This window comes from Zhihengliuella alba, from assembly GCF_039538765.1.
Lineage (GTDB): Bacteria > Actinomycetota > Actinomycetes > Actinomycetales > Micrococcaceae > Zhihengliuella > Zhihengliuella alba.
This window is the reverse complement of the sequence record NZ_BAABCJ010000001.1, coordinates 1,204,946-1,262,367: the sequence shown is the minus strand read 5'-3', so window position 1 is coordinate 1,262,367 and position 57,422 is coordinate 1,204,946. Positions and strand designations below refer to the sequence as shown.

The window sequence follows — 57,422 nt, the reverse complement described above, 5'->3', positions numbered from 1 at the left end:
AAGCCCCGTCTCACGTACGACGCCGCGGCCGACACGTTCACGAACACCACGACCGGCGTGGTCTACTCCGACTCCGGGGAGGGCACGTTCCGCGCGGAGTCCGGGGAGACGCTCGGGGTCGGCTGGAAGATCAACGTCGGCTTCGAGAACTTCGAACGCGCCGTCACGGATCCGGACCTGCGCGGCCCGCTCCTGCAGGTGGTGCTCTGGACCTTCGCCTTCGCCTTCCTGTCCGTCCTGACGACCTTTGCGCTCGGTCTCTTCCTGGCGATCGCGTTCAACCGGGCCGACCTGCGGGGCAAGCGGATCTACCGGGTGCTCATGATCCTGCCCTACGCCTTCCCCGCGTTCCTCTCGGGGCTGGTGTGGTCCGGCCTGCTGAACCCGGAGTTCGGGTTCATCAACAACGCGCTGCTCGGCGGCGCCGACATCGCCTGGCTCACGGACCCCTGGATGGCGCGGTTCTCCGTCCTCCTGGTGAACCTCTGGCTCGGCTACCCGTACATGTTCCTGGTCTGCACCGGGGCGCTGCAGTCGCTGCCCCCGGACGTCGAGGAGGCCGCCCGCATGGACGGCGCCGGCGCGTGGCGCATCTTCAGCGCCATCAAGCTGCCGCTGCTGCTGGTCTCGCTCGCGCCGCTGCTGATCTCCTCGTTCGCGTTCAACTTCAACAACTTCAACGTCATCTACATGCTCACCGGCGGCGGGCCCCGGTTCGCCGGCACCACCTTCGACATCGGCGCCACGGACATCCTGATCACGATGGTCTACAAGGTCGCCTTCGGCACCGGCACGGGCCGCGACTACGGGCTGGCGAGCGCGCTGGCGATCATCATCTTCATCGTGGTGGCCCTCGTCTCGACGATCAGCTTCAACCGGACCAAGGCGTTGGAGGAGATCAACTGATGCCCACGCACAGCACCGCACGCGAACCCGCCACGGCGATCCCCGCACCGAGGATGTCCTTCGGCCGGTGGGCCCGGGAGAAGGGGTGGCGGCACCTGGTGGCCGCCCTGGCGACGCTCTTCTCGATCTTCCCGCTGGTCTACGTCCTCTCCGCCGCGCTGAACCCCACCGGCACGATGGCCGGGGCGACGAGCCTGTTCACGAACATCGGCTTCGGCAACTTCGAGGCGCTGTTCTCCAACGAGCAGCGCCCGTTCGGCCGCTGGTTCGTCAACACCCTCGTGATCGGTGTCGTCGCCAGTGGCGCCACGGTGTTCCTCGGCGCCCTGGCCGCCTACGCCTTCTCCCGCATGCGCTTCTACGGACGACGGGTGGGACTGCTGGCGCTCCTGCTGCTGCAGATGTTCCCGCAGCTGCTCGCCGTCGTCGCGATCTTCCTGCTGCTGAACTTCATCGGCGACATCTTTCCGTTCCTCGGGCTCGGAAGCATGCTTGGATTGATCATGGTCTACCTGGGAGGGGCGCTCGGCGTGAACACGTATCTGATGTACGGGTTCTTCAATACCGTCCCCAAGTCCCTCGACGAGTCGGCCCGGATCGACGGCGCCTCGCACGCGCAGGTCTTCTTCCGGATCGTGCTGCCGCTGGTGACGCCCATCCTCGCGGTGGTCGGCCTGCTGGCGTTCATCGGCATCTCGAGCGAGTTCGTGATCGCCTCCGTGGTGCTGACCGACCCCGACTCGCAGACGCTCGCCGTGGGCCTGTACTCGTACGTGGCCCAGCAGCGCAGCGAGAACTGGGGCGTGTTCGCCGCGGGCGCCGTCATCGCCGCCATCCCGGTCATGGCCCTGTTCCTGTTCCTCCAGCGGTACATCACCTCCGGCCTGACGGCCGGAAGCGTCAAGGGGTAGTCGATGACCAGCAGCACCGATCCGTTCGCCCGCGTCCCGCTCAGCTCGTGGCCGCACCACGACGGATCGGCGCTGCACGTCGGGAGCCTGTTCCCGGCGCTGGGGGAGAGCGTCCCGGTGCGGCTGCGCCTCCCGGACTCCCTGAGCGCGGCGCTGGGCCCGGTCGAGGGGGTCTGGCTGCGCAGCCTCCGGGACTTCGAGCCCCACTACGAGGCCGCCGCCGTCCTGGACGGCGGCGGCCCGTCGTCGTCCTGGACCTGGTACGGGACCGATCTGCCGGTGGTCAATCCCGTCCAGCGGTACCGCTGGCTCGTCCGGGCCGGAGGGCGGGCGTACTGGCTCAACGCCGCCGGGTTCTGGGACCGCGACGTGACCGACGCCCACGACTTCCGCCTCGCCGCCCACGCGGGCCGGACGACCCCCGACTGGGCCCACCGGTCCGTGATGTACCAGGTGTTCCCGGACCGCTTCGCGCGCTCGCCCCAGGCCGACCGGCATCCGACGCCGGAGTGGGCGATCGCCTGCGACTGGGACACCACGGAGGTGATCGGCCAGGGCCCGCAGACGCCGTACCAGTTCTTCGGCGGGGACCTCCCCGGGATCACCGAACGGCTCGACCACCTGGTCCGGCTGGGCGCCACGGTCCTCTACCTCACGCCGATGTTCCCGGCTCGGTCCAACCACCGGTACGACGCGTCGTCGTTCTCCGGCGTCGACCCGCTCCTGGGCGGCGACGAGGCACTCGTGGAGCTGGTCCGGGCCGCGCACGATCGCGGGTTGAAGGTCCTCGGCGATCTCACGACCAACCACTCCGGGGCCGCCCACGAGTGGTTCCAGACGGCACTGGCGGACCCGCGCTCGCAGGAGGCCGGCTTCTACTACTTCAGCGACGACCACAGCACCTACGAGGCCTGGCTCGGCGTGGACTCGCTGCCCAAGTTCAACTGGCGCTCCGAGGCGCTGCGCCGGCGGTTCGTCCTCGACGACGACTCGATGGTGGCCCGCTGGCTCCAGCCGCCCTACGACCTCGACGGGTGGCGGATCGACGTGGGCAACATGACCGGCCGACTGGGCCGGGAGGACCTGAACCACGAGGTCGCCGGCCTCATCCGCGACCGCATCGCCGAGGTCAAGCCGGACGCCCTGCTGCTGGCCGAGTCCACGTCCGACGCGGCCCCGGACTTCCAGGGCGACACGTGGCAGGGCGCCATGACGTACACGAACTTCACCCGGCCGCTCTGGCACTGGCTGGCGGACGAGCCGGAGGCGCTCGCCGGGCGCGAGCCGTGGTTCTTCGGCGTCCCGCCCGGGGCCACGGACCGGAAGCCGGCGGAGACGTTCCTGGTGACGCACCTCGATTTCGTCTCCGGGTTCCCGTGGACGGTCCGGCGGTGCAACATGAACGCGCTGGACACGCACGACACCGCCCGGGCCGCCGGGATCATGCTCCCCGGCGGCCAGGCCATCGGCGTGCTGCTCCAGTACACGCTGCCCGGGATCCCCATGGTCTTCATGGGCGACGAGTTCGGGTTGACGGGGTGGAACGGCGAGGCCTCGCGCACCCCGATGCCCTGGGGCGAGCTCGAGGCGCCGGAGAGCGCACGACGCCGGATCCGCGAGGACCTGCGCGGGCTCTACGGGGCGCTCGGCTCGCTGCGCGCCGACAGCCCGGCCCTGCTGGACGGCGGGATCCGGTGGCTGCACGCCGAGGGCGACGTCCTGGTCTTCGTCCGCGAGCACGCCGAGCAGACGGCGCTGGTGGTGGCGTCACGCGCGGCCTTCCGGGTCGAGCTGGAGCTTCCGTCCGTCACGACGGCGCCGGTGGGGGAGTGGGAGCACGCGCTCGACGCCGGCAGCGGTGCCGGGGCCGTCCAGGACGGCGACACGGTCCGCCTCGAGGGGACCGGCGGGCCGGGCGGGGCCGTGTGGCTCCTGCCGGGCGTCCGGTAGCCGGCGCTCGGCAACTCGGCGCGCGGCTACTCGGCGCGCGGCTACTCGGCGCGCGGCTACTCGGCGCGCGGCTACTCGGCGCGCGGCAACAGGCGCCGAACACGGTCGCAGACGCCAACGTGCTCGTCATCGGGTACAGAACCCATCGGGTATGGAACGGCTCGGGCCGGCCACCGTGACGGTGGCCGGCCCGAGCCGTGCGGAGCCGCGGAGCGGCGCGGCGACTAGTCGATGCGCTTGCCGGAGGCGTTGTCGAAGCGGTGCAGGCGCTCCTCCGGGGCATGGACCTTCAGCGTCTCGCCCATGCTGACCTGCGCGCGGCCGTCGAGACGGACCACGAACTGGTGCTCCTTGCCGGAAATCTGCGTGCGGCCGTAGGCGAAGGCGTCCGAGCCGAGCTCCTCGACGACGTCCACGACGACGTCCCAGGTGTGCTCGCCGACGCTCGAGTCGCTCACGAGCTTCAGGTCCTCCGGGCGGACGCCGACCGTCTGCGTGCCCTCGTCCACGAGGTTCATGGCCGGGGAGCCGATGAAGCCGGCGACGAAGACGTTGGCCGGGCGGTCGTACAGGTTGCGGGGGGTGTCCACCTGCTGCAGCAGGCCGTCCTTGAGCACGGCGACGCGGTCGCCCATGGTCATGGCCTCCACCTGGTCGTGCGTGACGTAGACCGTGGTGACGCCGAGACGGCGCGTCAGGGACGCGATCTGCGTGCGCGTCTGGACACGCAGCTTGGCGTCCAGGTTGGACAGCGGCTCGTCCATGAGGAAGACCTGCGGCGAGCGGACGATCGCGCGGCCCATGGCGACGCGCTGGCGCTGGCCGCCGGAGAGGGCCTTCGGCTTGCGGTCCAGGTAGTCCGTGAGGTCGAGCAGGCGGGCGGCCTCCTCGATGCGCTTGCGGCGCTCGTCCTTGTCCACGCCGGCGATCTTCAGGGCGAAGCCCATGTTGTCGGCGACCGACATGTGCGGGTAGAGCGCGTAGTTCTGGAACACCATGGCGATGTCCCGGTCCTTGGGCGCGACGTCCGTGACGTCGCGGTCCCCGATGAGGATGCGGCCCGCGTTGACGTCCTCCAGGCCGGCGAGCATGCGCAGCGTGGTGGACTTGCCGCAGCCCGAGGGGCCGACGAGGACGAGGAACTCGCCGTCGGCGATCTCCAGGTTCAGCGAGTCCACTGCGGGCGTGGTGCTGCCCGGGTAGAGACGGGTGGTGTTGTCGAAAGTGACCGTAGCCATGGTGTATCCCTTCACCGGCAGGTACGTGCCGGACGATCCGTTGTGAATGGGCCCTCGTGTGAGGGTAGTCACAAGTCTCGCATACTCCGCAGCAGTTCCAGAAACTCCGTCACGTCATCGAGCGACTCCAGCCGGTACCCGGCGGCCGTGGCGCCCTCGCCGACCTTGACGCCGACGTCGCCCGCGGCGAGCACCGCGAACCCGTGCTCGTCCGTCACGTCGTCGCCCACGAACACGGTCGCGTCGGCGCCGGTCCCCTCGCGCAGCCAGGCCAGGCCCAGGCCCTTGTCCACCCGGACGACGGCGGCCTCCAGGACCGCCTTGCCCTCCGTCACCTTCACGTCGAGGCCGACGAGCGCCGTGCGCCCGGCCTCCAGAGCGGCCGCGCCGTCCTCCTCCGAGCACTGCCGGACGTGCAGGACCACGCCCGAGGGCTTGTGCTCCAGCCGGGCGCCGGGGAACCGCTCCGCCACGGAACGCAGCGCCCCCGTGGTGCGGTCCAGCTCGGCGGCCTGCTCCTCGGTCAGGGTGAGCGGTTCCTCCCCGGCGGCCGGACTGTAGCGCTCCGCCCCGTGGCTGCCGACCAGCCATGTGGCCTCCGGCGGCGTGGCCGTGGCCCGCAGGCTGGAGAGGTGACGGCCGGAGAGCAGCGCCGTCGTCGTCCGGCGGGGCCGGGCCGCGCTCCCCGTCGCAGCGCCCGCCGCATCGTCCGCCACGTCGTCCGCCGAGGCGCCGTCGGATCCGCGGGCGAGGGCCGCGAGGGCCGCAGCCGAGCCGGGGAGGGGCCGGGCGTCCTCCGGGCGCGGGACGAACGGCGCCAGGGTTCCGTCGAAGTCCAGCGCCACGAGCAGGTGCGGCACGTCGGCGAGGGCCGCGACGGCGGTCTCGAGTTCGGCGGGGATCGGCATGTCAGTGCTCCTGGTGGACGCTGTCCGGCTCGGGCGCGCTGTCCGGTTCCTGGTCGCGGTCACCGGCGCCCGTGGTCCGGTTCTCGGTCCGGTGCGCGGATTCCGCCGGGTCCGCGGAGAGCGACTTGAGGAAGCGGCGGGACCAGCGGTTGACGTCGTTGGTGGAGATCTGCCGGCGCATGATGCGCATCCGGCGCTGCGCCTCGGTCGTCGGCATCCGGACCGCCTCGATGATGCGCTCCTTGAGCGCGTCGATGTCGTGCGGGTTGACCAGCAGGGCGTGCTTGAGCTGGTCGGCGGCCCCGGCGAACTCGGAGAGGATCAGGGCCCCCCGGCTGTCCACGTGCGCGGCGACGAACTCCTTGGCGACCAGGTTCATGCCATCGCGCAGGGCGGTGATCAGCATGACGTCGGAGGCCAGGTAGAGCGCCACCATCTCCTCGAACGGGTAGGAGTGGTGCAGGTACCGGACGGCGGTGTGGCTCATGGTGTCGTGCTGGCCGTTGATGCGGCCCACCGTCAGCTCGATCTCGTCCCTGAGCTCCTTGTACTTCTCCACCCGTTCGCGGCTCGGGCTCGCCACCTGCACCAGCGCCGCACCGCCGACCTCCAGCCGGCCGTCCTCGAGCAGCTCGTCGAACGCCTTGAGCCGGTGGCCGATGCCCTTGGTGTAGTCCAGCCGGTCCACGCCGAGCAGCACCACGTCCGGGTTGCCCAGGCCGCGCCGGATCTCCTTGGCGCGGGCCTGGACCTTCGGGTCGTTCGCCATCTTCGCGACGGCCTGCGCGTCGATCGAGATCGGATGGGCCTCGGCGCGCGAGATGTGGGTGAGCTTGCCCTCCTCGTCCTGCACGTGGACCTGCTGGCCGCGGATGGTGAAGCCGAGGATCCGGCGGACCGCGCCCATGAAGTTGGAGGCGTCCGAGGCGCGCTGGAAGCCGATCAGGTCGGCGCCGAGCAGCCCCTCGAGCACGCGGTGGCGCCAGGGCAGCTGGGCGAAGATCTCGACCGGCGGGAAGGGGATGTGGTTGAAGAAGCCGATGCGCAGGTCCGGCCGGGCCGCCCGCAGCATCTTCGGGACCAGCTGCAGCTGGTAGTCCTGCACCCACACCGTGGCGCCCTCGGCGGCGACGGCCGCCGTGGCGTCCGCGAAGCGCTGGTTGACGCGCCGGTAGCTGTCCCACCACGCGCGGTGGTACTCGGGGGTGACGATCACATCGTGGTACAGCGGCCACAGCGTCGAGTTGGAGAAGCCCTCGTAGTAGTGGTTGACCTCCCGCTCGGAGAGCTCGACCGGGACGATCTGGATGCCGTCGTGCTCGAAGGGCTCGACGGTCTCGTCCGGGGCGCCGTGCCAGCCCACCCAGGCGCCGTCGGCCGCGGTCATGACCGGCGCGAGCGCGGTGACCAGGCCGCCGGGCGAGCGCTTCCACGAGGCCTCGCCGTCGTCGTTCACGACCCGGTCCACCGGGAGACGGTTGGCGACGACGACGAAGTCGAACTGCTCGGGGTTCTGGTCCTGGGCGGAAGCGGACATGCGTTTCTCCTCGACTAGGTTGGATAGAGCACCGTCATGCCCGAGCCTATAGCGTCCACTAATATGGCGGGAGCACACGAACCTTCAGCCGACAGATAAGGATGTTCCCAGCATGGCTGAGTCCCCGAAACGACCGAGCAAGGCCGAGCGGAGCTCGTCCGCCCGCGAGGCGGCGCGCCGGCTCCACGGGGAGGAGCAGGCCAAGGCCAAGCGCAAATCGCTGCTGGTCAAGCTCGGCGTCGTGGGCGCCATGGTGGTCATCGTGGCCCTCGTGATCATGATCGTCGTCCAGAACCGCAACGCCGAGATCCCCGAGTCGGGGCCGATCCCGCAGGGCGGCAACGAGCACGGCGGCATCGTCCTGGTCTCCGACGGCGAGGGCGGGGTCACCGTGGACCCCGAGCTGACCGGCGAGCGCACCATCAGCCTCGATGACATCGGGGAGCCGCTCCCGCAGGGGGCGGCCCCGGAACCGCGCGGCGTCGCCGGTGAGGAGCCCGCCGAGAGCGGCCCCGCCGAGATGGTCGTCTACGTGGACGTGAACTGCCCGCACTGCGCGCAGTTCGAGGGCCAGTACGGCGACCAGCTCGAGGAGTGGGTCGCCAGCGGCGACATCGTGCTCGAGTACCGCAACGTCGCGTTCCTGGACGGCAACTCCTCGACGAACTACTCCTCGCGCGGTGCCAACGCCCTGGCCTGCGTCGCCGATCAGGCGCCGACGGCCTACATGGACTTCGCCTCCGCGCTCATGGCGCAGCAGGAGGAGGAGCTGGACAACGCCGGCCTGGCCGCGCTGGCCGCCGAGAACGGGGCCGAGGGCCTGGAGGACTGCATCGACTCCGGCACGTACCGCCCGTTCGCCCAGGCCACGCACGAGGCGGCCGTCGCCGACGCCATCCCGGGCACCCCGAGCGTGTGGCTCGACGGCGAGGAGTGGGACATGCAGGGCCAGCCCGACTTCGCCGCGTGGGTCGGCGAGCGCCTCGGCTGACACCCGGCCCTCAGCCCGCCGCCGCGTAGCGGCAGCGTGACGCAGGGGTACGACGGCGGTGATTCGCCGCCGTCGTACCCCGTGGGTTAATCTGGACGGGCTGCCCGCCGCTCGCGGCGCGGCACCCATCCCGCCCCCTTAGCTCAGCTGGCCAGAGCATCTGTCTTGTAAACAGAGGGTCGCCGGTTCGAATCCGGCAGGGGGCTCGCGACTGAAGCACGAAGGGCCGCCGTCTCCGTTCCGGAGGCGGCGGCCCTTCGCGTCCGCGGAGTCAGCGGGAGGGCAGGTCCCGCGTCGCCGGACCCTCGAGCACCTCGCCGTCCGGCGTGAAGCGCGAGCCGTGCAACGGGCAGTCCCAGGTGCGCTCGGCGTCGTTCCAGTCGAGGACGCCGCCCAGGTGGGTGCACACGGCCGAGACCCGGCAGACCCGGCCCCCGATCTTGGCGACCGCCACCGGCGCCATGCCCTGGCGGTGCACCACGCCCTGCCCCTCCGGAGGCAGACCGCCGGCCCCCGGGGCGCGGGACGCCGGGGAGCGGTCCGCCGGGGCCTCCGCTGGATCGACCGGACGCGCGGCGGCACCCTCGGTGCGGTTCTCCTCGGACCGGGACGTCTCGGCGGAGACCCATCCGGAGGCCAGGTGCGCGGCGACCTTGGCGTTGATCCTCAGCGCGTCGGCGATGCCGCCGAGCGTGGGCGCATGGTCGTACAGGGTCTCGGCCCAGTCGGTCCGCCCGCCCAGGATGTGCGAGGAGAGCGACAGCGCGGCGGCGACGCCGTTGGTCAGGCCCCACTTGTTGAAGCCGGTCGCCACGTGGATGCGCCGGCCGCTGCCAGGCAGCGCGCCCACGATCGGGGCCAGGCCCGTGGCCCGGTAGTCCTGCGCGGACCAGCGGTGGGTGCGCTCCGCCCCCGCGAACTGCTGGCGCGTCCAGTCGTGGAGTTCGTCCGCGAGGGCGGCGGGGGAGGCGCTGCGGCCGACGGGGTAGCCGTTGCCGCCGACCACCAGGACGTCGCCGCCGTGCGGATCCGGTGCGGTGCGCAGCGTGCGGCTCGGCTGGTCCACCGAGAGGTACATTCCCTGCGGCGGCCGTGCGGAGCCCGGCAGCCGGTACGCGGCCGCGTGGGAGCGGTGGGGTTCCAGCCGGGCGAAGTCCAGCCCCCGGTTGAGGATCGGCGTGCCCGTCGCGAGGACCACCTGGTCCGCGAGGACCCGGCCCAGCGACGTCGTCAGCGTCACGCGCTCGCCGGCGGCCCGCGGGGCGTCGACGTCGCGCACCCGCACCCCCTCGATCAGGACGCCGCCGTGCGCCCGCAGGTCCGCGGCCAGCGCCACCAGGACCGGCAGCGGGTCGATCTGCGCCTGGCCGTCCAGGCGGAGTGCACCGGCGGTCGCGAAGGGCAGCCCCACGTTCTCGGTGAAGTGGACGTCGAGGCCGGCGTCGCGCGCGGCGTGGAGCTCGGGTTCCAGCGACTCGAGCCCGGACGGGGTGGTCGCGTACGTGTAGGCGGGGCGCCGCTGGTAGGGGACCTCGTGCTCGTCCAGGTAGCGGGTCAGCCACGCCTGGCCCTCCCGGTTCGCGTCGACGTACGCCTGCACGACCTCGGCGCTGGTCTTCCGCTGCAGGCCGGACAGGGTGGTGCCCTGCAGCAGGCTGACCTTGCCGGTGGTGTGCCCGGTGGTGACGGCACCGACGTGCCGGGCCTCGAGGACCGCCACGGTGACGCCCGAGCGGGCGAGCAGCAGCGCCGTCGTCAGGCCGGTGATCCCGGCCCCGACCACCACGGCGTCGTACTCCGCATCCGGTTCGAACGGCTCGGGGTGAACCGGGTCGGGGCCGGTGGAGCTGCGCGCCCCGTGCGCCGCGGTCGCCCGCGACAGCCAGAGCGAGGTGCTCTCGGGTGTGGACGCGTCGGGTGTTGTCATGGCGGGCTCCCCTCCGAATCGACTCGTGGCAGAACACGTGGGCGTGACCTGTGACCGAGCGTACGCCGACGAACAGGTGGGGTTCTAGCGCTGAGCTGGGAATCGGCGGGGAGTTCTCCGGCGCCCCGGCACCCGGCCGGCGGGGACGAGGCGGCGGGCGCGCCACGCCGCCCGGGCACCGCGGCCTGCTGGCTGGCGGCCGCGCCGCTCAGTAGATTGTGCAGCATGGCCCTCACACTCGCCGTCATCCCGCGCGGCCCGGAAGCACCTTCCCACCGCCCGCTCGAACCCCTGCTCGCCTCCGTGGCCGACGCGGCCCGGCCGCGGCTCGGCCCGCGCTACCGGGCGGAGCCGACCGTCCGGCCGGACCTCAGCATCAACGGCGGCGCCGTCGCCCAGTGGACCGCCGACGGCGAGACCGACGTCTTCTACACGCTCAAGGGCCGCTGGGCCGCGAGCTCCTCGCCGCGGACGGCGACCCCACTGTGGCGGGCGATGTCCTCGGGCGCCGGCCAGCTGCGCTACTCCGAGCCCGTCTGGGGCACCTACATGGCCATGATCGGCGACAAGAGCACCGAGCGGCTCTTCGCGTGGAACACGGTGCCGACCGTCGAGGCCGTCCACTACGCGCAGGACGCCGACTACACGTACGTGTCCAATCGCCCGCTGCTCATCGCCCTGGCGATGAACGACGGCGACCTGTCCCGCGTCCAGCTCGACACCGAGCGGTACCTGCCCGAGTACCTGAACTTCGGCTTCTCGATCAGCGGCGCCACGCCCTTCAAGGGCGTCACGACCCTCGAGCCGCGCAGCACGCTCGCCGTGGTGGACGGCCGGATCGGCCTCGGCCCCGCACCCGTGGCGGACCGGGTCGAGCTGGTGGAGCAGGAGAACGAGCGCCACACCGGAGCCGCCGAGCTCGCCGAGGCGTTCCGGGCCGCGACCCGCCGCTGCGTCGACCGCCGCTACTCGGACACCGTCCAGCTGCGACTGAGCGGCGGGCTGGACAGCCGCATCATCCTCGGGCTGCTCCGCGAGCACCCGGTCCTGGAGATCTCCACGGTCACCCAGGGCGGGCAGACCTCGCCGGATGCCGCCGTCGCGGCGATCCTCGCCCAGCGCGCCGGCGTCCCGCACCAGGTGGTCTACCCGGAGCTGACCGACGACGAGGGCTTCATCGAGTCCATGCGCCGCTCCATCTTCGAGTCGCAGGGCTTCCTGCCGTCGGAGGCGCTGACCGCCCCCTACGCGGCGGCAGCGCCGATGCACGACCGCGAGATGCTCGCGGCCGGCCAGTGGCCCCTCTTCAAGGGCGTGCTCGACAAATCCGGGCGGAACACGCTGGACGAGGTCCGCGCCAAGCTCTTCGGCGTCGACGCGCGCATGCTCAACCCGGAGCTGAACGCGCAGACCCGGGACACCGTGGCGGCCTGGATGGCCAGCGTCCACGGGACGAGCAACCTGGAGTACCTCTACATGTACGCCCGGGACATCCGCTCCAGCCGCTACCTGCAGCCGCACAACATCCAGGTGGACCGCATCAGCCAGCTGATGTACCCGTTCCTGGACTCCCAGGTCGCCGCGGTGGCCGACGTCCTGCCGGCGCTGAACCGGATGCGCAACATCGCGGCGTTCCTCGCCGTGGAGCGCATCTGGCCGGAGGCGGTCCGGGTGCCGACGCCCGCGGACGGCCGCTTCCGGTTCGAGCTGACGCAGCCCATGGAGGGCGTCTCCGGGCCGCACTACGAGGAGCGGATGGCCGTGGCGCCGCCCTACACCGGCACGGTGGTCCGCCCCGCGGCCGTGGACCGTCCCGCGTTCCAGGAGTACGCGGGCGACCCGTTCCGCTCGGTCGCACGGTATCTCCTCGCCAGCCCCCGGTACGCCGTCCTCGAGCCGCTGCTCGGGGACGAGACCCGGGACGTCGTGCGGAGACTGATCGAGAAGCCCATCGCCGAGGCCATGGCCCCCTACCCGGATCTGCCGCCCGCGCGCAGCATGCGGCTGCGGCTGTGGAGGGTCCTGCTGGCGGACCTGTGGCTCGAGGGCGGATGGAGGACGCTGAGCGACTGAGCGACTGAGCGACTGACCGGCCCCTGGGGGAGCGTGCCACCCGCCGGCCCGGACCGATTTGGCGGCGGGGCCGCGGTGCCGTTAAGATAGTCCGGTGCCTGCACGCAGGCACGCATCCCCGGATCTTTAGCTCAGTTGGTTAGAGCGTTCGCCTCACACGCGAAAGGTCGCTGGTTCGAGTCCAGTAAGATCCACCGCCACGGTCGGCCAGACCGAGGAAGCCCCCGGCAGCGCCGGGGGCTTCCTGCGTCTGCGGCAGCGGTTCAGTCTGCCAGCATGTCGCGCACCAGCGGCGCCACCCTGGTCCCGAGCAGCTCGATGCTGCGGGCGATCTCCCCGTGCGGCAGCGTGCCGTTGCTCAGCTTCAGGTCCATGCGCGCGAGGCCCAGGTGCCGGGCGACGCGCGCGATCTTCCGGGCGACCGTCTCCGGCGAGCCGACGGCGAGGTTGCCCTCCGGCCCGGCAGAAGCCTCGAACTGCCCGCGACCGTAGCCCCGCCAGCCCCGCTCCCGGCCCATCTTGGACATCTGCGCGTAGTAGTGCGGCCAGAGCAGCTCCTTGGCCTGCTCGTCCGTCTCCGCCACGAAGCCGTGCAGGTGCGCGCCCACCGGGCGCGGCCCGTGCCCGAACTCCTCGAGCGCGTTGCGGTAGATGTCGGCGAACTGCTTGAACATCAGCGGGTCGCCGCCGATGATCGCGAGCATCATGGGCAGCTCCCGGCGGGCCGCGCGGACCGCGGACTCCGGGCTGCCGCCCACGCCGACCCAGGCCGGCAGACCGCCCTCTGTCCTCGGGTGGACGTCCTGGCCCGTCAGGCGGGACCGCGTCCGGCCGGCCCACGTCACCGGCTCCTCGCGGAGGAGCCTGCGCATGAGGTCGAGCTTCTCGTCGAAGAGGACCTCGTAGTCGTGGAGGTCGTAGCCGAAGAGCGGGAAAGACTCGATGAAGGACCCCCGGCCCAGGATCATCTCCGCGCGGCCGCCGGAGATGCCGTCGAGCGTGGCGAAGCGCTGGTAGACGCGCACGGGGTCGTCCGAGCTCAGCACGGTCACGGCCGAACCGAGCCGGAGGCGCTCCGTCCGCGCCGCGACGGCGGCCAGCACGACCTCGGGCGCGGACACCGCGTAGTCGGCCCGGTGGTGCTCGCCGACCCCGAAGAAGTCCAGGCCGGCCTGGTCCGCCAGGACGCCCTCCTCGACCACGTCGCGCAGCACCCGGGCGTGGGCGTGTCCCTCGGTCTCGGCCTCCACGTTGACGTCCCCGAACGTCTCGACGCCGAGTTCCAGCACGCTGTCCATACCGCCTCCAAAAATAGATGTATTTGCATGCAAAACCCTGTGGCGAAGCTATCTATTCCCGCCCGTACCCACGCCTCCGGGGCGGCTGTAAAGTGAGCGGCGAGAGCAGTCTTGGAGGAGTCGCCAGGTGAGTCGTACGCAACCGTTCGAACCCGAGCCGTCAGGCGGGGAGGAACAGCAGTCGCGCGTCCACTTCGAGTCCCCGGCCACGTCCTCGGCGCTCGCCCCCGAGAACGGGGACGAGGCGGAGGCGTCCGCCGCCACCCCTGGTTCCGCAGCTGGTGCCGGGGCTGGTTCTGCAGCGCACGAATCCGCGGCGCACGACTCCCAGACCGGACAGGGCGGCGGACCCGATTCCTCCGCCGACGCGAACCCGGTCGCCGGGCCCATTCCCAGGATCGTCACGTCGCAGATCGCCAACCCCCTGGCGCCACCGCCCCGCCCCGCGCCCGTCCTGCCGCCGTCGGCCGACCCGAACGACGACCGCACGCAGGCCGAGATCGAGTGGGAGGCGTTGAACTACGGCCACGGCGTCACGAGCACCGAGGGCGGGCCCGCCATCGAGCGCGACGACGACGCCGACCGCCCCTCCGGCTACGGCACGCCGCACCAGGCCGGGCAGGCCCCGACGACCGGAGGCCCGGACACCGGGGCACCCTCCCCGGGCGCCGGCTCGGCTGCCCAAGGGGCCGGTGCTCCCGGGGCCGACCCGTCCGGACCGGGCCCGGCCGCGTCCGCCGGACCGCCGCCGACGGGGGCCCTGCGTCCGCCCAAGGGCGGCACGCCCAGGCCGCGCTGGCCCGGTGGGCCGGTGACGACGTCGTACCCCGCCACGGGCGCCTACCCGAGCACGGGGACGTACCCCGGCACGGGCACGTACCAAGGGCCGCCGACCCAGGCCTATCCCGGCTCGCAGGCGCACCCGGTGCACCCGCAGACGGCGCCGCAGCCGACGACGGCCGCCCAGCAGCGGGCCGGGCGCGGACGGCTGCCCTCCTGGCGGCCCGCCCCGAGCGCCCGCCGCGTCTTCTCCCGCCTCCTGACCACGGAGCACCCGCCCACGCAGGCCTTCTCGATCGTCGACCGGCTGGTGGGCAGCCCCTACGCCAACCCCACGGTGCAGACGGGCGTGCACGAGACGGACGCCCGCGAGACGCTCGAGTTCACGCTCGACCTCGCGGAGATCATGTTCCGCTTCGGCGGCGGCGCCCTGGAGGCCGAGACCAGCATCATCGCGGTCACGGCGTCCTTCGGACTGCGCAACGTGGACGTGGACATCACCAACCAGTCCATCCACATCAACTACGCCGGCGACGACCAGATGCCGATCAGCCTGCTGCGCGTGGTCCGCTCGTGGACGAGCAACTACGCGGGCCTGGCGCTGGTCCACCAGCTGGTCACGGACATCGTCGCCGGCGACGTCAACCGGCGCGAGGCGATCGAGCGGCTGGAGGCGATTTCCCGCAAGCCCAAGCCGTTCCCGCGCTGGATGGCCGACGCGGGCGGCGGCGTGTTCGCCGGCTGCTTCGTGCTCTTCAGCGGCGGCAGCCTCCTGGGCGGCATCATCGCCTTCCTGTCCTGGCTGGCCGTCTCGCAACTCTTCAAGGTGTCGGCGAGCTGGCGCATCCCGGAGTTCTTCGCCACCGCGTTCGCCTCGGTCCTGATCACCACCACGGCGCTGCTGCTGTGGCGCTTCCACGTCCCCATCGAGCCGTCGATGGTGATCGCCGGCGGGATCATGCTGCTGCTGCCCAGTGCCCGCTTCGTCGCGTCCGCGCAGGACGCCATCAACGGGTTCCCCGTCACGGCGATCGGCCGACTCCTGCCGGCCATGATGATCTTCGCGGCGATCGTCTCCGGCATCATGACGGGCATCGTGATCGGCGACCTCTCCGGCATCGGCACGGTCGACGTCACGGAGGCCACCGCGATCGCCTATCCCACGTGGTTCCTGGTCCTCGTGGTGGGGCTGGCGATCACGGCGGGCACGGTCTTCGAGCAGTCCTCACCGAAGCTCCTGCTTCCGACCGCCGCGGTCTCGGTGCTGGGCTACCTCACGATGCTGTTGGTGCAGCAGCTCGGCATCGGTTCCCGGCTAGCCCCCGCCGCGGCCGCGGTGGTGATCGGCGCCGCGGGCCGCTGGGTGGCGCTGCGCATGGAGGCACCGCAGATGGTGGTCGCGGTGCCGGCGATGATGTTCCTGCTCCCGGGGCTCATGATCTTCCGGGCGATGTACGGCATCACGGTCGACTCGGGCGACCTGGTCCTCGGCATCACGCAGATCATGAACGCGTTCGGCATCATCCTCTCCATCGCCGCCGGGATCGTGCTCGGCGACACCATCGCCCGCCCGCTGACCAAGGGCTGGAACTCGCACGAGCGCCGCCGGATCCGCCGCCGCTGACACGGAGCGGTCGATTCAGAACAGGGAGCCCTGCCCGCCCGCGCGCCCGTCCCGCTCCGGCGGGGACGGCGGACCGGTCGGGGCTTCCCCGGTCCCCGGGGAGGCGAGGGCCGAGGGCTGCGCGGGAAGCGTCCAGTCGATGGGCGGGGCGCCCTGCGCCGCGAGCAGCTCGTTGGCCCGGCTGAACGGCCGCGAGCCGAAGAAGCCGCGCCGGGCGGACAGGGGCGACGGGTGCGCGGAGGCGATGACCGCCGTCGTACCCGCGCCCGTTCCAGCGCCGGCGCCGTCCGCCCCGCGGGGCGCGAGGAGCGGGGCCAGGCGCTGGGCGTCCCGGCCCCAGAGGACGGCGACGAGCGGACCGCCGCGCGCCGCCAGCGCCCGGATGGCCGCGTCGGTGACGGCCTCCCACCCGAGCCCGCGGTGGGACCCGGCCTCCCCGGCGCGCACGGTGAGGACCCGGTTCAGGAGCATGACGCCCTGCCCCTGCCACGCGGAGAGGTCCCCGTGCGCCGGCGGCGCGACGCCCAGGTCCGACTGCAGCTCCCGGTAGATGTTGGCCAGGGACCGGGGGAGTGGCCGGACGTGCCCGTCGACGGCGAAGCTCAGCCCGATCGGGTGCCCCGGCGTCGGGTAGGGGTCCTGGCCGACGATCAGCACGCGCACCTCGGACAGCGGGCGGCCGAAGGCCCGCAGGACGTGCGGCTCCGCCGGGAGGATCTGCTCGCCCGCGGCCCGGCGCGCCGCGACGGCCCCCAGCACCTCGTCGAGCGCGGGGGCCACGGGGGCCAGTGCGGTGCGCCAGTCTTCGGCCAAGTCCATGCGCCCATTAAAGTAGATGGTCGGGTCCCGGACGGGGACCCACGGACGCCGGGCGGGCCGGGCGGGTTCCGCCGTAGAGTGGCGGGGCCGGCCGGGCAGGCCGGGCCGATGGAGGAGACGAGGAGGGCGCATGCCGCAGGAGGAGCTGTCCGAGCTCGAGCAGCGCATGCTCGAGCTCGAGAAACGGCACTTCAAGCACGCTGGCGCCAAGGACCAGGTGATCCGGGAGGAGTTCGAGCTCTCGCCGACGCTCTACTACCAGCGGCTCAACGTGCTGATCGACACCGACGCCGCTCTGGCCCATGATCCGATGTTGATCAAGCGGTTGCGTAGACTACGAACGACGCGACGACGAATCAGCCCCCAGGCCGCATCAAAGGACGTTTAGTGAGTAAGTACCCCAGCGACGAGTTCGACCGAGTCCCGGAATACACGGACCGTCAGGGTGTGCACCGGCTCGACGCCGGGATGGCACCTGTCAAACGCGGCGGCCTCTGGCCGCTCATGCTCTTCGGCGTGGCCGCGCTGATCATCGGCATCGTCGCCTTCACGCTGCTGCGCCCCCAGTTCGGCGCCGAGCCGACGGCCGGCTCCGACGCGTCGTCCTCGGCGACGCAGAGCGGCGAGCCCGCGGCGGAGTCCTCGGAGGGCGACGACGGCGGGTCGCCGGCGGCCGAGGACGGCCAGGACGGGGCCGGCCAGGGCGGCGAGGACGGCGGCGACGCCTCCGATCCCGCCACCGGCGAGGACGAGCAGAGCGAGCAGCCGGGCGAATCGGGCGCGGTGGACCAGGGCATCGCCGTCGGCGTCTACAACGCGTCGACCGAGCCCGGCCTGGCGGGGACCCGCGCCGACGCCCTGCGCGCGGCCGGGTACACCGAGGTGGTGACGGGCAACTGGACCCGCCAGGTGGAGCCCACGGTGGTCTACTACCGCGGCGAGGCCTCGGCGGCCACGGCGCGTGCGATCGCCGACGAGCTGGGCATCGCGACGATCTACCAGACGGAGAACATCCCCCTGGAGATCAGCGTGGTCCTCGGCACCGTCAACTGACCGGTTCGCCGCCCTCCCGTCTGCCGGCGGGCGGCAGGCAGCCATGTACAACGTTGTAAGCTGTGATTCCGTCCACCGCGAGGAGGAATCATGGCCGTGACCCTGCACGATGTCGCCCGGCGCGCCGGCGTGTCCATCAAGACGGTCTCCAACGTCATCAACGACCGCCCGAATGTCGGGAACACCACCCGTGCCCTGGTGCAGGCCGCCGTCGAGGAGCTCGGCTACACGCCGAACCTCACGGCCCGGGGGCTCCGCTCGGGACGGAAGGGCGCCCTCGCGCTCGCGGTGCCCGATCTCGCGCTGAGCTACTTCGCGGAGCTCGCCGCAGCCGTGATCGAGACCGCCGAGGCGGCCGGCGTGGTCGTGCTGATCGAGCAGACCGGCGCCAGCCGCGACCGCGAGATCGCCTTGCTGAAGAGCCCCCGGCTGAACATGACGGACGGGCTGATCTTCTCCCCGCTGGGGATGGGGCAGGAGGACGTCGAGGCGCTCCGGGTCGACTATCCGCTGGTGGTGCTGGGCGAGCGCGTCTTCGACGCGCCGACGGACCACGTGACCATGCACAACGTCGCCGGCGCGCGGGCCGCCACGGACCACCTCTTCTCCCTCGGGCGGCGCCGCATCGCCGTCGTCGGGGCCCATGCGGGCGAGGTCGTCGGTTCGGCGGGGCTACGCCTGGCCGGCTACCGGGAGGCGCTGGCGGCCGCGGGGATCCCGTTCGACGAGGATCTGATCGGGTACTCGGAGCTGTGGCATCGTGCCGACGGCGCCAACGCGATGCGCGAGCTGCTGTCCCGTGGCGTGGCCTTCGACGCGGTGTTCGGGCTCAACGACACGTTGGCGCTCGGGGCCATGCGCGTGCTCCAGGAGGCCGGGCGCCGGGTGCCGCAGGACGTCGCCGTGATCGGCTTCGACGACCTGGACGAGGCCCCGTACGCCATTCCCTCGCTCTCCACGGTGGACCCCGGGCGAGGCTGGATCGCCCGGACCGCGGTGGGGCTCCTGCTGCAGCGGATCGAGTCCGGCGGCGGCGATGCCGTCCCGCAGCGCCATCTGGCCGACTTCCGCGTCGTCGCCCGCGAGTCCACCGTGGCGCGGTGACCTGCTTCACAAATTTCGCTTGACAGGGGTCTGAAGGCCAGCCAAGATACTGGGTACAACGTTTACGGTACAACGTTGTACCGGGAGGGCGGAGCGCCGTCCCCCGCACTCCGCCGGCCCCGCCCGGGGCTGGGACGGGCCGCAGCAGTGGGCCGGACCCCGCCGGCCGCCCGGCACGATCAGCATCGCATCCACGAGAGGGACGTATTGACGATGAAGTCCAGGACTTCCAGAATGGCCGCCGCGACCACGGTCGCCGCGCTGACCATGGTCGGTCTCGCGGCCTGCTCCGGCGAGGCCGAGGCCGCCTGCACCAACGACGTCGTCCACCCCGACGCGAAGCAGGTGACGGTCTGGGCGTGGTACCCCGCCTTCGAGCAGGTCGTCGACCACTTCAACGAGACGCACGACGAGGTCCAGGTCTGCTGGACCAACGCCGGGCAGGGCAACGACGAGTACACGAAGTTCTCCACCGCCATCGAGGCCGGCTCCGGCGCCCCCGACGTCATCATGCTCGAGGCCGAGGTGCTGTCCAGCTTCGCGATCCGCGACGCGCTGGTGGACCTGACCGAGTACGGCGTCGGCGAGATCGAGGGCGACTACACCGAGGGCGCCTGGAAGGACGTCTCCAGCGGGGACGCCGTCTACGCGGTCCCGGTCGACGGCGGCCCGATGGGCATGCTCTACCGCCAGGACATCCTGGACGAGTACGGCATCGCCCCGCCGACCACGTGGGCGGAGTTCGAGGCCGCGGCCGTCCAGCTGAAGGAGGCCGGCGCCCCCGGCGTCCTCGCCAACTTCCCCACCAACGGCCGCGCCTTCAACCAGGCGCTCTTCGCCCAGGCCGGCTCCGCGCCGTACGAGTACGACCCCGCCAACCCGGCCGAGATCGGCATCGAGGTCGACGACCAGGCCTCCAAGGACGTCCTCGCCTACTGGGAGGGCCTCGTCGACGAGGGGCTCGTCAGCACCGACGACGCCTTCACCGCCGACTACAACACCAAGCTCGTGGACGGCACCTACGCCATCTACCTCGCCGCCGCCTGGGGACCCGGGTACCTGCAGGGACTCTCCGACACCGACCCGGACGCGGTGTGGCGCGCCGCCCCGCTCCCGCAGTGGGACCTGGAGAACCCGACCCAGGTGAACTGGGGCGGCTCCACCTTCGCCGTCACCGAGCAGGCCGAGGACAAGGAGGCCGCCGCCCTGGTGGCCCAGGAGATCTTCGGCACCGAGGAGGCGTGGAGGATCGGGGTCGAGGAGGCCGCACTGTTCCCGCTCTGGAAGCCGATGCTCGAATCCGAGTACTTCCGCGAGCTGGAGTACCCCTTCTTCGGCGGCCAGAAGATCAACGAGGACGTCTTCCTCGAGGCCGCCCAGGGCTACGAGGGCTTCACGTTCAGCCCCTTCCAGAACTACGCCTACGACCAGCTCACGGAGGAGCTCTTCGCGATGACCGAGGGGCAGAAGGAAGCCGCGGGCGCCCTCGAGGACCTCCAGGGCAGCCTCGAGAAGTACGCCCAGGAGCAGGGCTTCACGCTGAAATAGCCGCCGATCCGGCCGCCACCCCCGACGTGTCCGGCCCCGTCCCGCCAGCCGGCGGGACGGGGCCCCGCACGGCCCTCCCGTCCCACTAGGAGATACACCATGACGACTCAGACGCTCGAGCCGAGCCCGGTCGCGAGCCGGGCCCGCGCCTCCGCGGGGTCGGTCCTCGTCCGGCGGCGCCAGCGCTGGGGCTGGCTCTTCGTCTCGCCCTTCCTGCTGGTCTTCGCGCTCTTCCTGATCATCCCCCTGGGCTACGCGCTCTGGATGAGCCTCTTCACCTCGACCCTCGCCGCGGGGACCGAGTTCACCGGACTGGCCAACTACGTCCGGGCCTTCAACGACCCCCTGTTCCTGGAGGGGATGCTCCGCGTCCTCGGCTTCGGAGCGGTGATGATCCCGGCGCAGCTGATTGTCGCCCTGATCGCGGCCCTGGTCCTCGACACGCTGTCGACCTGGCTGTCCAAGCTGACGCGGCTCTTCATCTTCGTCCCGTACGCCGTCCCGGTGGTAATCGGCGCCCTGATGTGGAGCTTCCTGTACAGCCCCCGCTTCGGGCCCGGCGCCACGATCTTCACGGCACTCGGGCTCGACGCGCCGAACTTCCTCGGCCCGGACACGATCTTCGCCTCGCTCGTGAACATCGTGACCTGGCAGTGGGCCGGCTACTACATGGTGGTCATCTACTCCGCGCTGCGGGCCATCGACCCGGCCATCTACGAGGCGGCACGGATCGACGGCGCCAACGGGCTCCAGACGGCGCTGCGGATCAAGATCCCCATGATCTCGTCCTCGATGGTCATGGTCATCACCTTCGCGCTGATCGGCACCCTGCAGTTCTTCACGGAGCCCGTCGTCCTCCAGAGCATCGCCCAGGGATCGATCGACGCGGCGTACACGCCGAACATGTACGCGTTCTCGCTGGCGTTCTCCTACAGCCAGTTCAACTACGCGTCGGCCATCGCCTTCTCGCTGGGCATCCTCGTGTTCATCGGGTCGTTCGTGTTCCTCTTCCTCACACGCAAGCAGAGCGGTCTCAAATGATGGCAACCCCGACAAGCACCATCCGTGCCCGGCGCCCGGCCGGCCGCCGGCGGGTCGGCTCCCACGCCTTCCTGATCATCCTGGCGTTCTACTTCATCATCCCCATCTGGTGGCTCGTGGTCGCCGCCACCAAGGACACCGCCGGCCTGTTCGGCAGCCCCGCCTTCTGGTTCGCCGACGATTTCGCGCTCTTCGGCAACATCGCCGGTCTCTTCCAGCATCAGGACGGCATCTACTGGCGCTGGCTCGGGAACTCGTTCCTCTACGCGTTCACCAGCGGCATCGGCGCCACGATACTCGCGGTCCTCGCCGGGTACGGGTTCGCGAAGTTCCGGTTCCGCGGCGGCAGCTGGGTCTTCACCCTCATCCTCGGCTCCGTCATGGTGCCGCTGACCGCGCTGGTGATCCCCACCTTCGTGCTGCTGAGCGACTACGGCATCATCAACACGCCGTGGGCCGTCATCCTGCCCTCCCTGCTGAACCCGTTCGGCGTCTACCTGATGCGCATCTACACCCAGGACGCCATCCCGGACGAGATCATCGAGGCCTCCCGGATCGACGGTGCCGGCGAGATCCGGACATTCGTCACCGTAGTCCTCCCGATGCTCCGCCCCGGCGTGGTGACGGTGCTGCTGCTCTCCGTCGTCGTGACGTGGAACAACTTCTTCCTGCCACTGGCCGTCCTCACCGACCCGGACCTGCTGCCGGTCACCGTCGGCCTGAACCGCTGGACCGCACTCTCCAACGCCGGGGCCGGCGGCGAGCAGGTGTGGAACCTCATCACGTCGGGCGCCTTCATCTCGGTCGTTCCGCTGATCCTGTCCTTCCTCTTCCTGCAGCGCTACTGGCAGGGCGGCCTCAGCACGGGCGCCATCAAGTAGGACCGCAGCTCCCCGGCGCGCCGGCGACGGCGGCGCGCCGGGACCGCACCCCCCCCACGCGACGAAAGTGAAAACATGACTGACGCATCCTCGACCCTCGACCCGAACCACAGCGTCGGCCCCGTGCAGCGGCGGCTCTTCGGCGGGTTCGTCGAGCACCTCGGACGACACATCTACGACGGCATCTTCGAACCCACGCACCCAGAGGCCGACGAGGACGGATTCCGCCGCGACGTGATCGCGCTCGTCCGCGAACTCGGCGTCTCGACGATCCGCTACCCCGGGGGCAACTTCGTCTCCGGCTTCCAGTGGGAGGACAGCGTCGGCCCCCGCGAGGATCGGCCCCGCCGCCTCGACCTGGCCTGGCACTCGACCGAGACCAACGAGGTCGGGCTGCACGAGTTCGCGGACTGGCTGGAGAAGGTCGGCAGCGAGCTGATGCTGGCCGTGAACCTCGGGACCCGCGGCACCCGCGAGGCGCTCGAGCTGCTCGAGTACGCCAATATCCCCGGCGGCACGGCCCTGGCCGAGCGCCGCATCGGCAACGGACGCCGCGAGCCCTTCGGCGTGAAGATGTGGTGCCTCGGCAACGAGATGGACGGCCCCTGGCAGGTGGGGCACCGCTCGGCCGAGGACTACGGCAAGATCGCCGCGCAGACCGCCAAGGCCATGCGCATGGTGGATGCGGACCTCGAACTCGTGGTCTGCGGATCCTCCAGCGCCCACATGCCGACGTTCGGCGAGTGGGAGCGCACGGTCCTGACGCACACGTACGACGACGTCGACTACATCTCCTGCCACGCCTACTACGAGGAGAAGGGCGGGGACCTCGGATCCTTCCTCGCCTCCGCGGTGGACATGGACCGCTTCATCGAGTCCGTCGTCGCGACGGCGGATCACGTCGGCGCGGTCCGCGGCTCGCAGAAGCGGATCGACATCGCCTTCGACGAGTGGAACGTCTGGTACCAGTCCCGGTTCGAGAACGTGGACAAGATCGCGGGGCTGGACAACTGGCCCGTCGCGCCGCGCCTGCTGGAGGACGTGTACTCCGTCGCGGACGCCGTCGTCTTCGGCAGCCTCATGATCTCCCTGCTCAACCACGCCGACCGGGTCACCAGCGCGTCGCTGGCCCAGCTGGTCAACGTGATCGGCCCCATCATGACCGAGCCCGGCGGGCCGGCCTGGCGGCAGACCACGTTCTTCCCGTTCTCGATCACGTCGCGGCTGGCCCGGGGCCGGGCCCTCCGCCTGCCGGTGCAGGCCGGCACCTACCCAACGGAGCGCTACGGCGAGGTCCCGCTGGTCGACGCCGCGGCCACCCACGACGACGAGACGGGCCGCGCCGCCGTCTTCCTCGTGAACCGCAGCACCACGGAGGAGCTGACCGTCACGGTGGACGTCACGCGACTCGGGGACCTGTCCGTCGAGGAGAGCCACCTCATGGCCGACGAGGACCACTACGCCAAGAACACCCTGGAGGACCCGGAGCGCGTGACGACGCGGCGCAACGAGTCCGCCCGCGTCGTCGACGGGCGGCTCACGGTGGCCCTGCCGCCGGTCTCCTGGACGGCCGTGGGGCTCGCCTGACGCGGAGGGGAGCACGACGGCGGGCGGGGCGGCGGCGATCGACCGCGCCTCCCGCGGGCAGAATGTTCACGGAGGCCACCGGCGCGACCGAGGGCTGCGGCGGTCCGGACGGGCCCCGGGAGAGGAATCGATGCAACCGAGCGAGACCAACTGGGCGGGGAACCTCGCCTACCGTGCGGGGGCCATGGCCCGGCCGAGCAGCCGCGAGGAGCTCCTCGCGGCGCTCGCCGGCGAGGGGGAGCTGCGCGTCGTCGGCAGCCGGCACTCCTTCAACACGATCACCGACACCGCCGGCACGCTCGTCTCGGCCGAGGACCTCCCGGCCGGCATCGAGATCGCCGCGGACCGGCGCTCGGTCGGCCTCGGCGGGGGCGTGCGCTACGGCGACCTGGCGGTGGAGCTCGCCCGGCACGGCCTGGCCCTGGCGAACCTGGCCTCGCTGCCCCACATCTCGGTCGCCGGAGCGATCGCCACGGGGACGCACGGCTCGGGGGACCGGCTCGGGTCGCTCGCCACCTCGGTCCGCGCCCTGACGTTCCTGGCCCCCGACGGCGCCGAGCGCACCTACCGGCGCGGCGACGAGGACTTCGCGGGGGCCGTGGTGCACCTCGGGGCCCTCGGCGTGGTGGTCCGCGTGGAGCTCGACGTCGAGCCGGCCTACCAGGTCGTCCAGACGGTCTTCGAGTCGCTCGACTGGGCCACCGTGGTCGAGAACTTCGACGCCGTCACTGGGTGCGGCACCAGCGTCTCGCTGTTCACCTCCTGGGGCGGGACCGGCGGGGTGGACCAGATCTGGGTCAAGGACCGCGCCGACGCCCCTGCGGGCAACGCGGCGGCGGTTCTCGCCGGACTCGGGGCCCGGCCGGCGGACGGTCCGCGCCATCCGCTGCCCGGGGGCGACACCCGCGCGAGCACCGAGCAGCTCGGACTGCCCGGTCTGTGGTCGGAGCGCCTGCCGCACTTCCGACTGGCCTTCACCCCCTCCAGCGGTGACGAGCTGCAGTCCGAGTACTTCCTGCCCCGGGAGGCCGCGCGCGCCGCGATCGCCCGCGTGCAGGCGCTCGGGCCCCGCCTGGCGCCGCTCGTGCAGGTCTCCGAGCTGCGCACCGTCCGGGCGGACGACCTCTGGCTGAGCCCCGCCTACGGGCAGGACGTCGTGGCCTTCCACTTCACGTGGAGGCCGGACCAGCCGGCGGTCGAGGCGCTCCTGCCGGAGCTCGAGGCGGCCCTCGGCGAGGGCGTGCGGGCGCACTGGGGCAAGCTCTGGCAGCTGGACCCGGCCTCCGTCGCGGGCGGCTACGAGCGCTGGGACGACTTCGTCGCGCTGCAGCGCCGGCACGACCCGCAGGGACGCTTCGTCAACGACTTCCTCCGGCGACTGGGCCTGTAACCGGTTCGGAACCCGGGACTCGGGGCCCGGGGCCGCGCCGGGCCGGGCCCGGCCGGAGCACCGCCGGGGTGCGCTCCGTGCCCCCGCCCACCCGAGCGGCGCCGGCGGGCGGGCGGCCGCCCGTCGGCCTACTTGCACTCTCCGCTCGAGAGTGCCAATAATTGGTTTAGCACTCGGAAGCCCCGACTGCCAGACGCACCTCCGGGTGCCGACGGCTGCGGGCGACCGGTGATTCGTGGATTGAGGTAGCGAGGGTGCTCGCGGAGGCGTTCCGAACAACGCCGCCGTGGAGGCTCGTCCGTCGCGGGCGTTGCCGTCACTCCACTTCCATCGCATGAATGTCCCGGAAGGACCACACGCAACCATGGCCAAGATGATTGCATTTGACGAGGAAGCTCGCCGCGGCCTCGAGCGCGGACTGAACACCCTTGCCGACGCCGTGAAGGTGACGCTGGGCCCGCGTGGCCGCAACGTCGTCCTCGAGAAGAAGTGGGGCGCGCCGACGATCACCAACGACGGCGTCTCCATCGCCAAGGAGATCGAGCTCGACGAGCCGTACGAGAAGATCGGCGCCGAGCTGGTCAAGGAAGTCGCCAAGAAGACGGACGACGTCGCCGGCGACGGCACCACCACCGCCACCGTCCTCGCCCAGGCGCTCGTCAAGGAGGGCCTGCGCAACGTTGCCGCCGGCGCCGACCCGCTCTCGCTCAAGCGCGGCATCGAGAAGGCCGTCGAGGCCGTCACCGCCGAGCTCATCGGCTCCGCCAAGGAGATCGAGACCAAGGAGCAGATCGCTGCCACCGCGTCGATCTCCGCCGGCGACACCCAGATCGGCGAGCTGATCGCCGAGGCCCTGGACAAGGTCGGCAAGGAAGGCGTCATCACGGTCGAGGAGTCCAACACCTTCGGCCTGGACCTCGAGCTCACCGAGGGCATGCGCTTCGACAAGGGCTACATCTCCGCCTACTTCGTCTCCGACGCCGAGCGCCAGGAGACCGTGCTGGAGGATCCGTACATCCTCATCGTCAACTCCAAGATCTCCACGATCAAGGACATGGTCGGCATCCTGGAGAAGGTCATGCAGTCGGGCAAGCCGCTGATGATCATCGCCGAGGACGTCGAGGGCGAGGCTCTGGCGACGCTGGTCCTGAACAAGATCCAGGGCCGCTTCAAGTCCGTCGCCGTGAAGGCCCCGGGCTTCGGCGACCGCCGCAAGGCCATGCTCGCCGACATCGCCATCCTCACGGGCGGCCAGGTCATCTCCGAGGAGGTCGGCCTCTCGCTGGACAAGGCCGAGCTGGACATGCTGGGCCAGGCCCGCAAGGTCGTCATCACCAAGGACGAGACCACCATCGTCGAGGGCGCCGGCTCCGCCGAGGAGATCGCCGGCCGGGTCAAGCAGATCCGCGCCGAGATCGCCAACACCGACTCCGACTACGACCGCGAGAAGCTCCAGGAGCGCCTCGCGAAGCTGGCCGGCGGCGTGGCCGTCATCAAGGCCGGTGCCGCCACGGAGGTCGAGCTCAAGGAGCGCAAGCACCGCATCGAGGACGCCGTGCGCAACGCCAAGGCGGCCGTGGAGGAGGGCATCGTCGCCGGCGGCGGCGTGGCACTCATCCAGGCCGGCGAGCGTGCCTTCGGCAAGCTCGCCCTCGAGGGCGACGAGGCCACCGGCGCCAACATCGTCAAGGTCGCCATCGAGGCCCCGCTGAAGCAGATCGCCTTCAACGCCGGCCTCGAGCCGGGCGTCGTGGCCGACAAGGTCAAGGGCCTCGAGTCCGGCCACGGCCTCAACGCCGCCACCGGCGTGTACGAGGACCTGCTGGCCGCCGGCGTCAACGACCCGGTGAAGGTCACGCGTTCCGCGCTGCAGAACGCCGCGTCCATCGCCGGCCTGTTCCTCACCACCGAGGCCGTCGTGGCCGACAAGCCGGAGCCGAACGCTCCGGCCGGCGGCGGCGACGACATGGGCGGCATGGGCGGCATGGGCGGCTTCTAGGCCCTGGCCACCCGGGCCCGGTCCGACTGCGGGCCGGGTCCGACGCAGCGGAGGTGCCGCACCCTCGAGGGGGGTGCGGCACCTCCGCCGTTTAACCAGCGATCGCCCCGCAGAGACTCGCGGGGACCACCTGCAGAGACCCGCGGAGACCACCCGCAGAGAGCCCCGGAGGGTCCGGCCGCGCGTCAGCTAGTCGGCGACCCGGCGCCACCGCCCTCCAGGTGGGCGAGCTCCCGCGTGAGGTTCGCTCGGGCGGCCGCCTCCCAGAGGCGCCGGCCGGCCTCGGTCCCGAACAGCGGATCCTGGGCGAGCAGGCCGCGCAGGACCTCCGCCCGGCCGGCGGCGAAGTCCGGGTCGGCGACGTGGGCGTAGTCCTGCCTGACCTGCTCGGCATAGCGCCGGTACTCCGGCCACGGGCGGGCGAGGACCTCCAGGTCCGCATCGCACAGCGCCTGGCCGTCCGCGTCGGCGGCAGCGGGCGAATGGCTGGCGGTCGTCCGGACCAGCCGGGCGACCTCGGCCGCGTCGGCGGCAGGCAGGAGGTCCCGCAGGCGCGCCTCCGCCAGTGCGGCGGAGGCCTCCTCGTCCCGCCCCGGGACCCCCTCGTAGACGGCGTCGTGGAACCACGCGGCCAGACGCACCCGCCGCAGGGCGGAGTCGTCGGCGGGTGCTCCACCGGCGGCCGCCAGGGTGTCGAGGGCGCGCAGCACCGCGAGCAGATGGCTGCGCCCGTGGTAGTGCCGGTGCGGCTCGGACCACCGGCGGAGCAGCTCCTCGCGGACGCGCTCCGCGGCCGCCGGGCCGTCCAGGCCCAGGGCGTCCCAGCGTCGCCGCAGGATGGCCTCCAGCCTCTCGTCCCGCTGACGGGCGGGGACCCGGAGGCCGGAGCGGATCAGCCGCCGCACCAGCTCGCGGCCGGAGACCGGGACGGCCCCCAGGGCCACGAGCTGCTCGTAGCGGCGCTCCGGCACGTCGTAGTGGTCGCGGTCGAACGCGCGCGGAGGCAGGCCGGCCCGCTCGGCGAAGGCCTGCAGCTCCTCGAGCGACGCGTCCGAGACGAGGTGCGAGAACAGGGTGCCGTGGGCCGGCCACGCCGGCGGATCGATGTAGAGGGCCACGGGCACCACAGTACGCCGCGGCCGGGGACGGGCGCGGGGACGGGCCAGCCGCCTAGTAGGTGAACATGCTCGCGTTGGCGGACTCGACGTCGTCGTACTGCTGCGACGCCCGGGCGAGCGCGCCGTTGATCGAGGCGAGCGACTCCTCGACGCGCAGCTGTGTCCCGTGCCAGTCGGCGACTACGGCCTGGAAGTTCGTGGCCGCCGCGCCCTGCCACGTTCCCTCGAGCTCCCGGAGGTTCGCCGTCATGCTCGCGACCTCCGAGCGGAGGCGCTCCACGGTCGCCTGGACGGCGGCCGCCTTGGTCCGCATCTCGGCCGTGTTCGCTGCAAATGTGCTCATGGCATGTCCCTTTCACTGCGCCGGTCCGCCACGGGCCGGCCCTCGACGCGGCCCACGGACCGCGGCGGGGCGAGCGCCCCACGGCCCGACGCTACGGAGAGCGGCCGGCACGGCGCGCACGGCCCGGGGTGCCTGTGGGGAGCGGCCCCGGCTCAGGATCCCTGTGGAGGGGGAGTGCCGTCGCCGACGGTGCCGCGACCGGGACCTGCCGGCGGCCCCGCCGCGTCCTCCTCGTGGTCTACGTCCTCGTCCCCGGTATGGTCCGGCATCGGCTCGTAGGGCAGGTGGATGGACAGGGTGGCACCGCCGCCCGGGGTCTCCGAGAGCCGCACCGAGCCGTCGTGCTGCGCGACGATGGCCGCCACGATGGCCAGGCCCAGGCCGGTGCCGCCCGTCTCGCGGTGCCGCGACGTGTCGGCGCGGTAGAAGCGCTCGAAGACGCGCGCGGCGTCCTCCTCGGAGATCCCCGGCCCGTGGTCGCGGATCTCGAGCACGGAGTCGGAGCGCCCGTCGATGACCGGCATCGTCCCGACGGCGATCTCGATCGGTGTCCCCTCGGGCGTGTAGCGCAGCGCATTGGTCAGGAGGTTCGCGACCACCTGGCGCAGTCGCGACTCGTCGCCGCTCGTGGGCGCCGGCAGAGCCGGGCCGCCGTCGAGCCCCACCAACCGGACGGTGCGGTCCGGGGCGTTGACCCGGGCGTCCTCCACCGCGTCGCTGCCCAGCAGCAGCAGGTCCACGGGCACCCGCTCCAGGGCACGCTGCTCGTCGAGGCGCGCCAGCGTCAGCAGGTCCTCGACGAGCTGTCCCATGCGCTTGGCCTCGCCCTCGATCCGGCCCATGGCCGAGTCCAGCTGCTCGGGCTCGCGGATGCCGCCGTGCCGGTAGAGCTCGGAGTAGCCGCGGATGGTGACCAGGGGGGTGCGCAGCTCGTGGGAGGCGTCCTGGACGAAGCGGCGCATCTTCCGCTCGGAGGCCTCCTGGGCGCGGAACGCGTGCTCGATGTGCGCGAGCATCGCGTTCAGGGCGCGGGAGAGCCGCCCGACCTCCGTGTCGTGCGAGGTCTCCTCGACACGCCGGGAGAGATCCCCGGCGGCGATCGCCGCGGCCGTGCGCTCGACGCGCACCAGCGGGCGGAAGGCGCGGCCCGTGGCAGCGTACGCCACCAGCGACATCAGCAGGGTGGCCAGCATCCCGGAGGTCACCATCGACCCGGCCGCGTCGGAGACGGTGTGCTCGACGTCGCTCAGGGGCAGCGCGATGGTGATGTACCCGGCCCCGTTCGCCATGTCGATCATGCGGTAGCGCCAGCCCTCGGACTCCGGTGTCGCCCCCGGCGCCGTGAACGCGAGGTCGTGGACCTCCTTGACGTGCTCGACGCCGACCGGGTCGATCACGGGCTCGTCGTCGCCCTCGATCCCGGGCAGCTCGGCGAGCACCTGGCCGTCGGCGTTGCGCAGGGTCGCGTGGAAGCGCGTCAGCTCGAGGTTCGCCCACATCCGGTACGGCGAGGACGGCGACGTGTCCTGGCTCGACTCCTCCTGGTACACCGCGTACAGGATGTTCGCCATCGGACTCGAGTAGCTCGCCAGGTCCTGGTCCATCTGGTCCACCATCGTCAGGCGCAGCGAGAACGACGCCGTGAAGGTCGTGGCGATGACGCCGATGGTCATCAGCAGCGCCATGAGCGCTGTGAGCTTGGACCGCAGCGAGACCTGCCGCAGGAAGCGGGTTGCCGAGCGCAAGGGGTCAGCGGCGCTCGGCGGAGCGCAGCACGTATCCGACGCCGCGCTTGGTCTGGATCATCGGCGTCCACTCCTCCTGGGCGTCGATCTTGCGGCGGAGGTAGGAGATGTAGGACTCGACGATGGAGGCGTCCCCGTTGAAGTCGTACTCCCACACGTGGTCCAGGATCTGCGCCTTGGAGAGCACGCGGTTCGGGTTCATCATCAGGTAGCGCAGCAGCTTGAACTCGGTGGGGGACAGGTCCACGACGACGCCGGCGCGGCGCACCTCGTGCGCATCGTCGTCGAGCTCCAGGTCGTCGACCCGGATGATGGCGCCCTCGTCCTCGAAGGGGCGGGAGCGGCGCAGCACTGCGCGGATGCGGGCCACGACCTCGTCCAGGCTGAACGGCTTGGTGACGTAGTCGTCGCCGCCGACCGTCAGGCCGGTGACCTTGTCCTCGGTGTCGTCGCGGGCGGTGAGGAACAGCACGGGGAAGTGCCGCCCCGCCGCGCGGAGCTTGCGGGTCACCGTGAAGCCGTCCATGTCCGGCAGCATCACGTCCAGCACGGCCAGATCGGGCTGCTCGGACTCGGCGAGCTCCAGCGCCTCCCGCCCGTTCGCGGCCGCGAAGACCTCGAAGCCCGCGAAGCGCAGGGACGTCGCGAGCAGTTCGCGGATGTTCGGTTCGTCGTCTACAACCAGGAGGCGTGCCTCGGCGCTCTTCTCACTCATGAGACCAGTGTGGGAGCTTCGTCTGGGAGTTGGCTGGATGTCCGGTGCGAGCGACGTCAGTTCTTCCGCCGTCGCCGCTGGCCCCAGCTCACGAGGAGGCTGGCGATCAGGAGGGCGAACGCGGCCGGCAGGCCGTAGAGGCCGACCGCGAAGAAGCCCGGCCACAGGTCGGCACCGGCGGCGTAGCCGATCAGGATGGCCGCCAGGCAGACGAGCGAGACGACGGCGACCGTCACGGCGGCGCGCATGAGCAGGGCGGCCGTCGCGGGCCGTCCCGCCGGGGCCCCGGGGGCCGGGGGAGCTGGGGTCGGGGAATCGGGTGTGTTCACGGGTTAAAGGTAGAGGGGGCCGGGCCGGGCCCCAAAAGTCGGGCGGACCGCCGTCGTGCCGGGACCAGCTCCGGCCACGGCTGTCGGTGACGTACCCTAGAGATACAGACTTCCCCAGCGAGGACGCCGCGATCGCATCGACGAGCGCAGGCGCCGCTGGGAATCCACTGCGCAGGCGGCGCCGACTACCGCGCCCCGCGCACGACGCAAGAACGAGGGAAGAGACAGTGCCTGTAGGCAAGGTGAAGTGGTACGAGGCCTCCAAGGGGTTCGGCTTCGTGGTGACCGAGGACGGGCAGGAGGTCTACCTGCCCAAGTCGGCCCTGCCCAGCGGCGTGGAGACGCTCCGGGCCGGGACGCGGCTGGAGTTCGGCGTCGCGGAGGGGCGGCGGGGCGCGCAGGCGCTCGCCGCGCGCGTCCTGGACAAGGCGCCGTCGGTGGCGCGCGCCCGCCGCAAGCCGGCCGAGGACACGGCCGTCATCGTCGAGGATGTGATCCGCCTGCTCGATGGCATCTCCAACGGCCTGCGCAAGGGCCGCTACCCCGACGGCAAGCAGGGCGCCAAGATCGCTGCCGTGCTCCGCGCCGTCGCCGACGAGCTGGACTCCTGAGCGTGGCACGGACTCCGAAGCTCGATGCCGTGCTGGCCGCGCAGGTGGAGTCCGCGCGCGCGGCTCTGACCGAGCTCGTCGCGCAGGACCAGATCGGTGACCACCTGGAGGCCACGGCCGAGGGCGAGCGGCTGGTCATGCACCGGTTCGAGGCCCGGGTGCCCGGCTACGGGGGCTGGCAGTGGTTCGTCACGCTCGCCCGCGGGCCGCGCATGAAGGTGCCGACGGTGTGCGATTCGGGTCTGCTCCCGGGCGCGGGCGCACTCCTGGCCCCGGACTGGGTGCCGTGGGCCGAGCGCGTCGCCCCGGAGGAGCTCGAGGCCGAGCGGCTGGCCGAGGCTGCAGCCGCCGCGGCGGAGGGCGCCGCCGACGGGGGAGCCGGGACGACGTCGTCGTCGGCCGGCTCGCCCGAGGAGGACGGCGCCGGGGGCGTGCGTCCGACGCCCGAGACCGCTGAGGCGGGTTCGGCCGGCGACGGGCCCGTGCCGTCGGACGCGGAGGACTCCGACTCCTCCCACGACACCGGCCGCTCGCGCCACGGCGAAGCCCCTGGGGCCGGGGCGGCGCCGGAGGCAGCCGCCACCGGGGACGACGACGCCCGCGCGGCGGCCGACGCCGACGCCGACTCCGAGTCCGAGCAGCCTCGGCGGCCCCGCCGCCGTCGCCGGGCACGGCGCGCGACGCGCGGCTAGCTGGCTTCCCAGCGGCGATCCCGCGCGCCGGCCGCGCGCGTGGACGTCGACGAGCGGACAGCGGAAGGGGCTCCCAGCGCATCGCTTGAGATCAAGCCATGCGCCGGGAGCCCCTTCCGCCTTCCCGCCGTTCCGGGACCGCCCGGGTGCGGGACGCGCCGGCTACAGGTTCTCGAGCACGTAGTCGACGCAGCGCGTCAGCGCAGTGACGTCGTCCGGCTCGATGGCGACGAACGTCGCGATGCGCAGCTGGTTCCGCCCGAGCTTGCGGTACGGCTCGGTGTCGACGATGCCGTTGGCGCGCAGCACCTTCGAGACGGCCGCGGCGTCGACCGACTCGTCGAAGTCGATGGTCGCGATGACGTTCGAGCGGTCCTCGGGGCGGACGACGTACGGCGCCGCCACGCTGGAGGCCTCCGCCCAGTCGTAGACCCGCGAGGCCGAGTCGGCCGTCCGGGCCGCGGCCCAGTCGAGGCCACCGTTGGAGTTCAACCACTGGATCTGCGCGTCGAGCGTGACCAGCGTGGTCAGGCTGGGGGTGTTGTACGTCTGGTTCTTCACCGAGTTCTCGATCGCCGTCTGCAGGTTGAGGAAGTCGGGGGTCCAGCGGCCGCTGGCGGCCACGCGATCGGCGCGCTCCAGCGCAGCCGGGGAGAACAGGCCGAGCCACAGGCCGCCGTCGGACGCGAAGTTCTTCTGCGGCGCGAAGTAGTAGACGTCCGTCTCGGCGACGTCGACGGCGAGGCCTCCGGCGGCCGACGTCGCGTCGACGAGCACCAGCGAGCCCTCGTCGGCGCCGGCGACGCGGCGGACCGGCGCGGCGACGCCGGTGGAGGTCTCGTTCTGCGGCCAGGCGTAGACGTCCACGCCGGCCTCGGCCTGCGGCTCGGGGCGCGTGCCCGGCTCCGAGGCGAGGATGGAGGACGGCTGCAGGAACGGCGCCCGGTCCGTCGCCTTGGCGAACTTGGAGCCGAACTCGCCGAAGGAGAGGTGCTGGGCGCGCTGCTCCACGAGGCCGAAGGCCGCCACGTCCCAGAAGGCCGTGGAGCCGCCGACGCCGAGCACCACCTCGTAGCCATCGGGGGCCCGGAAGAACTCGAGCAGCCCCTCCTGCACCGACTTGACCAGGTTCTTGACCGGGGCCTGGCGGTGCGAGGTCCCCAGCACCGAGGAGCCGGCGGCCAGCAGTGCGTCGAGCTGCGCCGGACGGACCTTGGACGGACCGGCGCCGAAGCGGCCGTCCGCGGGGAGGAGGTTGGAGGGGATGGTCAGAGTTTCGCTCACGGTGGCTCCTGCCGTCGGGTACGCCGGGATGTGCGGGACGCGGGCGCGTCGGATGCGGGCACTGCCCGGACGGAAGGCCGACGCGGCGGCCCGCACCCCTCCATAATCGCGCAGGGCGGGCGGATTGCCGGAACCGGACCGGGATTATTAACGCGCGGTAGAGTGGCTGATGCCGCTGCCCTGTCCACGCCTGCTCCGGGAGACTCACCGACGTGACTGATCTGATCGATACCACCGAGATGTACCTCCGCACCGTCCTCGAACTGGAGGAGGAGCGCATCGTCCCGCTGCGTGCGCGCATCGCGGAGCGGCTGGGGCACTCGGGGCCGACGGTCTCGCAGACGGTGGCGCGCATGGAGCGCGACGGCCTCCTGGTGGTCTCGCAGGACCGCCACCTGGAGCTCACGCCCGCCGGGCGCCAGCTGGCCACCGAGGTCATGCGCAAGCACCGTCTGGCTGAACGCCTGCTCTCCGACGTGATCGGTCTGGACTGGGAGTACGTGCACGACGAGGCCTGCCGCTGGGAGCACGTCATGAGCGAGCGCGTCGAGCGCCGCCTCTACGAACTGCTCGGCCAGCCGTCCGAGTCCCCGTACGGCAATCCGATCCCGGGCCTGGATGCGCTCGGCGGCCCAACGCTGGGCGATTTCGCCGTCGGGGTCCAGAACCTGGACGCGGCGCTCGAGGCCGGGGAGTCCGGACCCACCCGCATCCTGCGCCTGGCCGAGACGATCCAGGTGGACCCGGTGCTCCTGGCCCAGCTCAACGAGGGCGGTATCCGGCCCGGCGCCACCGTGACGCTGGAGCGCGCGGGGGAGTACGTCGTCGTCCGCGTCGAGGGGATCGAGGGCGCCCTCGAGCTGCCGACCGAAGTCAGTGCACACGTCTTCGTGGAACGTCGCGCGGCCTAGCCGGGCCCGCCGGGGCCGGATAACGAAGCCGATCCTTCAGGTGCGGTTATCCACAAGATTAGATAACGAAATTGTAACTGTCGGGCCCCTCCTGTAGTCTCGTAGAGGCTCAGAACGATTTCTGACACCACGACTCGCTTCCGTCTCCACCTGCCGGCGAGTCGGTTGAATCGCACGAAAGGCAGGGCGGAAGGCTGCTCCCTCCAGGATCCGCGCGCCCCTGCGCGGCCTTTTCCGGGGCCGGCCAGCCGCGTCCGAGGTCACCGCTGCGTCGCAGCGCGCATGGCCCGACGCCTCCGCCAGTGCAGCGAAGAGGTACTTTGACTTTGACTACGCAGACGACCCGCGGCCCGGTGACCGCCTCCGTTGAAGCGGTGAACGCCCCCGTGCATCCCGTGACGGCCGCCGCAACCGAGCAGCCGCTGCGTCGTCCCCGCGGATCCGAGCGACGCCGCCTCCTCCAGGAGGAGGCCTTCGGCACGGTCGCGGCCGACGGCGACTACATCGGCCGACGCTACGCCCGTGACCTGCGCTACAGCGCCGCGACCACCGGCGAGCTCGACGCGCTCCTGGCCGCCCGCGAGAGCGCTGCCGCCCCGGCCGTCGTCGACCTGGCCGCCCACCGGGTGGACCGCCCCATCGCCGCCGCGCCGGTGCGCAAGGGCGTGGCCCTGAGCCACAAGCTCGCCGCCGCGGCCGCCGTCTCCGGACTGGCGCTCACCGCCGCGTGGCCCCAGATCTCGAGCGAGGCGGAGGGCGCCGGGCTCGAGGTCGCCGGGAATCCCGCCGGGACCGCCGAGGTCGAGGACGTCGTCGTCGCCGAGGATGCGCCGTACGAGCTGGAGCTGGCCTCCATCCACGCGTCCTTCACCAAGGACGACCGCCTCGACCAGATCATGGCCGCCTCCGGTGGCGACGTGAAGCGGGTCGAGACCAGTGGAGTGCTCTCCCAGCCCCTCGACCAGGTCCGCATCACGTCCCGGTTCGGGTACCGCGCCGACCCGTGGGGCGGCGGCGGCACGGTCAACCACATCGGCCAGGACTACGGCTCCTCCTGCGGTACGCCCGTGAAGGCGGCGGCGTCCGGGACGGTCGTGCAGGCGGAATACGCCGGGCACTCCGGCAACCGCGTGCGGATCGACCACGGCAACGGCCTGGAGACGACGTACAACCACAACTCCTCGCTGAAGGTCAGCGTGGGCCAGAAGGTCGACCGCGGAGACGTCGTCTCGCTCAGCGGCACCACCGGCAACTCGACTGGCTGCCACCTCCACTTCGAGGTGCTCGTCGACGGCAACGCCGTCGATCCGGCCGGCTGGCTGTAGCCTCCGTCACGTTTCGAGACCGGATCTAGACACTCCCGTGACCTTAACGTGACATTCGGTCCGGATTCCGATAACTTTGATCAAGTGCTGAGCCTCCCGCGGGCTCAACACCCTCGGACGGAGTGCCAAGCACTGCCACCGACCGAGGTCCGTTCGTATCTAACCGCATGGCAGTGGCGGGGGAACCAATCAGGAGCCGGAAACGGCTCCCGGGGCCGAGAGGCCCTTGGGGTTAAGTGCCGGTCGAGTTCTTCGATCAGCACCGAGTGACTCCCACTCGAACCCGACAGCTCACCTCGTAGGCATAGGGAGAGGTACAACTTTGTCCAAGCGTCAAGCTCTGGGTCGCCACCGCGCGGCTCCCGTTCGCAGCAACCCGCTCGAGGGCCTGTCCAAGGCCGTCGCATCCAACGCCGGTTCCGTCGGCCGCCAGGCCGCCGTCATCGCAGCCGCCTCCGGCCTCGTCCTGACCGTCGGCGTGCCGGCCCAGGCGAACCAGACCAGCCGTGAGGCCGCCAGCGCCCCGGTCGAGGCCCTTCCGGTCGAGCGCACCGCGGTCTCCGCAGTGACCGTCTCCGCCAAGGCCGTGGAGGACTACGAGGTCGAGCGCGCCTTCGTCGAGTCCGCTCCGGCCCCCGAGCCCGAGCCGGTCGTCGTCGCCACCGCCGAGACCGTCGAGGAGACGTCCAGCGCGTCCGAGGACGACGAGGCCCGCTACGCCGCGACCACGCGCCAGAACGTCGGCTCGCAGCAGCAGGCCGCGGCCGAGCCCGCAGCCGAGGAGAAGGCAGAGCCCAAGGCCGAGTCCGCCCCGAGCGCAGGCCTCTCCGGCATCGCCGCCACGGCATCGCAGTACATCGGTGCCCCCTACGTCTGGGGCGGCAGCAGCCCCTCGGGCTGGGACTGCTCCGGCTTCGTCAAGTGGGTCTACGCGCAGCACGGCATCGACGTCGCCCGCGGCACCTCCGCACTGCTGAGCTCCGGCCAGTTCGTCCGCACCAGCAACCCGAAGCCGGGCGACCTGGTGTTCCAGAACGGTGGAGGCCACGTCGGCATCTACATCGGCGGCGGCAAGATCGTCGGTGCGCAGAATCCGTCCGTCGGCACGGTCGTCCGTCCGGCCGACAGCCCCTACGGCCCGCTCATGGGCTACTACACGCTGGCCCGCTAAGAGCCCGCAGCTGTCTGAGGGGGAGCCCATCCGCATCGCGCGGATGGGCTCCTTCTGTCTGTGCAGGCCCTGCTCCGGCCTCGTCGTGCCAGCGGTGCCCCGCGCCGCTGCGGAATCCGGCACGGTTCCGGGGCCTCCACCTGACCGGCGGGGAGCGTCCGGGTTAACGGCGCGGAACGGTCCGGCGACGCCACGCCGTCCTGTGGCGTGGGCCACGCCCGCACGGCGCGAATCCGGTTACCCTGAAGACGCGAAGAACCACGTGACACGCCGCAGGGAGCGCTCCGGCGCGACCCGCTGGGCGCTATGACGTAAGGAACGCGTATGCGCACGCTAGTACTGAATGCAGGATACGAGCCGCTCGCGGTCGTGACGTTCCGCCGCGCGCTGCTCCTGGTGCTCACGGGCAAGGCGAGCGTCCTCGCCGAGGACCCGGATCCCGTGGTGGGTCCCAGCGACGTGGTCGGCCGCCCGTCCGTCATCCTGCTGCACCGTTACATCCACATCCCCCATCGGGGCCCGGCGAGTGTGACCCGCCGCGGGGTGCTGCGCCGCGACGGATTCCGCTGCGCCTACTGCGGCCGCAGCGCCTCCACCGTGGACCACGTCCACCCGCGCTCGCTCGGCGGGGCGGACTCCTGGGAGAATCTGGTGGCGTGCTGCCTCTCCTGCAACGGTCGCAAGGGAAACCGCACGCTGAATCAGCTGGGCTGGAAGCTCAAGACCCAGCCGTCGGTCCCGCACGGGCCGGCGTGCTACATCCGCGACCTCGATCGACCGGCGGAGGCATGGGACCCATTCCTGCAGAGCACCGCGGCGTAGCGGCCGCCCGAGTCGAGTCCGTGGTGCTGCTCGCCGGGGGCCGCGGGAGTCGCCTCGGCGGCGTCTGGAAGGCGCTGCTCAGGCGCGACGGCGCGTCGCTCCTGTCCGCGGCCCTGGCCGCAGTCGTCGAATCCCTGCCGCGGGCCCGCGTCGTCGTCGTGGGCCCGGACGCCCTGCGGCCGGCCCTGGCTGAGTCGCCCCACGGGAGCACCGTGACCCTGGTCCGCGAGGAGCCGGCCTTCGCCGGCCCGCTGGCCGCCGTCGCCGCGGGCCTCGACGCAGCGAGGGACGTCGCCGGTCACGGATCCGCGGGGGAACCGGGCCCGGCCTCCGGGCTGACCCTGCTGCTCGCCGTCGACTACGTCCGCCCCCGGGGGATCGTCGCCGCGCTGGCCGCGCGCGCGTCCGAGCTGGGGACCGACGGTCCGCGGAACGCCGGCGCCGAGAAGCCCGCCACCGAGGAGGGCGTCCGGGCGGAGGGCGACCCCGGGGAGGCCGAGCCCGGGGGACCGGGTCCCGATGCGCTCGTGCCGGTCGACGCCTCGGGCCGGCAGCAACCGCTGGCCGCCCTGTGGCGCAGCGACTCCCTCCGCAGGGCCCTCGAGGCCGCTGCCCGGCCCGCGGCCGGCGTCGCCGGAGCGGGCCCGCTTTCCGTGCGGCTGGCCGATGCGCCGATGCGCCGGATCACCCGTGCCGAGGGCGTCGTCGTCCGCGAGTGGCGGACCGTGGAGCCGCATCTCTTCGACGATGTCGACACATGGGAGGACGCGGCGGCGCATGGGATCCAGGGCGACCGGGCGTGAGGTAACGTCTTCCCGAGATCGCAGGAGGAACGCATGAGTGAGCACCCCGAACTGGAGCAGTGGGCCGAACGGCTGCAGGCTGCCTACGACATCCCGGACGCGCCCGTGGACATCGACAAGATCCTGTCGCTGGCGGGGGAGGCGGCCCACACGATCGCCCGGCCCGCCGCTCCCGTGACCACCTACATCGCAGGCTTCGCGGCCGGTCTCGCCGCCGGGCACCAGACCGCGAGCGAGACGAAGGCCGCCGCCGCCGCGGACCTCGTCGCGCGTCAGCTGCTCGCCCGGATCCGGGACGCCGCGGCCTCCGACCACGACGCCGACGGCCCGCGTGGCCGGTAGCCCCTGGCCGGCGGCCCGCGCCGCCGCGTACCGGGCAGGAGCCGCGCTGGCCCCACGCCTCGACGGCAGTCGCCGGATCCCCGTGCCCGAGTGCTCCGGGCGGGTCTGCGCCGAGGACGTGCTCGCCCCGATGGACCTGCCGCACTTCGCCTCCTCCGCCATGGACGGGTGGGCGGTCTCCGGCCCGTCGCCGTGGCGGCTCGTCCCCGCCGGGGATCCGCGCCGCCCGGCACCGCTGGAGTCCCGCACAGCGGCCGCCGTGCTCACAGGCGCGCCCCTGCCGGCGGGTACGACGGCGGTCCTGCGCTCCGAGCGCGGCGACGCCTCGGCGGGCCTGCTCCGTGCGACGGAGCCGCTGCGGGACGGCGCCGACATCCGTCCGGCCGGGCGGGAGGCCTCCCGCGGCGACCTGCTCGTCCGGGCGGGGACCCGTCTCACGCCGGCCCACGCGGCCGCCGTGGCCGTCGCCGGGGTCGACGCCGTCCGCGTCGCGTCCGCGCCCCGCGTCCGGCTGGTCCTGACCGGGGACGAGGTGGTCGAGACCGGCGTGCCGGAGCCCGGCTACGTCCGCGACGCCTTCCGGCCGCTGCTGCCCGCCGCCGTCGCGGGCCTCGGCGGCGAGGTGGCCGCCGTCGTCCGCATCGGCGACGACCGTCGCCGCACCGACGAGGAGATCGCCGCCGCGGCGGACCTCGTGATCCTCACCGGCGGCACCGGCCGCTCCCGGGCGGACCACGTCCGGGCCGCCATCGAGGATCTGGGCGCGGAGTTGCTCGTCGACCAGATCGACATGCGTCCGGGCCATCCGGCCCTGCTCGCCCGACGGGCCGACGGCGCGCTGCTCGTCGCGCTGCCGGGGAACCCGCTCGCGGCCGTCGCCGCGCTGCTCACTCTGGCCGCTCCCGCCCTGGCGGGGGCCACCGGGCGCGCCGAGCCCCGCCCGCGCCGGGCACCCGCGGGGGAGCCGCACGCCCCGCTGCCCGGACGGCACCGGCTCGTCCCGTCCGTCGTGGCAGACGACGCGACTGGTGGACTTGTCGCCTGCGACCGGGCGGGTCCGGGCATGATGCGCGGCCTGGCCGGCGCCGACGTCCTGATGGTCGTCCCGCCGGAGGGCATCGAGGCGGGGGAACCCGTAGAGTTCCTCCCACTGCCGTGGAGCACACGCTAGGAGGACGCATGCCACGCAAGATCGCACGACGCCGGGTCACCAGGCTCTTCCTCGACGCGCCCGGCCGCCGGCGGGAGGAGACCCTCGCCGCCGAGGAGCCGCTCGAGATCCGGCTCGGCCACAAGGCCTTCAGCGTCACCATGCGTACGCCCGGGGACGACTTCGACCTGGTGGCGGGTTTCCTGACGGGCGAGGGCGTCCTCCGCGCGGAGGAGGACCTGGTGAGCATGCGCTTCTGCGCGGGCGAGGACGAGGACGGCCGGCAGACGTTCAACGTCGTGGAGGCGCAGCTCTCCGCCACGGCCGTGCCGCCTGACGCCGGGCTGGAGCGCCACGTCTACACCACCAGCTCGTGCGGCATCTGCGGCACCGCGTCGATCGACGCGGTGGCGAAGGCCGCGCGGCTGCCCGGATCCCCGATGCCGGGCGCCCGGATCGACATCGCCACGCTGCTGTCGCTGCCGGATGCGCTGCGCGAGCAGCAGGAGCTGTTCTCCCGGACCGGGGGCGTCCACGCGGCCGGTCTCTTCACCATGGAGGGCGAGCTGCTGTGCATCCGCGAAGACGTCGGGCGTCACAATGCGGTCGACAAAGTCATCGGCTGGGCGCTGCGGGAGGGGCGGCTGCCACTGCACGACGTGGTGCTCCAGGTCTCCGGCCGGGCCTCGTTCGAGCTGGTCCAGAAGGCCCGCATGGCCGGCATCGCCGTCCTCTCGGCGGTCAGCGCGCCGTCCTCCCTCGCCGTCGAGCTGGCGGACCGCGAGGGAGTGACTCTTGCGGCTTTCAGCAGGGGGAGTAGCGTAAATCTCTACACACATCCGGACCGGGTCGTCCCGGTCTCCAGCTGAACTCCGAGGAGGAGCAATGCACCGTCCAGCGCCAGTGGAAGACATCGACGAGGGCAGCATTCAGGTCACGCCGCCCAAGAAGACGGCTGCAGGCATGAAGGCCGTCATGGTGGCTCTGGAGCGCGGGATCGAGCAGGCGGGTGTGACGCGCACGATGCGTTCGATGGCGCGCGTCAACCAGCGCAACGGCGTCGACTGCCCGGGCTGCGCGTGGCCGGAGACCACGGGGCGGCGCAAGCCGGCCGAGTTCTGCGAGAACGGGGCCAAGGCGCTCGCCGAGGAGTCCACGCTGCGCACCGTGGACCCGCAGTGGTGGGCCGAGCACCCGATCAGCGACCTGCGGGACAAGACCGAGTACTGGCTCGGCAGCCAGGGGCGCATCACGCACCCCGTGATCATCCGGGAGGGCGAGGACCGCTACTCGCCGATCTCCTGGGCCGACGCCTTCGAGACGATCGCCCAGCACATCAACGCGACGACACCGGACCGCTGCTCGTTCTACACGTCCGGGCGCACGGCGAACGAGACCGCGTTCATGTACCAGCTGTTCGCCCGCTCGATCGGGACGAACAACCTGCCGGACTGCTCCAACATGTGCCACGAGTCCTCGGGGTCGGCACTGTCGCCGACCATCGGCATCGGCAAGGGCACGGTCCTGCTGGACGACTTCGAGCACGCCGACGTGATCATGGTGGTCGGCCAGAACCCGGGCACCAACCACCCGCGCATGCTCTCCGCCCTCGCCGAGGCGCGGAAGAAGGGCGCCAAGGTCGTCTCCGTGAACCCGCTGCCCGAGGCCGGGCTGCTCAGCTTCAAGGACCCCCAGTCGGTGAAGGGCCTGCTCGGCAGCGGCGACACGATCTCCGACGAGTACCTGCAGATCCGGGTCGGTGGAGACCTCGCCCTGTTCCAGGCGCTGGGCCACCTGCTGCTCCAGGAGGAGGAGCGCTCGCCGGGGACCGTGGTCGACCACGAGTTCGTGGAGCGCAACACGGCCGGCTTCGAGGCCTACCGCCAGGCGCGCACCGAGATCGACTGGGACGCCACCGAGGAGGCCACCGGGCTGTCCCGCCTCGAGATCTCGTCGCTGGCGAACCTGCTGGTGAAGTCCAAGGGCACCATCATCTGCTGGGCGCTGGGTCTGACCCAGCAGCCGCACTCGGTCAACACGATCAAGGAGATCATCAACGTCCTGCTCCTGCAGGGCAACTTCGGCAAGCCGGGCGCCGGCGCCTGCCCCGTGCGCGGCCACTCGAACGTCCAGGGAGACCGCACCATGGGCGTGTGGGAGCGGATGTCGGACGCCTGGCTGGACCGGCTGGACGCCGAGTTCGGCATCGAGAGCCCGCGCGAGCACGGGTACGACTCCGTGGCGACGCAGGAGGCCTTCGAGCGCGGCGACATCGACGTGTTCGTGTCGATGGGCGGCAACTTCTCGCTCGCCGGCTCGGACACCGAGGTCCTCGAGGCCGCGATGCAGCGGGCCGGCCTGACCGTGCACATCTCCACCAAGCCCAACCGCTCGCACGTGGTGCACGGGAAGACCTCCATCATCCTCCCGACCCTCGGCCGCACCGACAAGGACGACAAGCACCCGGGCGGGGCGCAGTTCCTCACCGTCGAGGACTCGATGTCCACCATCAAGACCACGCAGGGCCGCCTGGCCCCCGTCTCCGAGCACCTGCTCGCCGAGCCCGTCATCGTCGCGCGCCTGGCCGAGGCGACGCTGGGCGCGGACCATCCGGTCGACTGGCGGGCCATGGCCGAGGACTACGACGTCATCCGCGACCACATCGCCAACGTCATCCCGGGCTTCGAGGACTTCAACCGGCGGATCAAGCACCGCAACGGCTTCGTGCTGCCGAACCCGCCGCGGGACACCCGGTCCTTCGCCACGGAGTCCGGCAAGGGACTCTTCAGCGTGAGCCCGCTGGAGTACCTCAAGGCCCCCGAGGACCACCTGGTCCTGCAGACGATCCGCAGCCACGACCAGTTCAACACCACCTTCTACGGGCTGGACGACCGCTACCGCGGCATCAAGAACGCCCGCCGCGTCATCCTGGTCAATCCCGAGGACCTGGAGCGGCTCGGCTTCGAGGACCGGCAGGTGGTGGACGTCATCTCCGTGTTCAAGGGCGGGCGCGAGGGCGGCGAGGAGCGCCGGGCCAACCAGTTCCGCCTGGTGTCCTACCCGACGCCCCGCGGATGCGCCGCGGCCTACTACCCGGAGGCCAACGCGCTGGTGCACCGCGAGCTGGTGGCGCGCGAGTCCAACACCCCCGGCTACAAGGCGATGATGGTCCGGTTCGTCCCCTCCACCGGCCAGGCGGACCCGGCGCTGGACCCGGAGAAGGCGGACGCCGCCTCCTGACCCGGCCGCCGGCGGGGGACGCCGGGGCCCATCGGGCGGGACCGTCGCGGTAGTGTGCCGTGCGTGAGCATGGAACACGCCGCGTACGGCACCCTCTACCGATTGTCCAACGACAAGTCGTCCCCGATCGACCCCGGGACGCCGCGCCGCGTCCTCGGATTCGCGAAGCAGTACGGGACGCGGCTCGTGCTCTTCATCGTCGTCTCCGTCGTCGTGGCCGTGCTCGCCGTCGCGACGCCGGTCCTGGCCGGGCGGGTCGTCGACGCGATCGTGGCGGGCGGCCCGCTCGCCACGATCGCCGCCCTGGCCGGTCTGATCGCCCTGGTGGCCCTCGCGGAGGCCGGCGTCTCGGTGCTCTCGCGCTGGCTGTCCTCCTCGCTCGGGGAACAGGTCATCTACGACCTGCGCACGGCCGTGTTCGACCACGTCCAGCGCATGCCCGTCGCGTTCTTCACGCGCACGCGCACCGGCGCCCTCGTCTCCCGTCTGAACAACGACGTCATCGGCGCCCAGGCCGCCTTCGCCGGGACCCTCTCGTCCGTGGTGAGCAACGTCGTCGCACTGGTCCTGACGGCCGGCGTCATGTTCTCGACGTCCTGGCAGGTGACGCTGCTGGCCATCGTCATGCTCCCGGTCTTCCTGCTCCCGGCGCGGCGCATGGGCCGGAGCATCGCCGAGCTCCGGCGGGAGGCGGCCAACCACAACGCGGACATGGGCACCCAGATGACCGAGCGCTTCAGCGCCCCCGGCGCCACCCTCGTGAAGCTGTTCGGCCGCCCGGACGCGGAGTCGGCGGAGTTCGCCGCCCGCGCCGCCCGCGTGCGGGACATCGGCGTGAAGGCGTCCATGCGCCAGCACTACTTCGTCGCGGCGCTGACGCTGGTGGCGGCCCTGGCGCTGGCACTGGTCTACGGCCTCGGCGGCATGTATGCGCTGCGCGGCGAGCTGGCCGCCGGCGACGTCGTCACTCTGGCGCTGCTGCTCACGCGCCTGTACGTCCCGCTCACCGGTCTGGCCAACGCCCGCGTCGAGATCATGAGCGCCCTGGTGAGCTTCGACCGGGTCTTCGAGATCCTCGACCTGCAGCCCATGATCGCGGAGAAGGAGGACGCCGGCGAGCTGCCCGGCGGCCCGGTCGACGTGCGGTTCGACGACGTGCGCTTCGCCTACCCGAGCGCCGAGCAGGTCTCGCTGGCCTCGCTCGAGGACGTGGCGGTGCTGGACCGGCGCGGCGGCGAGGAGGTCCTGCACGGGATCGACTTCCACGTCCCGGCCGGGCAGACGTTCGCCCTCGTCGGCTCCTCCGGGGCCGGCAAGTCGACGTGCGCGCAGCTGCTGACGCGCCTGTACGACGTCGACTCCGGGGCGGTGCGCATCGGCGGCACCGACCTCCGCGACGTCACGTTCGCGTCGCTGCGGGCGACCGTGGGCATGGTGACCCAAGACGGGCATCTCTTCCACGACACGATCGCCGCGAACCTGCGGCTGGCCGCGCCCGAGGCGACGGACGAGCAGTTGTGGGAGGCCCTGCGGCGGGCCCGGCTGCAGCCGGTGATCGCCGGCCTGCCCGATGGCCTGGCCACCGTCGTCGGCGAGCGGGGCTACCGCCTCTCCGGCGGGGAGCGCCAGCGGATGACGATCGCCCGGCTGCTGCTGGCGGCGCCCCGCGTGGTGGTGCTCGACGAGGCCACGGCCGCACTGGACTCCACGAACGAGGCGGCGGTCCAGGCGGCGCTGTCGGAGGCGCTCGAGGGGCGCACCGCGGTCGTCATCGCCCACCGGCTCTCCACCGTCCGCTCCGCCGACCAGATCCTGGTGCTCGAGGACGGGGCCATCGTGGAGCGCGGCACGCACCCCGAGCTGCTCGCCCGGGACGGTCGGTACGCCGAGCTCTACCGGACCCAGTTCTCCTGAGCCGGCCCCGCCGCCGGAGCCCCTGCGGCGCCGACCCCCGTGCCGTGCCGCGCCCGCAGCAGTCGCGGCAGGACCTCCTCGCGCAGCAGCGGGGCCAGATCGGCGCGCTCCAGTGCCTCCTCCGGGCGGAGCCAGACGAGCTCGGCGATCTCGGCCTGTGCCACGACGTCCCGGGGCGTGACCGTCCCGGCGGCGCTCCCGGCCGCGGCGGCGTCCGCCAGCCGCGCCTCGAACAGGTGCGCACGGAGCCCGGTCCCGGGCTCGTTGGCCGCGGCCCCCGTCCAGAGGCCGCGGGGGACGAGGGCGTCGGCCTCCAGGAGCAGGCCCAGCTCCTCGTGGACCTCGCGGGCGGCCGCCTCGGCAGGGGACTCGCCGGGCTCCGGTTTGCCGCCGGGCTGCATGAAGAGAGAGGTTCCCCGCTTGCGGACCAGCAGGACGCGGCCCTGGTCGTCCAGGAGCGCTACGGCCGAGACGGAGATGATCGCAGACATGCGGCTCCTTGTTTAGGTGCAACGAATCTACTCGCGAGTAGAGTGGCATTCGAGGCCATGCTATCGAACCGCAGGTTTACCCAAATGGTTGGGTATCGAATTTCTCAAAGAGGCCCTACAATAGGCCCGAGGATACGCCCGGTCCGGCGCGGGGCGCCGGTCGGAGAAGTGCACGGGCGACCACCAGACGTCGCAGGCGACGGGCGGGCCACGCGCGCCCGTCAGATTTCGGAGTGTGTATGCAGCGGGGAACCAATCTAGGCCGACTCGGCGACTTCAACCAGGCGGTCATCTTCGACTCGATCCGCCGCGCGCCGGACGGTGTGAGCCGCGTCGAGCTGGCGTCGTCGACCGGCCTGTCGCCGCAGACCATCTCGAACGTGGTCCGGCGGCTGCTGGACAACGGCTTCGCCCGGGAGGACCGCACGGTGATCTCCGGGCCCGGCAAGCCGCGCACCGTGCTGGAGCTGGAGCCCGACCGGCTGCTCGCCGTCGGCGTCCACCTCGACCCCGCCCAGATGACCGTGGTGCTCGTGAACCTCCGCGGGCACGTCCTGGGCAGCCGGCGGTTCGCCGATCACGACATCGACAGCCCGCAGGCCACCATCGGCATCATGGGCGACACGATCGACGAGCTCATCCGCGACTCCGGGCAGCGCCGCGACCACATCGTCGGCGTGGGCGTGGCGGCGCCCGGGCCGATCGACCCGGACGCCGGCGTGATCGTGACGCCGCCGCTGATGGGCGGCGAGTGGCGCTCGGTGGAGATCGTGGAGCCGCTCATGGAGCGTCTCCAGCTGAGCGTCATGCTGGAGAAGGACTCCGTGGCCGCGGCCATCGCGGAGCAGTGGAACGGGGACCAGGAGCGGGACCGGAACTTCCTCTCGGTGTACATCGGCACCGGCGTCGGCATCGGCGCGGTCGTGGGCGGGGAGGTCCTGCGCGGAGCCAGCAACAACGCCGGCGAGATCGGCAACGTGGTCGTCCCGGTGCCGGTCCCCGGCTCCGAGGAGCCCGTGGCACGGTCCTTCGGCGATGCGGTCTCCTACGCCTCCATGCTCGAGCTCGCCCGCGCCGCCGGCGTGGACTGCGCCGAGCTGGAGGGCGCCGACACGGTCGGCCAGCGCTCCCAGTTCCTGGGCACCATGGTCCGCCGCGCCCGCGAGGGGGACGACTCCGCGCTGGAGGTGCTGAACCGGCTCAACGGCATCTGGTCCTCGCTCGTCGCCCAGCTGGCGAACGTGTACGACGTCGACCGGGTCTTCCTCGGCGGTCCGGTGTGGTCCGAGGCGAGCAGCCTGCTCATCGAGGACGCCCGGGAGGCCATCCAGAGCCAGTTCCTCATGAGCAGCGTGCACCGCCTCGAGGTCGAGACGTCCGCGCTGGGCCACCACCTGGGCGCGATCGGCGGGGCCTGCGCCGTGCTCGACGCGGCGCTCTCGCCGAAGGCCAGCGCGCTCCTGCTCGGCTGAGCGGGCAGCCGGCCGGGAGCCGCTTTCGGGTCCCTGCCCGGAGTGTTGTGCCCCTGGCCGGAATCGAACCGACGGCCTACCCTTTAGGAGAGGGTCGCTCTATCCAACTGAGCTACAGGGGCGGGCCCGCGAACGGGCGCGGAACCATACTAGCGGTTCGCCGCCGGTTCCTCTCGGCGGACACCACCGTCGGGGTGCCCGGCCCTAGACTGGATCCACCATGGATTTTCTCTTCGACGACTTCGCCGCGCCCGCTCGACCGACGGCCACGCCGGACGCCGAGGCCCTGCTGGAGGGGCTGAACCCCGAGCAGCTGGAGGCCGTCAAGCACTCCGGATCGCCGCTGCTGATCGTGGCCGGCGCCGGCTCCGGCAAGACCCGCGTGCTCACGCACCGGATCGCCTACCTGCTGGCCACCGGCCGCGCCCGCCCGCACGAGATCCTGGCGATCACCTTCACGAACAAGGCCGCCGCCGAGATGCGCGAGCGCATCTCGGAACTGGTCGGCGAGGCCGCGGAGAAGATGTGGATCTCCACCTTCCACTCCTCGTGCGTGAAGATCCTGCGGCGCGAGGCCGCCGCCGTCGGGCTGAAGTCCAACTTCTCGATCTACGATGCCGCGGACTCGCTGCGGCTGATCACCATGATCGCGAAGTCCCTGGACCTGGACCCCAAGAAGTTCGCGCCCAAGGCGATCCAGAACAAGATCTCCTCGCTCAAGAACGAGCTGATCGACGACGAGGACTACATCTCCACGGCGGGTCAGGACCCCTTCAGCCGCGCCGTCTCCGAGGTGTACAGCCAGTACACGCAGCGCCTGCGGCAGGCGAACGCGCTCGACTTCGACGACCTGATCGGCCAGGTCGTCCACATGTTCCGGGCCTTCCCGGCAGTGGCCGACAACTACCGGCGCCGCTTCCGCCACGTCATGGTGGACGAGTACCAGGACACCAACCACGCCCAGTACTCGCTGGTCCGCGAGCTCACCGGGCCCGACGGGCAGACGCCCGGCGGCGAGCTGACCGTCGTCGGCGACTCGGACCAGTCGATCTACGCCTTCCGCGGCGCCGACATCCGCAACATCGTCGAGTTCGGCAAGGACTACCCGGACGCGGCCACCATCAAGCTCGAGCAGAACTACCGCTCCACCCAGACCATCCTCTCCGCGGCCAACGCGGTGATCGAGAAGAACCCGGACCGCCCGCCCAAGCGGCTCTGGACGGCCGAGGGCGACGGCGAGCGGATCATCGGCTACGTCGGGGAGTCGGAGCAGGACGAGGCGCGCTGGATCACCGACGAGATCCTCCGCCTGAACGACGAGGAGGGCATCCGCCCCGGCGACGTGGCGATCTTCTACCGGACCAACGCGCAGTCGCGCTCCCTCGAGGAGCAGCTCATGCGCGTGGACCTGAAGTACAAGGTGGTCGGCGGGACGCGCTTCTACGACCGCAAGGAGATCAAGGATGCCCTCGCCTACCTGCGCGTCCTGGTCAACCCGGAGGACGACATCAACGTCCGGCGCATCCTCAACGAGCCCAAGCGCGGTATCGGGGACCGGGCCGAGTACGCCGTCGCGGCGCTCGCCAGCCGCGACCGGCTGAGCTTCATGGAGGCGCTCCGCCGCGCCGAGGAGGCTCCCGGCCTGGCGACCCGCAGCCTGAACAGCGTGAACGGGTTCGTGAAGCTCATCGACGACCTCAAGGTGGTCGCCGAGGGCTCCGGGGCGGCCGAGGCGCTCGAGGCGGTCCTCGAGCAGACCGGCTACCTCGAGGCCCTCCGGAAGTCGACGGACCCGCAGGACGAGTCCCGGGTGGAGAACCTCGCCGAGCTCGTGGCGGTGGTGCGCGACTACGAGCGGGAGAACCCCGATGGCTCGCTCGAGGCGTTCCTCGAGCAGGTCTCCCTCGTCGCGGACGCCGACCAGATCCCGGACGCCCCCACCGACGCCGAGGGCGAGGAGATGGCCGCCCGCGAGGGCGTCGTCACCCTGATGACCCTGCACACGGCCAAGGGCCTCGAGTTCCCGGTGGTGTTCCTCACCGGCATGGAGCACGGCATCTTCCCGCACCAGCGGTCCATGACGGACGAGAAGGAGCTCGCCGAGGAGCGCCGGCTCGCGTACGTCGGGCTGACGCGCGCCCGGAAGCGCCTGTACGTCAGCCGCTCCGAGTACCGCAGCCTCTGGGGGCAGTCGCAGTACAACCCGGCCAGTCAGTTCCTGGCCGAGATCCCCGAGCGCCTCCTGGACTGGAAGCGCGAGGGCAGCAGCCGGCCCGCCTTCGCCTCCGGCGGAGGCTTCGGCTCCGGCTTCGGGTCGGGTGGGTTCGGCGGCGGCTTCGGCTCGGGCCGGTACGGTGCCGGCCGGGGCGACGACGCCTCCTCCTGGGGCGCCGGGCGACCGGCCCGTCGGGCCGGCGACCCGGAGACGGCCACGCTGCGCACCGACGCCACGACGCGGGCCGGCGGCCGGGGCCGCGTGCAGCAGCAGAAGGAGGTCATCGCGCTCGCCGTCGGCGACCGTGTCCGGCACGCCACCTTCGGGGAGGGGACCGTCATCGCGCTCGAGGGGGCCGGCGACAAGACCGTGGCCAAGGTGACCTTCGCCACGGACGAGAAGCGCCTCCTGCTCCGTTACGCCCCGCTGGAGAGGATCGAGTCCGACTGATCCGCGCCGACGGCCGGGGCGCGCGCCGCACGTCACCGCGTGATCGGCGCCCGCTCCTGCGCGCCGTCGGGCCTCCCCGGGGGCGCCTCGTCTACGGACCGTAGAAGTGTGCCCGTGATCGGAACGCGTTAGTCTAAGCGAGGCGCTGAGCGCCGTGGGAGCGCAGTCTCCCACAGGAGTCCGTCGGTCTGACGCGTCCGGCGGGTTCCGCATAGACACGACTTCGACGTAGAAGGACACAGCCCCGTGGACCTGTATGAGTACCAGGCGCGCGATTTGTTCGAGAAGTACGGCGTTCCCGTGCTCGCCGGCATCGTTGCGTACACCCCAGAAGAAGCCAAGGCCGCTGCCGAGAAGATCGGCGGCGTGGTCGTGGTCAAGGCTCAGGTAAAGGTCGGAGGCCGCGGCAAGGCCGGCGGCGTGAAGGTCGCCAAGACCGCCGACGAGGCGTTCGAGCACGCCTCGAACATCCTCGGCATGGACATCAAGGGCCACACGGTCAACAAGGTCATGATCGCGCAGGGCGCGGACATCGCGGAGGAGTTCTACTTCTCGGTGCTGCTGGACCGCGCCAACCGCAACTACCTCGCCATGTGCTCCGTCGAGGGCGGCGTGGAGATCGAGCAGCTCGCCGTCGAGCGCCCGGAGGCGCTCGCCAAGGTGGCCGTCGATCCCCTCGTGGGCATCGACCAGGCCAAGGCCGACGAGATCGTCGCGGAGGCGAACTTCCCCGAGGAGCTGCGCGGCAAGGTCGCGGACGCACTGGTCAAGCTGTGGTCCGTCTTCACGGAGGAGGACGCGACCCTCGTCGAGGTCAACCCGCTGGTCCGCACCGGCGCCGGCGAGATCATCGCCCTCGACGGCAAGGTCTCCCTGGACGAGAACGCCTCCGCGGTCCGCCACCCGGACCACGAGGAGCTCGAGGACAAGGGTGCCGCCGACCCGCTCGAGGCCAAGGCCAAGGCCGCCGGCCTCAACTACGTCAAGCTCGACGGCGAGGTGGGCATCATCGGCAACGGCGCCGGCCTGGTCATGTCGACGCTCGACGTCGTCGCCTACGCCGGCGAGGCCCACGGCAACGTGAAGCCCGCCAACTTCCTCGACATCGGTGGCGGCGCATCCGCCGAGATCATGGCCTCCGGTCTGGACGTCATCCTCAACGACGAGCAGGTGAAGTCCGTCTTCGTCAACGTCTTCGGCGGCATCACGGCATGCGACGCCGTCGCCGACGGCATCGTCAAGGCCCTCGAGATCCTGGGCGAGAAGGCCACCAAGCCGCTCGTCGTCCGTCTCGATGGCAACAACGTGGAGGAGGGCCGGGCCATCCTGGCCGAGGCCAACCACCCGCTGGTCACCCTGGCCACCACCATGGACGAGGGGGCCGACAAGGCCGCCGAGCTGGCGAACGCCTAAGGATCGAGGAACTCACATGGCTATCTTCATCAACAAGGACTCGAAGGTCATCGTCCAGGGCATCACCGGCGCGGAGGGCACCAAGCACACCGCCCGCATGCTCGCCGCCGGCACCGACATCGTCGGCGGCGTGAACGCCCGCAAGGCCGGCACCACCGTGTCGCACACGGCCAAGGACGGCGCCGCCGTGGAGCTGCCCGTCTTCGGGACCGTCGCCGAGGCGATGCAGGAGACCGGCGCCGACGTGTCGATCGTCTTCGTCCCGCCGAAGTTCACCAAGGACGCGGTCGTCGAGGCCATCGAGGCCTCCATCGGCCTCGTCGTGGTGATTACCGAGGGCGTGCCGGTGCAGGACTCGGCCGAGTTCTGGGCGCTGGCCCAGTCCAAGGTGGACGCCGACGGCAACCAGGTCACCCGCATCATCGGCCCGAACTGCCCCGGCATCATCACGCCGGAGGAGTCCCTCGTGGGCATCACCCCCGCGAACATCACCGGCAAGGGCGGTGTCGGCCTGGTCTCCAAGTCCGGCACGCTGACCTACCAGATGATGTACGAGCTGCGCGATCTCGGGTTCTCCACCGCCATCGGCATCGGCGGCGACCCGGTCATCGGCACCACGCACATCGACGCGCTCGCGGCGTTCGAGGCGGACCCGGAGACCAAGGCGATCGTCATGATCGGCGAGATCGGCGGCGACGCCGAGGAGCGCGCGGCCGACTTCATCAAGGCCAACGTCACCAAGCCCGTCGTCGGCTACGTCGCCGGCTTCACGGCGCCCGAGGGCAAGACCATGGGCCACGCCGGCGCCATCGTTTCCGGCTCCTCCGGCACGGCCCAGGCCAAGAAGGAGGCCCTCGAGGCCGCCGGCGTCAAGGTCGGCAAGACCCCGTCGGAGACCGCGCGTCTCCTCCGCGAGATCTACCCCGCCTGACCCGGGAGCGACGGCCTGCGGGCCGCCCCGGCACGGACGACGAGAGCCGCCCCTCCCCAGCATGTTCGCTGGGGGAGAGGCGGCTCTCGTCGTTGGTGGCCCCCGTCTCGCGGGGCGCGCCGAGGGGGCGCGCCGAGGGGGCGGGTCCGAGGGCGCGGCGCAGGGACCGCCGCGCCACGCCCGGGCCTCAGCGGGACCCGGCTGCCCCGTCCGTCGGCGGATCCGCGTGCGTCGCGGTGTCGGCGGTGGCAGCGGCCGTTCCGGCGGGCTCCAGCGGGCTGTCGCCGCCGCCGGCGAGCCGCGCGTCCCAGGCGGCCATGATCGACGCGTCGGTCGGCTTGGTCAGCAGGCTGACGACCAGGTAGACCACGGCCGAGGCGATCAGCCCGAAGTAGATCGGCTCGTTGGCGTAGACGCCGCCGAACTTCTCCTCGGCGCGGACCTCCAGGACGATCATCGTGGCGACGGTGACCACCGTGCCGGCGAGCATGGAGGCAGCCGCCCCCACGCCGTTGCCGCGGCGGTACACCAGGCCGCCGAGGATCGCGACCAGCAGGCCCCCGACGAGGAGGTCGTAGGAGATGGTCAGCGCGGCGACCACGTCGTCCACGATGATCGCCAGCACCACGGTGACGACGCCGAGGCCCAGGACCCAGCGCCGGTTGCCGGCGATGTCGTGCTCGTCGACCTCCACCTCGTCGGTGTGGCGACGGCCGAACCAGCCCGCCACCAGGGGAGTGACATCGTTGCGGGCCACGGTGGCGGCCGCGATGAGCGCACCGGAGGCCGTCGACATCATCGCGGCCACGGCCGCGGCGAGGACGATGCCGCCGATGACGATCGGCAGGACGTCGGCGGCCACGGCCGCGTAGACGACGTCGTTCCCCTCCGACGTGTCGAGGTTCGGCAGCGCCACGCGGGCCGCCAGGCCGATGATGGCGCCGGCGATCCCGTAGAGGATGCAGTAGATGCCGGCGGAGGCGCCGCCCCAGCGGGCCACCGTGGGCGTCCGGGCGGTGAAGACGCGCTGCCAGATGTCCTGCCCGATCAGCAGACCCAGCGTGTAGACCACGAAGTAGGTGATGATCGTCTGCGTGCCGATCCCGTCCCACTGGAAGAACTCGGCGGCCAGGCGCTCGCGGGCGCCGTCGACGCCGCCCGCCGCGCCGAGCGTGAAGGGCAGCATGAGCGCGAAGACGCCGATGGTCTTGATGATGAACTGGACCTGGTCGGCCAGGGTGATCGACCACATGCCGCCGATCGTCGAGTAGACCAGGACCACGCCGCCGCCGACGATGATGGCGAGCCACCGCTCCCAGTCGAAGAGCACCACGAAGACGGTCGCGTAGGCGCCCGTCGACGTGGCGCAGAGCATGAGCGTGTAGGCCAGCATGACGACGGCGGAGGCGTGGGTGGCGCGCGGCGACCCGTAGCGCAGGGTCAGCATCTGCGAGACGGTGTAGATCTTCAGGCGCTGCAGGCGCGGGGCGAAGAAGAGGCTGAGGATCAGCACGCCCGAGCCGATGGCGATGACGAGCCAGGCGCCGGAGATGCCGTACTGGTAGCCCAGTCCGACGCCGCCGACGGTCGAGGCGCCGCCGAGGACGACGGCGGCCATGGTGCCGGTGTAGACGAACGGGCCAAGCCGGCGGCCGGCGACGAGGTAGTCGCTGGTGCTCTTCGTGCGGGACTTGCCCCACCAGCCGAAGAGGAGCATGGCGGCCAGGTAGACCGCGACGATACTCGAGTTGATGATGTCCATGAGGTTCCTGACAGTAAACGGAAGTTGTCTCAAGGGTAAGGTGACGACGGGCACAGGACAATCCCCGTTACTGTTGTTGCGACGGGACCGCCCGCCGCGGCCCCCGTCCCCGGATCCAGGAGTGTGACATGAAGGCCTTGGCCGTCGAGCCGACCAGTGCGCCGATCGCGATCGGCAGCCGGCTGCGGTCCGCGCGCCGCGGGCGGCACATGACGATCGAGCAGCTCGCCGCCGCGACCGGGCTGACCCGCGGCTTCCTCTCGCGGGTCGAGCGGGACCTCACCTCGCCGTCCGTCGCCTCGCTGGTGACGATCTGCGAGGCGCTCTCGCTGTCGGTCGGCGAGCTGTTCGAGCGGCCCGAGACGCATCTGGTGCGCGCCGGCGAGGGCCTCGGCGTCTCGCTCGGGGGCAGCGGGATCCACGAGCAGCTGCTCACCGCGCGCTCCGAGCGCCGCGTCCAGGTGATCCGTGCGGACATCGAGCCGCGCGGGGCGGGCGAGGAGGAACTCTACTCCGTGGACTGCGAGGTCGAGGTGCTCCACGTCGAGTCGGGCCGGCTCGTTCTGCGGCTGCCGGGCGACGACGTCGAGCTCGCCGCCGGGGACACCGTCACCTTCCCGGGGCGCGAGCCGCACAGCTGGGTCAATCCGGACGACGCGCCCGCCGTGGTGTTCTGGACCCTCGTGCTCTCCGGCCGGGGCTGAGCAGGACCGGCACCGCTGCGCCGCACCTCCCTCCAGGCCGGCCGCATTGACGGCGGAGCGTGTCGGGCCTAACCTCGGGTGAGAAAACAACTGTTGTCTGCTGTGCAACTTTCTGGGATCGACGACGACGTCGCGCCCGGGCCCGCGCCGGCAGCCGCCCACGGAGGAGCACCATGGAAGAGATCCGCGTCGAGGCCAACGGCAACGTCGGCCCCATCGATTCGTCCCAGATCCCGCGCTACGCCGGCGCCGCGACCTACGCGCGCCTGCCGCGTCTGGACCAGGTCGAGTCCGCCGACATCAAGATCGTCGGCGTCCCCTTCGACACCGGTGTGTCCTACCGGCCGGGAGCGCGCTTCGGCGCGACCCACGTGCGCGAGGCCTCCCGCCTGCTGCGGCCCTACAACCCGGCCCTGGACGTCAGCCCGTTCGAGAACGTCCAGGTCGCCGACGTCGGCGACATGGCCGTGAACCCGTTCAACATCGACGAGGCCATCGCGACCATCCAGCGCAACGCCCTCGAGCTGACCGCCGACGGCGCCTCGCTCATGACCATCGGCGGCGACCACACGATCGCCCTGCCCCTGCTCCGCGCCGCCGCCGAGCGCGCCGGCCAGCCGGTGGCCCTCCTGCACTTCGACGCCCACCTGGACACCTGGGACACGTACTTCGGCGCCGACTACACGCACGGCACGCCGTTCCGCCGCGCCGTCGAGGAGGGCATCGTGGACACCGGCGCCATCAGCCACGTCGGCACCCGCGGCCCCCTGTACGGCAAGAAGGACCTGGACGACGACGAGCGGATGGGCTTCGGCATCATCACCAGCTCCGACATCTTCCGCCGCGGGGTGGACGAGGTCGTCGCGACCCTGCGCCAGCGCGTCGGCGACCGCCCGCTCTACGTCTCGGTGGACATCGACGTCCTCGACCCGGCCCACGCGCCCGGCACCGGAACCCCGGAGGCCGGCGGCATGACCAGCCGGGAGCTGCTCGAGATCATCCGCGGCCTGCGCGGGCTGGACCTCGTCGGCGCCGACGTCGTCGAGGTCTCCCCGGCCTACGACCACGCCGAGCTGACCGGGGTCGCGGCCTCGCACGTCTGCTACGACCTCATCACGCTGATGGCCGACCTGCGGGCCTCCCGGGCATGAGCCGGCGCAACGGCGGCGACCTGGTCGTCGAGGCCCTCGCCGCGCTCGGCGCGCGCACCGTGTTCGGCATCCCCGGCCAGCACGCGCTCGGGCTCTTCGATGCGCTGGGGCGCTCGCCGTTGCGCTTCGTCTCCTCCCGCGTGGAGAACAACGCCGCGTTCGCCGCGGACGGCTTCAGCCGCGCCACCGGCGAGGTCGGCGTGCTGTTCGTGTCCACCGGACCGGGTGCGCTCACCGCGCTCGCCGGCCTCCAGGAGGCCTGCGCGACGGCGGTCCCGATCGTCGTCGTCAGCAGCCAGGTCCCGGCCGCCGGCCTGGGCGGGACCCGCAAGGGCATGCTCCACCAGCTCGACGACCAGGCCGCCGCGGCGGCCCAGGTCACCAAGTCCCAGCGCACGGTCCGCACCGCGGCCTCGATCGCCCCGGCGATCCGGGCCGCCTGGGCCGAGGCCACCGCCGCCCCGCAGGGGCCCGTCTGGGTCGAGGTGCCGCAGGACCTCCTGCTCGCCCCGACCGAACTCCCCGCACCGCTCCCGGCGGCCGCGGACGCCTCCCGCACGCCCGGCCCGGCGCCGGCCCCCGAGCTGACCGCGGAGGCCGTCCGGCTCCTCGGCGCGGCGCAGCGTCCCGCGATCATCGCCGGCGGCGGCGTCCGCCGCGCCGGCGCCGAGGACCAGCTGCTCCGGCTGGCCGAGCTCGTCGACGCCCCCGTGATCTGCACGCCCGGCGGCCACGGCGCGTTCCCCTGGGAGC

The 57,422-nt window shown here is 71.8% G+C and carries 48 protein-coding genes, 3 tRNA genes and 1 riboswitch (2 of these 52 running past the window's edge); of the genes, 36 read left to right on the top strand and 15 right to left on the bottom strand.

What is annotated here, in order from left to right:
* The 3 genes in view from ABD784_RS05755 to ABD784_RS05745 are tightly spaced (at most 3 nt apart) and all read left to right on the top strand, a layout consistent with a single transcriptional unit that may run on beyond the window.
* Positions 1–906: the 3' portion of an ABC transporter permease subunit gene (locus ABD784_RS05755; protein ID WP_344881179.1), read on the top strand. The gene continues 705 nt to the left of window position 1, outside the view; 906 of the gene's 1,611 nt are visible here — the last part of the coding sequence; the start codon falls outside the window, past its left edge; its stop codon occupies positions 904–906.
* Complete coding sequence (locus tag ABD784_RS05750) at positions 906–1,817, top strand: sugar ABC transporter permease (RefSeq protein ID WP_344881176.1); 912 nt, start codon at positions 906–908, stop codon at positions 1,815–1,817. Before ABD784_RS05755 ends, ABD784_RS05750 begins: the two co-directional genes overlap by 1 nt.
* A gap of 3 nt (positions 1,818–1,820) precedes the next feature.
* Positions 1,821–3,767: a glycoside hydrolase family 13 protein gene (locus ABD784_RS05745; RefSeq protein WP_344881173.1), complete on the top strand. Its 1,947-nt coding sequence runs from the start codon at positions 1,821–1,823 to the stop codon at positions 3,765–3,767.
* Positions 3,768–3,991: 224 nt separating this feature from the next.
* Here the strand turns inward: ABD784_RS05745 and ABD784_RS05740 are convergent, their stop codons facing one another.
* The 3 genes from ABD784_RS05740 to ABD784_RS05730 all read right to left on the bottom strand — a co-directional run bounded on the left by ABD784_RS05740 (position 3,992) and on the right by ABD784_RS05730 (position 7,450).
* Positions 3,992–5,005: an ABC transporter ATP-binding protein gene (locus ABD784_RS05740; RefSeq protein WP_344881170.1), complete on the bottom strand. Its 1,014-nt coding sequence runs from the start codon at positions 5,003–5,005 to the stop codon at positions 3,992–3,994.
* A gap of 68 nt (positions 5,006–5,073) precedes the next feature.
* The gene (otsB, locus tag ABD784_RS05735; RefSeq protein WP_344881167.1) at positions 5,074–5,913 is read right to left on the bottom strand and encodes a trehalose-phosphatase; all 840 of its coding nucleotides are present in this window, start codon (positions 5,911–5,913) and stop codon (positions 5,074–5,076) included.
* Position 5,914: 1 nt separating this feature from the next.
* Positions 5,915–7,450, bottom strand: a complete 1,536-nt coding sequence (locus tag ABD784_RS05730) for an alpha,alpha-trehalose-phosphate synthase (UDP-forming) (protein WP_344881164.1) — start codon at positions 7,448–7,450, stop codon at positions 5,915–5,917.
* A 112-nt stretch (positions 7,451–7,562) separates the two neighbouring features.
* On the opposite strand from ABD784_RS05730, the gene ABD784_RS05725 reads away from it, so the two are divergent.
* Together ABD784_RS05725 and ABD784_RS05720 are read left to right on the top strand one after the other, a co-directional pair.
* Entirely contained in the window at positions 7,563–8,441 is an 879-nt protein-coding gene (locus ABD784_RS05725) for a DsbA family protein (RefSeq protein WP_344881161.1), read from the top strand.
* A 132-nt stretch (positions 8,442–8,573) separates the two neighbouring features.
* A tRNA-Thr gene (locus ABD784_RS05720) sits at positions 8,574–8,647 on the top strand.
* A gap of 65 nt (positions 8,648–8,712) precedes the next feature.
* Here the strand turns inward: ABD784_RS05720 and ABD784_RS05715 are convergent.
* Positions 8,713–10,368, bottom strand: a complete 1,656-nt coding sequence (locus ABD784_RS05715; protein ID WP_344881158.1) for an FAD-dependent oxidoreductase — start codon at positions 10,366–10,368, stop codon at positions 8,713–8,715.
* Between the two features lie 225 nt (positions 10,369–10,593).
* Here ABD784_RS05715 and ABD784_RS05710 point away from each other — a divergent pair, with 225 nt between their 5' ends.
* Complete coding sequence (locus ABD784_RS05710) at positions 10,594–12,441, top strand: asparagine synthase-related protein (RefSeq protein ID WP_344881155.1); 1,848 nt, start codon at positions 10,594–10,596, stop codon at positions 12,439–12,441.
* A gap of 120 nt (positions 12,442–12,561) precedes the next feature.
* Positions 12,562–12,635, top strand: a tRNA-Val gene (locus ABD784_RS05705).
* A 69-nt stretch (positions 12,636–12,704) separates the two neighbouring features.
* Here ABD784_RS05705 and ABD784_RS05700 read toward each other — a convergent pair.
* Positions 12,705–13,739, bottom strand: a complete 1,035-nt coding sequence (locus ABD784_RS05700) for an LLM class flavin-dependent oxidoreductase (RefSeq protein WP_344881152.1) — start codon at positions 13,737–13,739, stop codon at positions 12,705–12,707.
* Between the two features lie 127 nt (positions 13,740–13,866).
* On the opposite strand from ABD784_RS05700, the gene ABD784_RS05695 reads away from it, so the two are divergent.
* A complete protein-coding gene (locus ABD784_RS05695; RefSeq protein ID WP_344881149.1) occupies positions 13,867–16,143 on the top strand; it encodes a threonine/serine exporter family protein in 2,277 nt (758 codons plus the stop codon).
* Positions 16,144–16,158: 15 nt separating this feature from the next.
* On the opposite strand, the gene ABD784_RS05690 is transcribed toward ABD784_RS05695, so the two are convergent.
* Positions 16,159–16,962 carry a uracil-DNA glycosylase gene (locus ABD784_RS05690; protein WP_344881146.1) on the bottom strand — a complete coding sequence of 268 codons (804 nt, stop codon included), beginning with the start codon at positions 16,960–16,962 and terminating at the stop codon, positions 16,159–16,161.
* Between the two features lie 130 nt (positions 16,963–17,092).
* Here ABD784_RS05690 and ABD784_RS05685 point away from each other — a divergent pair, with 130 nt between their 5' ends.
* The 9 genes from ABD784_RS05685 (at position 17,093) to groL (ending at position 27,565) form a co-directional block, all read left to right on the top strand.
* A complete protein-coding gene (locus tag ABD784_RS05685) occupies positions 17,093–17,350 on the top strand; it encodes a DUF3263 domain-containing protein (protein ID WP_344881143.1) in 258 nt (85 codons plus the stop codon).
* Entirely contained in the window at positions 17,350–18,015 is a 666-nt protein-coding gene (locus ABD784_RS05680) for a LytR C-terminal domain-containing protein (RefSeq protein ID WP_344881140.1), read from the top strand. Before ABD784_RS05685 ends, ABD784_RS05680 begins: the two co-directional genes overlap by 1 nt.
* A gap of 90 nt (positions 18,016–18,105) precedes the next feature.
* A complete protein-coding gene (locus ABD784_RS05675) occupies positions 18,106–19,119 on the top strand; it encodes a LacI family DNA-binding transcriptional regulator (protein WP_344881137.1) in 1,014 nt (337 codons plus the stop codon).
* Between the two features lie 234 nt (positions 19,120–19,353).
* The gene (locus ABD784_RS05670) at positions 19,354–20,667 is read left to right on the top strand and encodes an ABC transporter substrate-binding protein (RefSeq protein WP_344881135.1); all 1,314 of its coding nucleotides are present in this window, start codon (positions 19,354–19,356) and stop codon (positions 20,665–20,667) included.
* A gap of 99 nt (positions 20,668–20,766) precedes the next feature.
* Positions 20,767–21,708: a carbohydrate ABC transporter permease gene (locus ABD784_RS05665; protein ID WP_344881133.1), complete on the top strand. Its 942-nt coding sequence runs from the start codon at positions 20,767–20,769 to the stop codon at positions 21,706–21,708.
* Positions 21,708–22,589, top strand: coding sequence for a carbohydrate ABC transporter permease (locus ABD784_RS05660; RefSeq protein WP_344881130.1), 882 nt, complete (start codon positions 21,708–21,710; stop codon positions 22,587–22,589). The genes ABD784_RS05665 and ABD784_RS05660 overlap by 1 nt, the downstream gene beginning before the upstream one ends.
* 75 nt (positions 22,590–22,664) lie before the next feature.
* Positions 22,665–24,176, top strand: a complete 1,512-nt coding sequence (gene arfA / locus ABD784_RS05655) for an arabinosylfuranosidase ArfA (RefSeq protein WP_344881127.1) — start codon at positions 22,665–22,667, stop codon at positions 24,174–24,176.
* A 130-nt stretch (positions 24,177–24,306) separates the two neighbouring features.
* On the top strand, positions 24,307–25,566 hold the full coding sequence (locus ABD784_RS05650) for a D-arabinono-1,4-lactone oxidase (protein ID WP_344881124.1): 1,260 nt from the start codon (positions 24,307–24,309) through the stop codon (positions 25,564–25,566).
* 364 nt (positions 25,567–25,930) lie between these two features.
* Positions 25,931–27,565 (top strand): chaperonin GroEL, encoded by a 1,635-nt coding sequence (groL, locus tag ABD784_RS05645; protein ID WP_344881121.1) that lies wholly within the window; start codon positions 25,931–25,933, stop codon positions 27,563–27,565.
* A 185-nt stretch (positions 27,566–27,750) separates the two neighbouring features.
* Here groL and ABD784_RS05640 read toward each other — a convergent pair whose 3' ends face one another.
* From ABD784_RS05640 to ABD784_RS05620, 5 genes are all read right to left on the bottom strand, one after another.
* A complete protein-coding gene (locus ABD784_RS05640) occupies positions 27,751–28,683 on the bottom strand; it encodes a DUF4031 domain-containing protein (RefSeq protein WP_344881118.1) in 933 nt (310 codons plus the stop codon).
* Between the two features lie 52 nt (positions 28,684–28,735).
* Complete coding sequence (locus ABD784_RS05635; protein ID WP_344881115.1) at positions 28,736–29,026, bottom strand: WXG100 family type VII secretion target; 291 nt, start codon at positions 29,024–29,026, stop codon at positions 28,736–28,738.
* Positions 29,027–29,178: 152 nt separating this feature from the next.
* A complete protein-coding gene (locus ABD784_RS05630; RefSeq protein ID WP_344881112.1) occupies positions 29,179–30,771 on the bottom strand; it encodes a sensor histidine kinase in 1,593 nt (530 codons plus the stop codon).
* A 4-nt stretch (positions 30,772–30,775) separates the two neighbouring features.
* Complete coding sequence (locus ABD784_RS05625) at positions 30,776–31,486, bottom strand: response regulator transcription factor (protein WP_344881109.1); 711 nt, start codon at positions 31,484–31,486, stop codon at positions 30,776–30,778.
* 56 nt (positions 31,487–31,542) lie between these two features.
* The gene (locus ABD784_RS05620; protein WP_344881106.1) at positions 31,543–31,815 is read right to left on the bottom strand and encodes a hypothetical protein; all 273 of its coding nucleotides are present in this window, start codon (positions 31,813–31,815) and stop codon (positions 31,543–31,545) included.
* A gap of 227 nt (positions 31,816–32,042) precedes the next feature.
* On the opposite strand from ABD784_RS05620, the gene ABD784_RS05615 reads away from it, so the two are divergent.
* Together ABD784_RS05615 and ABD784_RS05610 are read left to right on the top strand one after the other, a co-directional pair.
* Positions 32,043–32,426 carry a cold-shock protein gene (locus ABD784_RS05615; RefSeq protein WP_344881103.1) on the top strand — a complete coding sequence of 128 codons (384 nt, stop codon included), beginning with the start codon at positions 32,043–32,045 and terminating at the stop codon, positions 32,424–32,426.
* A 2-nt stretch (positions 32,427–32,428) separates the two neighbouring features.
* Positions 32,429–33,118 carry a DUF3027 domain-containing protein gene (locus tag ABD784_RS05610; protein ID WP_344881100.1) on the top strand — a complete coding sequence of 230 codons (690 nt, stop codon included), beginning with the start codon at positions 32,429–32,431 and terminating at the stop codon, positions 33,116–33,118.
* 162 nt (positions 33,119–33,280) lie between these two features.
* Here the strand turns inward: ABD784_RS05610 and serC are convergent, their stop codons facing one another.
* A complete protein-coding gene (serC, locus tag ABD784_RS05605; protein WP_344881097.1) occupies positions 33,281–34,402 on the bottom strand; it encodes a phosphoserine transaminase in 1,122 nt (373 codons plus the stop codon).
* 212 nt (positions 34,403–34,614) lie between these two features.
* On the opposite strand from serC, the gene ABD784_RS05590 reads away from it, so the two are divergent.
* From ABD784_RS05590 to ABD784_RS05545, 10 genes are all read left to right on the top strand, one after another.
* Positions 34,615–35,313, top strand: coding sequence for a metal-dependent transcriptional regulator (locus tag ABD784_RS05590; RefSeq protein ID WP_425582922.1), 699 nt, complete (start codon positions 34,615–34,617; stop codon positions 35,311–35,313).
* A 326-nt stretch (positions 35,314–35,639) separates the two neighbouring features.
* Positions 35,640–36,638, top strand: a complete 999-nt coding sequence (locus tag ABD784_RS05585) for a M23 family metallopeptidase (protein ID WP_344881094.1) — start codon at positions 35,640–35,642, stop codon at positions 36,636–36,638.
* A gap of 149 nt (positions 36,639–36,787) precedes the next feature.
* A riboswitch (cyclic di-AMP (ydaO/yuaA leader) is annotated at positions 36,788–36,957 on the top strand.
* Positions 36,958–36,960: 3 nt separating this feature from the next.
* Positions 36,961–37,809: a C40 family peptidase gene (locus ABD784_RS05580; protein WP_344881091.1), complete on the top strand. Its 849-nt coding sequence runs from the start codon at positions 36,961–36,963 to the stop codon at positions 37,807–37,809.
* A 324-nt stretch (positions 37,810–38,133) separates the two neighbouring features.
* On the top strand, positions 38,134–38,631 hold the full coding sequence (locus tag ABD784_RS05575; protein WP_344881088.1) for an HNH endonuclease: 498 nt from the start codon (positions 38,134–38,136) through the stop codon (positions 38,629–38,631).
* Positions 38,598–39,434: an NTP transferase domain-containing protein gene (locus ABD784_RS05570; RefSeq protein ID WP_344881085.1), complete on the top strand. Its 837-nt coding sequence runs from the start codon at positions 38,598–38,600 to the stop codon at positions 39,432–39,434. The genes ABD784_RS05575 and ABD784_RS05570 overlap by 34 nt, the downstream gene beginning before the upstream one ends.
* 33 nt (positions 39,435–39,467) lie before the next feature.
* The gene (locus ABD784_RS05565) at positions 39,468–39,776 is read left to right on the top strand and encodes a DUF6457 domain-containing protein (RefSeq protein ID WP_344881082.1); all 309 of its coding nucleotides are present in this window, start codon (positions 39,468–39,470) and stop codon (positions 39,774–39,776) included.
* Positions 39,766–40,947 (top strand): molybdopterin molybdotransferase MoeA, encoded by a 1,182-nt coding sequence (locus ABD784_RS05560; RefSeq protein WP_344881078.1) that lies wholly within the window; start codon positions 39,766–39,768, stop codon positions 40,945–40,947. Before ABD784_RS05565 ends, ABD784_RS05560 begins: the two co-directional genes overlap by 11 nt.
* 8 nt (positions 40,948–40,955) lie before the next feature.
* The gene (gene fdhD, locus ABD784_RS05555) at positions 40,956–41,795 is read left to right on the top strand and encodes a formate dehydrogenase accessory sulfurtransferase FdhD (protein WP_344881075.1); all 840 of its coding nucleotides are present in this window, start codon (positions 40,956–40,958) and stop codon (positions 41,793–41,795) included.
* A 16-nt stretch (positions 41,796–41,811) separates the two neighbouring features.
* Positions 41,812–44,166 carry an FdhF/YdeP family oxidoreductase gene (locus ABD784_RS05550; RefSeq protein ID WP_344881072.1) on the top strand — a complete coding sequence of 785 codons (2,355 nt, stop codon included), beginning with the start codon at positions 41,812–41,814 and terminating at the stop codon, positions 44,164–44,166.
* Positions 44,167–44,229: 63 nt separating this feature from the next.
* Entirely contained in the window at positions 44,230–46,080 is a 1,851-nt protein-coding gene (locus tag ABD784_RS05545) for an ABC transporter ATP-binding protein (RefSeq protein ID WP_344881069.1), read from the top strand.
* Here ABD784_RS05545 and ABD784_RS05540 read toward each other — a convergent pair.
* A complete protein-coding gene (locus ABD784_RS05540; protein WP_344881066.1) occupies positions 46,059–46,571 on the bottom strand; it encodes an NUDIX hydrolase in 513 nt (170 codons plus the stop codon). The two genes, ABD784_RS05545 and ABD784_RS05540, sit on opposite strands and share 22 nt — an antisense overlap.
* A 239-nt stretch (positions 46,572–46,810) precedes the next feature.
* On the opposite strand from ABD784_RS05540, the gene ABD784_RS05535 reads away from it, so the two are divergent.
* Positions 46,811–48,043 (top strand): ROK family transcriptional regulator, encoded by a 1,233-nt coding sequence (locus ABD784_RS05535; RefSeq protein ID WP_344881063.1) that lies wholly within the window; start codon positions 46,811–46,813, stop codon positions 48,041–48,043.
* Positions 48,044–48,091: 48 nt separating this feature from the next.
* Here the strand turns inward: ABD784_RS05535 and ABD784_RS05530 are convergent.
* Positions 48,092–48,165: transfer RNA gene (locus ABD784_RS05530), tRNA-Arg, on the bottom strand.
* Positions 48,166–48,263: 98 nt separating this feature from the next.
* Between ABD784_RS05530 and pcrA the strand changes: the two genes are divergently transcribed.
* From pcrA to sucD, 3 genes are all read left to right on the top strand, one after another.
* Positions 48,264–50,708 carry a DNA helicase PcrA gene (pcrA, locus tag ABD784_RS05525; protein ID WP_344881061.1) on the top strand — a complete coding sequence of 815 codons (2,445 nt, stop codon included), beginning with the start codon at positions 48,264–48,266 and terminating at the stop codon, positions 50,706–50,708.
* 246 nt (positions 50,709–50,954) lie between these two features.
* Positions 50,955–52,121, top strand: coding sequence for an ADP-forming succinate--CoA ligase subunit beta (gene sucC, locus ABD784_RS05520; RefSeq protein ID WP_344881058.1), 1,167 nt, complete (start codon positions 50,955–50,957; stop codon positions 52,119–52,121).
* 16 nt (positions 52,122–52,137) lie between these two features.
* Positions 52,138–53,052 carry a succinate--CoA ligase subunit alpha gene (gene sucD / locus ABD784_RS05515; RefSeq protein WP_344881055.1) on the top strand — a complete coding sequence of 305 codons (915 nt, stop codon included), beginning with the start codon at positions 52,138–52,140 and terminating at the stop codon, positions 53,050–53,052.
* A gap of 187 nt (positions 53,053–53,239) precedes the next feature.
* On the opposite strand, the gene ABD784_RS05510 is transcribed toward sucD, so the two are convergent.
* Positions 53,240–54,814 carry a sodium:solute symporter family protein gene (locus ABD784_RS05510; protein ID WP_344881051.1) on the bottom strand — a complete coding sequence of 525 codons (1,575 nt, stop codon included), beginning with the start codon at positions 54,812–54,814 and terminating at the stop codon, positions 53,240–53,242.
* Between the two features lie 128 nt (positions 54,815–54,942).
* On the opposite strand from ABD784_RS05510, the gene ABD784_RS05505 reads away from it, so the two are divergent.
* The 3 genes from ABD784_RS05505 to ABD784_RS05495 form a co-directional block, all read left to right on the top strand.
* A complete protein-coding gene (locus tag ABD784_RS05505) occupies positions 54,943–55,518 on the top strand; it encodes a helix-turn-helix domain-containing protein (protein ID WP_344881048.1) in 576 nt (191 codons plus the stop codon).
* A gap of 173 nt (positions 55,519–55,691) precedes the next feature.
* Positions 55,692–56,669 (top strand): agmatinase, encoded by a 978-nt coding sequence (gene speB, locus ABD784_RS05500; protein WP_344881045.1) that lies wholly within the window; start codon positions 55,692–55,694, stop codon positions 56,667–56,669.
* Positions 56,666–57,422, top strand: the beginning of a protein-coding gene (locus tag ABD784_RS05495) for a thiamine pyrophosphate-binding protein (protein ID WP_344881042.1). Its footprint extends 941 nt past the window's final position; 757 of the gene's 1,698 nt are visible here — the first part of the coding sequence; its start codon is at positions 56,666–56,668; its stop codon lies beyond the right edge, outside the window. The genes speB and ABD784_RS05495 overlap by 4 nt, the downstream gene beginning before the upstream one ends.

Excerpts from the sequence above, each read along its gene's own strand:
- ABD784_RS05750 (WP_344881176.1), top strand. The coding sequence starts at position 906 with ATGCCCACGCACAGCACCGCACGCGAACCCGCCACGGCGATCCCCGCA.
- ABD784_RS05745 (WP_344881173.1), top strand. The coding sequence starts at position 1,821 with ATGACCAGCAGCACCGATCCGTTCGCCCGCGTCCCGCTCAGCTCGTGG.
- ABD784_RS05740 (WP_344881170.1), bottom strand. The coding sequence starts at position 5,005 with ATGGCTACGGTCACTTTCGACAACACCACCCGTCTCTACCCGGGCAGC.
- otsB (WP_344881167.1), bottom strand. The coding sequence starts at position 5,913 with ATGCCGATCCCCGCCGAACTCGAGACCGCCGTCGCGGCCCTCGCCGAC.
- ABD784_RS05730 (WP_344881164.1), bottom strand. The coding sequence starts at position 7,450 with ATGTCCGCTTCCGCCCAGGACCAGAACCCCGAGCAGTTCGACTTCGTC.
- ABD784_RS05725 (WP_344881161.1), top strand. The coding sequence starts at position 7,563 with ATGGCTGAGTCCCCGAAACGACCGAGCAAGGCCGAGCGGAGCTCGTCC.
- ABD784_RS05715 (WP_344881158.1), bottom strand. The coding sequence starts at position 10,368 with ATGACAACACCCGACGCGTCCACACCCGAGAGCACCTCGCTCTGGCTG.
- ABD784_RS05710 (WP_344881155.1), top strand. The coding sequence starts at position 10,594 with ATGGCCCTCACACTCGCCGTCATCCCGCGCGGCCCGGAAGCACCTTCC.
- ABD784_RS05700 (WP_344881152.1), bottom strand. The coding sequence starts at position 13,739 with ATGGACAGCGTGCTGGAACTCGGCGTCGAGACGTTCGGGGACGTCAAC.
- ABD784_RS05690 (WP_344881146.1), bottom strand. The coding sequence starts at position 16,962 with ATGGACTTGGCCGAAGACTGGCGCACCGCACTGGCCCCCGTGGCCCCC.
- ABD784_RS05685 (WP_344881143.1), top strand. The coding sequence starts at position 17,093 with ATGCCGCAGGAGGAGCTGTCCGAGCTCGAGCAGCGCATGCTCGAGCTC.
- ABD784_RS05675 (WP_344881137.1), top strand. The coding sequence starts at position 18,106 with ATGGCCGTGACCCTGCACGATGTCGCCCGGCGCGCCGGCGTGTCCATC.
- ABD784_RS05670 (WP_344881135.1), top strand. The coding sequence starts at position 19,354 with ATGGCCGCCGCGACCACGGTCGCCGCGCTGACCATGGTCGGTCTCGCG.
- ABD784_RS05665 (WP_344881133.1), top strand. The coding sequence starts at position 20,767 with ATGACGACTCAGACGCTCGAGCCGAGCCCGGTCGCGAGCCGGGCCCGC.
- ABD784_RS05660 (WP_344881130.1), top strand. The coding sequence starts at position 21,708 with ATGGCAACCCCGACAAGCACCATCCGTGCCCGGCGCCCGGCCGGCCGC.
- arfA (WP_344881127.1), top strand. The coding sequence starts at position 22,665 with ATGACTGACGCATCCTCGACCCTCGACCCGAACCACAGCGTCGGCCCC.
- ABD784_RS05650 (WP_344881124.1), top strand. The coding sequence starts at position 24,307 with ATGCAACCGAGCGAGACCAACTGGGCGGGGAACCTCGCCTACCGTGCG.
- groL (WP_344881121.1), top strand. The coding sequence starts at position 25,931 with ATGGCCAAGATGATTGCATTTGACGAGGAAGCTCGCCGCGGCCTCGAG.
- ABD784_RS05635 (WP_344881115.1), bottom strand. The coding sequence starts at position 29,026 with ATGAGCACATTTGCAGCGAACACGGCCGAGATGCGGACCAAGGCGGCC.
- ABD784_RS05625 (WP_344881109.1), bottom strand. The coding sequence starts at position 31,486 with ATGAGTGAGAAGAGCGCCGAGGCACGCCTCCTGGTTGTAGACGACGAA.
- ABD784_RS05575 (WP_344881088.1), top strand. The coding sequence starts at position 38,134 with ATGCGCACGCTAGTACTGAATGCAGGATACGAGCCGCTCGCGGTCGTG.
- ABD784_RS05570 (WP_344881085.1), top strand. The coding sequence starts at position 38,598 with ATGGGACCCATTCCTGCAGAGCACCGCGGCGTAGCGGCCGCCCGAGTC.
- ABD784_RS05565 (WP_344881082.1), top strand. The coding sequence starts at position 39,468 with ATGAGTGAGCACCCCGAACTGGAGCAGTGGGCCGAACGGCTGCAGGCT.
- fdhD (WP_344881075.1), top strand. The coding sequence starts at position 40,956 with ATGCCACGCAAGATCGCACGACGCCGGGTCACCAGGCTCTTCCTCGAC.
- ABD784_RS05550 (WP_344881072.1), top strand. The coding sequence starts at position 41,812 with ATGCACCGTCCAGCGCCAGTGGAAGACATCGACGAGGGCAGCATTCAG.
- ABD784_RS05540 (WP_344881066.1), bottom strand. The coding sequence starts at position 46,571 with ATGTCTGCGATCATCTCCGTCTCGGCCGTAGCGCTCCTGGACGACCAG.
- ABD784_RS05535 (WP_344881063.1), top strand. The coding sequence starts at position 46,811 with ATGCAGCGGGGAACCAATCTAGGCCGACTCGGCGACTTCAACCAGGCG.
- pcrA (WP_344881061.1), top strand. The coding sequence starts at position 48,264 with ATGGATTTTCTCTTCGACGACTTCGCCGCGCCCGCTCGACCGACGGCC.
- sucD (WP_344881055.1), top strand. The coding sequence starts at position 52,138 with ATGGCTATCTTCATCAACAAGGACTCGAAGGTCATCGTCCAGGGCATC.
- ABD784_RS05510 (WP_344881051.1), bottom strand. The coding sequence starts at position 54,814 with ATGGACATCATCAACTCGAGTATCGTCGCGGTCTACCTGGCCGCCATG.
- ABD784_RS05505 (WP_344881048.1), top strand. The coding sequence starts at position 54,943 with ATGAAGGCCTTGGCCGTCGAGCCGACCAGTGCGCCGATCGCGATCGGC.
- speB (WP_344881045.1), top strand. The coding sequence starts at position 55,692 with ATGGAAGAGATCCGCGTCGAGGCCAACGGCAACGTCGGCCCCATCGAT.